Below are 56305 nucleotides of genomic sequence, written 5' to 3'. Positions count from 1 at the left end.
TCATGGCGTGGCTCCGAACGCGGTGCGCCAGCGCGCGGCGCGCTCGGCGACCTGCCCGGCGCTCGTTCCCGGGCTGTAGAGGCTCGAGCCGACGCCGAAGCCGCTGGCGCCGGCGGCGCGGTAGGCGGCGAGGTTGTCGAGGCTGATGCCGCCGACCGGCAGCAGCAAGGCCTCGGGGTCGAGCACCGCGCGCAGCGCCTTCACCGCCGCAGGCGGGATCATCTCGGCGGGGAACAGCTTGATGCCGGCAGCGCCGCCGCCGAGCGCGCTGAATGCCTCGCTCGCGGAGAGCACGCCCGGCAGCGCGACCATCCCGAGGTCGACCGCCTGGCGCAGCACCGCGAGGTCGAGATTTGGGGAGACGACGAGACGGGCGCCGGCCGCGTGCACGTCGCGCACCGCAGCCGGCGTGAGCACCGTGCCGGCTCCGATCAGCGCGTCGGGGTGCGCGGCGACCAGCGCCTCGATGCTCGCGAGCGGCTCGGGCGAGTTGAGCGGCACCTCGATGAGTCGCCAGCCGGCACCGACGAGCGCCGCGCCGACCGCGCGCGCCTCGCTCGGCCGGATGCCGCGCAGGATGGCCACGAGCGGCAGCTCGGCCATGAGCTGCCGGAAGCGGTCGAGCGGTGCAGGTTCGCTCATCGCGTGCCCTCCAGTTCGCAGCGGCGCCGATCGATGCACCAGAGCCCGCGCCAGGCGGCCTCGTCGCCGAAGCTGCGGCTGACGACGCCGCGGCTCGCCAGCGCCCGCGCGAAGCGCGCGGTGAGCGCGTCGGCTCCCACCAGCGCCACCGCGCCGGTGCCCTCGAGATCGCGCCCGCGCAGCTCCTCGCCGATCACCAGTCCGGAAAGATAGCTCGCCCGCGCCGCCGCCGGCATGCGCTCGAAGAGGGCGAAGGTGCGCACGCTGAACGCGTTCTGCAGCAGACCGCGGCCGGCGAAGGCGCGCTCGACGCCGCTGTCGAACGCCGCTTCGTCGAGAGCGTCGTCAGCGTCGTCCGACACGCTGTGCGCGAGGATCGAATGACGGCTCAGCAGCGCGTAGAACTCGCCGCTCATGGCGGTCGAGAACGCTATCAAGCGACCGCCTTCGACGCGGCACCACTTGCTGTGGGTGCCGGGCGAGACGATGCGCGCGTCGCCGGTGCCGAGCAGGTCGAGCACGCCGACGATCTTGATCTCCTCGCCGCGCATCACGTCGGGCATGCCGTCGTGCTCGCAGGTCGCGCCGGGGACGATCGCGATGTCGCGGCCGCGACTCGAGCGATCGCCGACGCGCTGCAGGCTGCCCGCATAGTCGTCGAGCCCGGCGGGGCAGGGGCGGTAGGGCGCCTCGACCCAGCCCTGGCGGCTGCCGACCATGCCGGCCATCAGGCAGCGCGTGCCCGGAACGTCCATCCAGTCGCCGAAGGTGGCCTCGAACACGCCATCGAAGCCGCCGGCATCGACCGTCAGCATGCCCTTGGGCGCGCTGCGCTGCTCGAGCACCGCACCGGCGTCGTCGATCAGCGCGCCACGCAGCGACGAACTGCCCCAGTCGATCGCGAGCAGGCGGCTCATGTCGCGTGCATGTTCACAGCCGAGCCAGCCGGCCGCCGTCGACGCGCAGCTCGGCACCGGTCACGAACCGGGCGTCGTCGGATGCGAGATAGGCGATCGCCGTCGCGACGTCCTCCGGTGCGCCGACGTCGGCCGGGTCGATCGTCTCGACGCCCGACTTCACGTTCGGGTTCTCGCGCAGCATCGGCGTCTCGATCGCGCCCGGCAAAATCGCGTTGACACGGATCCCCTTCGGCTTGCCCTCGATCGCCGCCGAGCGCGTGAGCGAGCAGACCGCCGCCTTGGCCGCCGCATACGCCGCCACCAGGGGCGTCGTCTGGCTCGCGTGGATGCTCGATACGTTGACGATCGCCGCGCCGGGCGCGCAGCGCAGGAAGGCGTGCTTGGTGAACCAGAACGCGCCGAGGAAGTCGACCCGCAGCACGTGCAGGAGGTCTTCCTCGCCGTGTTCCTCGATCGGCTTGAAGATCATCAAGCCGGCGTTGTTGACGACCGCGTCGAGGCGGCCGAAACGCGCGAACGTGGCGTCGACCGCCTTCGCCACGTCGGCCTCGGCGCCGACGTCGCACGCTGCTGCCAGCGCTTCGGGCCGTCCGCCCTCGCGCAGGCGATCGACGACGCTCTGCGCGCGCTCGAGCTTGTGGTCGGCGATGACGACGTGGGCGCCCTCGCGCGCCAGCCGTTCCGTGGTCGCGAGGCCGATGCCGCTCGCCCCGCCGGTGACGATCGCCACCTTGCCGTCGAATCGCATGTCGTCTCCCGTCGTGTCCGGCCGGGTCAGTGGCCGGCCTCCGCGTTGGCGGGCGCGGTCGGCTCGACGCGCGCTCCGTGCGAGCCCGGGCGCCAGCGCTGGCGCAGCGCGAGCTCGGTCTGACTCGGCGGGAACACCGGCACTCGCAGGCACACGCTCTGCGTCGGCAGCACGTCGTTCCACTCGCGCACGATCTTGCGGTAGGCCTCGCCGACCGGTCGGATGTTGCGGTCGAGATCGAACAGGCCGAGCGCGTTGACGCGCCCGTTGTCCTCGCGCAGCGCGGTGTCCCAGTCGACCTGGTCGGTCAGCGAATACCAGGTGAAGCCGACGATCGGAATGCCGTCGTTGCGCACGCGGAGCACGTTGGCCCACTGCTTCCACAGCCAGAACACCGCCTCGTCGCCGTTCGGACCCTGCGCGAAGTTGGTCTCGGTGTGCATCACCGGCAGCCGGTAGCGGCCGTAGTACTGCCAGGTGATCTCGTCGTAGCCGAACACCTCGCCGGCGGGAATCACGCGACCGTCGGCGAACACCCGGTGCTCGTTGGTCACGTAGTAGTCGTTCCCCATGATGCAGTGCTGCTTCAGGCTGTTGCCGAGGAAGAAGTGGTACTCCTCGCGCGTCATCCCGCTGTCCATGAGGTACTCGTACATCTCCGAGTCGACCCGCCGCCCGTAGTTCAGGTCGAGCGACAGGAAGCGCCGCGAATTGGCGATCTCGGCCGGCTTGATCGCGGCCGGGCTGTCGGCGTGGAAGTACTCGGTCGACTCGCTCTGCACGAAGATCGCGTCGGGCCGCAGCTTGAGGATCGCCTTCATCGCCAGCACGTTGGCCTTCACGACGTGCTTGAGCGCGGTCACGAACGCCTTGTCGCTCGCCAGCTGCTCGTTCCACCAGCCGAGGCCGGCCGAGAAGTTGGCCGTGATGAACATCTCGTTGACGGGGGTGTAGAGCTGCACCCACGGGAACCGCTTCGCGAAGTCGCGCGCGTAATCGGCAAAGAGGATCGGGAAGTCGGGGTTCTGGAAGTTGCCGAGCCAGTCGGGCAGGCCGAAGTGGCAGAGGTCGACGATCGGCGTGACGTCACGCTTCTCGAGATCGCCGAAGGTCGTGTCGGCGAACGACCAGTCGTAGCGGTTCGGGCCGAGCCAGGTGCGGTGCAGCGGCGGCCCGTACCGCAGCACGTGCAGTCCGAGCTCCTCGACGAGGTCGAAGTCGGTGCGCCATTTCTCGTAGTGCCGGCACTTGGCCATCTCGTCGACCCGTACCCGCCCACCCTGGATCGTCGGATAGCTGTTCTCGATGCCGGTCGCGAACATGAACGGTGGGATCAAGACGAGGTCCTTTGCGCGAGCCAGGAAAAGCCGCCGGCACCTGGTGCCGGCCGGTCGAACCATGCCGCATGATGAACGACCGCGCGACGATAAGGCTATTGGCCCGAGACTGGCGCGGCCGAAGAAGGCCGGGTGAGCGGCGCTGCCGGCTCCGCGCCTGGTCAGACCACCGCCGCGGCCCGAGTCGGCGTGCCGAGCGCGCGCAGCACGTCGCGCACGATCTGCGCGCGGTCGCGGGCCTCCGGCGCATTGCGTTCGATGCGCAGCTTCTCGTTGCCCGCGAGCTTGATGTCGCGGTGCTTCTGCACCAGCTGGATGATGCGGATCGCCTCGAACGGCGGATTCGGCCGGAACGTGATCAGCATCTGCTTGTCGCCGGCGTCGATCTTGGTCACGCCGTAGCTCTCGGCGAGCACGCGCAGGCGGTGCACGTCGAAGAGGGTCTGGCCCTGCACCGGGAGCTTGCCGAAGCGGTCGGTCACCTCCTCGAGGATGGCGTCGATCTGCTCGGCCTTGCTAGCGCTGGCGAGCCGCTTATAGAGCGACAGGCGGATGTGGACGTCGCCGCAATACGACGTGGGCAGCAGCGCCGGCGCGTGCAGGTTGATCTCGGTGGTCGCCGACAGTGGCGCCAGCAGGTCGGGCTCGCGTCCGTTCTTGAGCGAGCGCACCGCCTCGGCCAGCATGTCGTTATAGAGCTGGAAGCCCACCTCGAGCATGTTGCCGCTCTGGTTATCGCCGAGCACCTCGCCCGCGCCGCGGATCTCGAGGTCGTGCATCGCCAGGTAGAAGCCCGAGCCGAGCTCCTCCATCTGCTGGATCGCGTCGAGGCGCTGCGCCGCCTGCTTGGTCAGACCTTCGACGTCCGGCACCAGCAGGTACGCATAGGCCTGGTGGTGCGAGCGACCGACGCGGCCGCGCAGCTGGTGCAGCTGGGCCAGGCCGAACTTGTCGGCGCGCGCGATCACGATGGTGTTGGCGCTCGCGACGTCGATGCCGGTCTCGATGATGGTCGAGCAGAGCAGCACGTTGTGGCGCTGCGCGACGAAGTCGCGCATCACGCGCTCGAGCTCGCGCTCGGGCATCTGGCCGTGCGCGACGGCGATGCGCGCCTCGGGCACCAGCGCCTGCAGCGTCTCGCGCCGGTGCTCGATGGTCTGCACGTCGTTGTGCAGGAAGTAGACCTGACCGCCGCGCTTGAGCTCGCGCAGCACCGCCTCGCGGATGGTGCCGCTCGACTCGTTGCGCACGAAGGTCTTGATCGCGAGGCGCCGCTGCGGTGCGGTCGCGATCACCGAGAGGTCGCGCAGGCCTTCGAGCGCCATGCCGAGGGTTCGCGGGATCGGCGTCGCGGTCAGCGTGAGCACGTCGACCTCGGCGCGCATCGACTTGATCGCCTCCTTGTGGCGCACCCCGAATCGATGCTCCTCGTCGATGATCAGGAGGCCGAGCCGCTTGAACCGGATGTCGGGCGAGAGCAGCTTGTGGGTGCCGACGACGATGTCGACGGTGCCGTCGGCGATGCCCTCGAGCGCCGCCTTTACCTCCTTGGGCGAGCGGAAGCGCGAGAGCTCGGCCACCTTGACCGGCCACTTGCCGAACCGGTCGGCGATGTTCTGGTAGTGCTGCTCGGCGAGCAGCGTGGTCGGCGCGAGGATCGCGACCTGCTTGCCGGCGGTGACCGCGACGAAGGCGGCGCGCAGCGCGACCTCGGTCTTGCCGAAGCCGACGTCGCCGCAGACGAGGCGGTCCATCGGCCGCGGCGACACCATGTCCTGGATCACGGCGTGGATCGCGGCGTGCTGGTCGGGCGTCTCCTCGAAGCCGAAGCTCGCGGCGAACGCCTCGTATTCGTGCGGCTGGAAGCGGAACGCGTGGCCCTCGCGCGCGGCGCGCCGCGCGTAGAGGTTGAGCAGCTCGGCCGCCGTGTCGCGCACCTGCTCGGCGGCCTTGCGGCGCGCCTTGTCCCACTGCCCGGAGCCGAGCTTGTGGAGCGGCGCCTCCTCGGGGCTCACGCCGGTGTAACGCGCGATCAGATGCAGCTGGGCGACCGGCACGTAGAGCGTGGCCTTGTCGGCGTACTCGAGGTGCAGGAACTCGCTCGGCCCCGCACCCGGATCGAGCTCGATGCTGACGAGGCCGACGTAGCGCCCAATCCCGTGATTCACGTGCACGACCGGGTCGCCGACCTTGAGTTCCGAGAGGTCCTTGATCAGCGCGTTGACGTCGCTGGTGGCCTCCTGCCGGCGGCGCCGGCGCGTGGTGGGCGGCGTCGCGAAGAGCTCGGTCTCGGTGACGAACTCGATCGCGGCCGAGGCCTGGCCGATCGGCGCGTCGGCGACTTCGCGCCGCCACACGAAGCCTTCGGCGAGCGGCGCGACGGCGATCGCGAAGCGTTCGTCCGAAGCTTCGAAGTCCGCGAGCGACTCCACGATGGGCGGCTCGATGCGGCTGTCGCGCAGCAGCTCGAGCAGGCTCTCGCGGCGGCCGTCGCTCTCGGCGACGATCAGCACGCGGTTCGGCGTGCGCGCGAGGTGATCCTGCAGGCGCTCGAGCGGCTCCGGTGCCCCGCGCGTCACGCTGACGTCGGGCAGGCGCGCCGCCCACGGCGTCTCGCCGGCACCGCGCACGCTCAGCACCGCGTGCGTGCCGGCGAGCGTGAAGAACGCCTCGGGGCTCAGGAACAGCGCGTCCGGCGGCAGCAGCGGCCGCTCGGGGTCGTGCTGCAGGAAGCGATGGCGCTCGCGCGTGTCGGCCCAGAAGCGCTTCAGTGCATCGTCGACCTCGCCGTGCAGCGCGAGTCCGGCATCGTCGGGCAGGTAGTCGAAGATCGTCGCCGTCTCGTCGAAGAAGAGCGGCAGGTAGTACTCGATGCCGGCGGTCGCGATGCCGGTGCCGACGTCCTTGTAGATGCGCACCTTGGTCGGGTCGCCCTCGATGCGTTCGCGCCAGCGCGCGCGGAACGCGGCGCGCGCGTCCTCGTCCATCGGGAACTCGCGGCCCGGCAGCAGGCGCACTTCGGGCACCGGGTAGAGGCTGCGCTGGGTGTCGGGGTCGAACGTGCGGATCGAGTCGACCTCGTCCCCGAACAGGTCGACGCGGTACGGCACCGCCGAGCCCATCGGGAACAGGTCGATCAGCCCGCCGCGCACCGCGTACTCGCCGGGCGAGACGACCTGGCTCACGTGGCTGTAGCCGGCGAGCGTGAGCTGCGACTTGAGGGCCGCCTCGTCGAGCTTCTGCTTGGTCTTGAAGTGGAACGTGTAGGCGGCCAGAAAGCTCGGCGGCGCGAGCCGCACCAGCGCGGTCGACGCCGGCAGCAGCACCACGTCGACGTCGCGCTGGCGGATGCGCCAGAGCGTCGCCAGCCGCTCCGAGATCAGGTCCTGGTGCGGCGAGAAGGTGTCGTACGGCAGCGTCTCCCAGTCGGGGAACACCGCGATGCGCAGCTTCGGCGCGAAGAACGCGAGCTCGTCCTCGAGGCGCTGGGTGTCGGCCGGCTCGGCGGTGACGATGGCGGTGATCTGACCCGCCGCGGCGTTGCGCTCGGCGGCGCGCGCGAGCAGCAGCGCGTCGGCCGAGCCGACCGGGCGCGGCAGCGTGAAGCGTTTTCCGGGGCTGAGAGAAGGAAGCTGCATCGGCGTCGACAAAAGCGAAAGCCCCGCGGCGGCATGCGGCGGGGCGATGGCCGCAAATTGTAGGGACGCGGTCCGCGCCGCGTCGGGGCGGGGTTGCCGCCCGAGGACGGGCGCAACCGGGCAGCCGACGTGCCCGGGTCTGCCGACCCGCCGCTTAGACTTGCGCCCGTGTCGCGTCGCCTTCCACGCCCTGAGCCATGAGCGCGCGCCTGCACGCCCTGGTGCCGTGCGCCGGCTCCGGCTCGCGCGCCGGCGCCCCCATCCCGAAGCAGTACGTGACGATCGCCGGGCGGCCGCTGGTCGCGCACACCCTGACGGCGCTCGAGGGCGTCGAGCGCCTGGCGAGCATCCTCGTGGTCGTCGCGCCCGACGACACGCGGGCCGACGCCGCCCTTGCGGACATCGACGTGCCGCGCGTGGCGATCGCGCACTGCGGCGGTGCGCAGCGTGCCGAAAGCGTCGCCAACGGGCTGTCGGTGCTGCGCGAGCGCGGCGCCGCGCCCGACGACTGGGTGCTGGTGCACGACGCCGCGCGCTGCCTAGTGCGCCCGGCGTGGGTCGACGCGCTGATCGACGCCTGCATCGACGACCCGGTCGGCGGCCTGCTCGCGCTGCCGGTCGCCGACACGCTCAAGGCCGAGCAGGGCGGCCGGGTGCGCGTGACGGTCGACCGGCGCGGCATGTGGCAGGCGCAGACGCCGCAGATGTTCCGCCTCGGCCTGCTCGCCGAGGCCCTGGCGCGGGCCGGCAGCGCGGTCACCGACGAGGCGAGCGCGATCGAGGCACTCGGCCACGCGCCGGGCCTGGTGCCGGGCCGCATCGAGAACTTCAAGGTCACGCAGGCGGCCGACTTCGCGCTCGCCGAGCGCCTGCTGACCGTCTGACGAGACGCCATGACGATGATCACGAGGAACAAGGCGCCGATCTGGCGCGTCGGCGAGGGCTGGGACATTCACGCGCTGGTCGCCGGTCGCCGGCTGGTGCTCGGCGGCGTCGAGATCCCGCACAGCCACGGCCTGCTCGGGCATTCGGACGCCGACGCCCTGTGCCACGCGCTCACCGACGCGCTGTTCGGTGCCGCGGCGCTCGGCGACATCGGGCACCACTTCCCCGACAGCGACGCGCAGTACCGCGGCGCCGACTCGCTGGCGCTGCTGGCCGAAGCCGCGCGCCGCGTCAAGGCGGCCGGCTGGCAGATCGGCAACGTCGACAGCACCGTCGTCGCGCAGGCGCCCAAGCTCGCGCCGCATGTGCCGGCGATGCGCCAGTGCGTCGCGCGGGCGCTCGGCCTCGCGCTCGATCAGGTCAGCGTGAAGGCGAAGACGGCCGAAGGCATGGGGCCGGTCGGCACGCTCGCCGCGATCGAGTCGCGCGCGATCTGCATGCTCTGGAAGTAGTCGGCGACGAGCCGCGCGCGCGCCCGCGATCGGCCGGCGGCCACGCGGCCGGGCTGGCGGCGCTCGAGCGGCTGCGCGTCGAGCAGCGCTCCGGCGCCTGCGCGCCGAGCAGCGCTACGGCGCGCGCTTGAGCCGCACGTGCGCGAGCAGCCCGCCGTCGGCGGCGTTCGCGATCTCGAGCGTGCCGCCCATGCGGTGCACCGCCTTCTCGACGATCGCGAGGCCGAGGCCGGCGCCCGACGCGGCAGTACGCGCGGCGTCGCCGCGATAAAACGGCGCCGTGACCTGGTCGATCTTCGACGGGTCGACACCGGGCCCGTGGTCGCGCACGGTGAGGATCACCCAGGAGCCCGTGCGCGCGGTCGACACCAGCACGCGGGCGATGCCGGTGTCCATCGAGCGGCCGTAGCGACGCGCGTTCTCGAACAGGTTCTGCAGCACGCGGCCGAGCTCGACCTCGTCGGCCATCACCTCGACGTCGGGTGCGACCTTCGAGTGGATGCGGATCTGCGTGGTGTCGCGGAACACCGAGGCCTCGCGGTCGACGAGGCGCTTGAGGTCGGTCGGCGCGAGCTTGACGTTGTCGGGTCGCGCGTAGTCCATGAACTTGTCGATGATCGCGTCGAGCTGGTCGATGTCCTGGGCGATGTTGGCCTTGACCTCCTCGTCGGCGACGCTGAGCTCGGCTTCGAGGCGCAGGCGCGCGAGCGGCGTGCGCAGGTCGTGCGAGATGCCGGCGAGCATCACGGCGCGATCCTGCTCGACCTTGGCGAGCTCGCGCGCCATGCGGTTGAAGCCCATGTTGACCTGGCGGATCTCGCTCGTGGTCGTGGTCTCGTCGAGGCGCGACTCGTACTCGCCCTCGCGGATGCGGCTGGCCGCGAACGACAGGTCCTTGAGGGGCCGGTTGATCAGGCGGGCGATCGCCGCCGAGCCAAGCACGGTCGCGGCGAGCGCAATGCCGACCCAGAGCAGGATGGTCGAGGTCTCGATCGGCCCGACGCGCGGCATGTCGACGTTGAGCCAGTACGAGTCGCGGTCGGTGCGAAAGCTCACCCACAGGCCGTCGCGGCCGTTCAGCGAATTCGCGATGATGAGATCGCTGCCGAGTCGCGCACGCAGCTGCTCGCCCACCGCCACCGAGAAACGGTCGATCTCGTACGGCGTCCAGCGGTCGTCGGGCCGCCGCGGCTCGAGGTTCACGCCGTCGAGCCGCTCGATCGATGCGGCAAGTGCCGGCCGCGTGTGCGGGCTCGTCGCGGCGAGCGCCGTCTCGGTGATGCGCACCAGCCCCGAGATGTGCTCGGCGGTCTGCGCCGCGCGAGGCTCGAACTCGAGCGCACGGATGGTCTGCAGCCACGCGAACACCCCGCTCACCAGGAACAGGGCCAGCAGGAAGAAGGTGCGCCAGAACAGGCTGATCGCGAAGAACTTCGGCGGCCGCTCTTCTTCGACGGCATCGTCCGACCAGGTCGGCACGGTGGCGCGGAAGGTCCGCCGCTCGGCCGGCTGCGTGCTCGGCGCGTCGCTGGCCGGCAGGGCGCTCGCAGGGCCGAGTGCCGAGCGCGCCCCCGAGCGGCTGTCCGGTGCCAAAGGTCGGGCCAATCTAGGCGGCTTCGTCGGGCACGAACACGTAGCCCACGCCCCAGACCGTCTGGATGTAGCGCGGCTGCGCCGGGTCGGGCTCGATGAGCTTGCGCAGGCGCGAGATCTGCACGTCGAGGCTGCGGTCGAACGGCTCGAACTCGCGGCCGCGCGCGAGCTGCGCGAGCTTGTCGCGCGAGAGCGGCTGGCGTGGATGGCGCACCAGTGCCTTCAGCATCGAGAACTCGCCGGTCGTGAGGGCGATCTGCTCGCCGTCCTTCGAGAGGCGGCGCAGCGCGAGGTCGAAGGTGAACGGGCCGAAGGTGACGGACTGCGCCTCGAGCGACGGCGCGCCCGGCGCCTCGATCGCCGGGCGGCGCCGCAGCACCGCATGGATGCGCGCCAGCAGCTCGCGCGGGTTGAACGGCTTGGGGAGGTAATCGTCGGCGCCCACCTCGAGGCCGACGATGCGGTCGACGTCCTCGACCTTGGCGGTGAGCATGATGATCGGCGTGCCGTCGTTGGCGGCGCGCAGGCGCCGGCAGATCGAGAGGCCGTCCTCGCCCGGCAGCATGAGGTCGAGCACGATCAGGTTCACCGTCTCGCGCGTCAGCAGCCGGTTGAGCGCCTTGGCATCCTCCGCGAGCAGCACCTCGAAGCCTTCCTGCGTGAGGTAGCGGCGCAGCAGGTCGCGGATGCGCGCATCATCGTCGACGACCGCGATCCGGTCAGGGCGTCCATTGGCAGCAGCAGTATTCATCGGCTCACCATCCTCCCCCATTTGTAACAATGGCGATTCTGCGAGCGAATCCAGGTTGCCCCGAAGTCCTGACATGACGTTACAACAGCGTCCCGTCGCACCGCCGGGGCCCGCAACGGGAACCGACGACATGCCGTTCGAGCACGACCAAAGCACGGAGCCGCGCCTGCGCCGGGTGCAGTGTCTCGGTGCGCGCGGCCTGCACCGCATGGCGTATTGGGAGTGGGGCGACCCGGCGAGCCCGCATGTGGTCGTCTGCGTGCATGGCCTCACGCGCCAGGGCCGCGATTTCGACACGCTGGCGCGCGCGCTCGCTCGCGAGTGCCGCGTGATCTGCCCCGACGTCGTCGGCCGTGGCCGTTCCGACTGGCTGCCGGACCCGGCGGGCTACCAGATCCCTGCGTACGTCGCCGACATGGTGACGCTGCTCGCGCGCCTCGACGTCGCGCACGTCGACTGGGTCGGCACCTCGATGGGCGGGCTGATCGGCATGGGCCTGGCGGCGCTCGCCGGCTCGCCGATCCGCCGTCTCGTCCTCAACGATGTCGGTCCAGCCATCGAAGCCGCGGCGCTCGCCCGCATCGGCAGCTACGTCGGCGCGCCGGTGCACTGGACGAGCCTCGAGGAGGCGGCCGACTACCTGCTCGAGATCTCGCGCGGCTTCGGCCCGCACGCGCGCGACGAATGGTTGGACCTGACGCGTCCGATGCTCAGGCCCGACGGCGACGGCTGGAAGCCGCACTACGACCCGGCGATCGGGCTCGCGCTGCGCGCGATCACGCCGGCCGCCGCGGCCGCCGGCGAGCAGGTGCTGTGGGCGAGCTACGACGCGATCCGCGCCCCGACCCTGCTGCTGCGCGGCGCCGAGTCGGACCTGCTGTCGGCGACCACCGCCGCCGCGATGGCGAGCCGCGGCCCGCGCGCCCGCGTGGTCGAGTTCGCCGGCGTCGGTCACGCGCCGACGCTGGTCGCGCCCGACCAGGTCGCGGTGGTGCGGGAGTTCCTGCTGACGCCATGAAGACCGGCTCCGCGGCCGAGGTCGATCGCGCCGCGCCGATCGTCCGGCTGATCGAAGGCGACGCGGATGCGGCCGCCGACGGTGCGCCGGGCGCCGAGATGGTCGCCGCGGCGCGTGCGTTCACCGTGCCGCTGGTCGCCGGCGAATGCCATGCGAGCGGCGAGGACGTGCTCGGCCACGCCGACGGCGTGGCGGGCATCCTGCAGTCGATCGGCGCCGCGCCGTCGCTCGCCGCCGCTGCCTACCTGATCCATGCGGCCGCTCACCTGGGCAAGCCCGACGAGGCGATCGGCAAGGCGTTCGACCCCTCGCAGGCGACGCTGGTCGCGCACGCCCGTCAGCTGATGCAGATCGAGCGCGCCGCTGCGAGCGCGCAGCTCGGTGCCGTCGACCGAGCGCGGCAGACCGAGCGCGTGCGCAAGATGCTGCTTGCGTTCTCGCGCGACCTGCGCGTCGTGCTGGTTCGCCTCGCGTCGCGTCTGCAGGGGCTGCGCCACCATGCCGCGAGCAGGACGCCGTGCCCGCGCGAGCTGGCCGAGGAGACGCTGCAGGTGTTCGCGCCGCTCGCCAATCGGCTGGGCATCTGGCAGATCAAGTGGGAACTCGAGGACCTCGCGTTCCGCTTCCTCGATCCCGGCAACTACAAGGCGATCGCCGCGCTGCTCGACGAGCGCCGCGCCGAGCGCGAGATGCACGTCGAGGCGCTGCGACGCCGCCTCGGCGCAGAACTCGCAGCCGCGGGCATCGAGGCCGAGGTGCAGGGCCGGCCCAAGCACATCTACAGCATCTGGAAGAAGATGCGCAGCAAGGGCCTGGCGTTCGACGCGGTGCTCGACGTGCGCGCGCTGCGCGTGATCGTCGCCGACGTGGCGGACTGCTATGCGGTGCTCGGCCGCGTCCACGAGCTCTACCGCGCGATCCCCGGCGAGCTCGACGACTACATCGCGAATCCCAAGCCGAACGGATACCAGTCGCTGCACACGGTGGTCGCCGACAGCGATGGCCGGCATGTCGAAATCCAGATCCGCACCCGCGCGATGCACGAGCACGCGGAGTTCGGCGTCTCGGCGCACTGGGTCTACAAGGAAGCCGGGCCGCGCGCCAACCCGACCGCCGTCGGCGAGTTTGCCGCGCGCATCGCCGCCGCGCGGCTGGTGGTGCTGCGTCAGCTGCTGGCCTGGGAGCGCGATCTCGTCGGCGGCGAGGGCGCGGTGGGTGGAGCGGCGGACGCGAGCGATACCAAGGCCCCGGCCTTCGACGATCGCATCTACGTGTTCACGCCACAGGCGGCCATCGTCGAGCTGACCGCCGGCGCGACGCCGATCGACTTCGCCTATGCGGTGCACACCGAGCTCGGCCACCGCTGCCGGGGCGCCAAGGCCGACGGCGTGATGATCCCGCTCAACACGCCGCTCAGGAATGGTCAGACCGTCGAGATCACGGTCGCCAAGGCGGGTGGGCCGTCGCTCGACTGGCTCAACCCGGAACTCGGTTTCATCCAGAGCGCGCGCTCGCGCGCCAAGGTGCGCGCCTGGTTCAACGCGCAGGCGCAGGCCGCGACCGTCGCGCGCGGCCGCGAAGCGGTCGAACGCCTGCTGCAGCGTGAGGGACGCACCGCGCTCAAGCACGCCGACCTCGCGGCGCAGCTGGGCTTCCGGAGCGCCGACGCGCTGTTCGAGGTGGTCGGCAAGGACGAGCTGTCGCTGCGCAGCATCGAGAACCTGCTGCGTCCGCCCGAGCCGGCGCCGACCGACGTGTTGCCGCTGCGCCGCTCGCGCGCGGGCGAGGGCGGACGCGGCGGCGTGCTGGTCGTGGGCGACGGCTCGCTGCTCACCAGCCTCGGCCGCTGCTGCCGGCCGGCGCCGCCCGATCCGATCGGCGGCTACGTGACCCGCGGCAAGGGTGTCGCGGTGCATCGCACCAGCTGCAGCAACTTTCGTCAGATGGCCGCGCGCATGCCGGAGCGGGTGATCGACGTCGCCTGGGGCGCCGGCGACGCGTCGCGGCCGTCGCTGTATCCGATCGACATCGGTGTCGAGGCACACGACCGCCCCGGGCTGCTGCGCGACATCTCCGAGGCGCTCGCCAAGGAGAAGATGAACGTCGTCGGCGTGACCACGCAGGCGGCGCGCGACGGCGGCTCGACCGCGGCTCTGACGTTCACGGTCGAGATCGCCGACGCCAACCGCGTCGGCGCGGTGCTCGCCCACGTCGCCAGCATCGCCGGCGTGCGCTCGGTGCGCCGCAAATAGGCGCTGGGCGCGCGCAGGGCATCGCTCTCCGACGCACCGCCGCGCGCCGAAACACCTCGCGCCCCTGCTATAGTCACGGCTTCGCAGGCGCGTAGCTCAGCTGGTTAGAGCACCACCTTGACATGGTGGGGGTCGTTGGTTCGAGTCCAATCGCGCCTACCAAATACGGTAGATGAATCAAGCACTTCGCGGCGACGCCAAGTGCTTTTTTCTTTCCGGTACGGAAAAAGTACGGAAAAGCCGCCGCTGATGAGGGGTGCGAGACGCGGCGGCCTAACCTCCCGCTTCCTGAAGCTCGAGGCCTCGTTTCGCTGCAATCATGGCTGCACGGCGCGCTCCTTCAGCATCAGCAGCTCGTACTGCGGGCACAGTCAGTTCGCGCCCAGTACCGTTCTCCTGCACAACCGCCCGATTCAGTGCAGCACGAAAAGCTGTGAGCCCCGCTTCGGCCGATCGCTCCGACCGCGCCGCGAGGCAGCGACGCATACCTGACGGCGCACCTACGCCTTGCCGTCAAGCCGAAAGGTTAGGCCGCGGCATAGCTTGCGCGGGTGCGCGTGAGGTCTGCAGGCCTCCAGCGAGCGTCTCCGTCCCCGTCAGGAGCAGTTAAGGCTTGTGCGACACCTGCCCCTGCACAGGTGGTGGCGCCGCCTCCGCGCCCGCGGGCAGGTGTTGCATAAGCCTCTAGGGAGGAAACCGCGGCGCATGCCACGGTGGCTGCTTAACGCAGCAGCTATGGCGATTCAAGCGCGGTGTCGCTGCGATGGCGCTGCGCACGACGCCTGGTCGATGCCGCGTTGACGGAGTCCAGCGAGCCGATGCACTTGACGCCGCTGCAGCGCAGAGTTGCGTGCAGCCCTCGAGAGGCTGGACTCGAGCCGTGCGCAAAACGAGCCACCCGACGCCCGAGTCGACGTCGCGGAGATCGCTGGTGATGGAGCGTCGTCATCATGTGGGTGGTGCTCGAATCGAGCAGTCGCGGGCAAGGATCTGCAGCACCACCATAGCGTGGCCGCAATGTGCGCAGACGACGGTCGGGGTCGGCGTGGCCGACGGCTCGTCGGCGGACTCGCTAGGCGCTAGCGGCGCCACGCGCAGCAACTCGCGTGCGATCGCCAGGTTCTCCCTGCGGCTGCCGTTGGCCAGCAGCCCGTAGTGCCGAATGCGGTGGAAGCCAGGCGGAAGCACATGCAGCAGGAACCGGCGCATGAACTCGCCCGGGGTTAGAGACATTGCCTTGTGGCGCGTTCTGCCCTTGGCGCGGTAGTCCTTCCAGCGGAAGGTGATGCCGCGCTCGTCCATGGCGAGCAGGCGGCTGTTGGAGATCGCCACGCGGTGCGTGTAGAGCGACAGGTAGGCCAGCACGGCCGCGGGCCCGGCGAACGGTCGCTTGGCATAGACCACCCACTCGCACTGGCGCAGCGGCGCGAGCCAGGCTTGGAACGCTGCGGCGTCAGCCAGGCACTCGTGCTCGCCGAAGAACTTCAACTCGCCGCTCTCGTGCAGCCGCTGCAGTTCCTCGAGGAAGCGTCGCCGGAACAGCCTCGACAGCACGCGCACGGGCAGGAAGAACCCCGGCCGGCACGCGACCCATCGAGTGCCGTCGGGCGAGAGGCCGCCGCCCGGCACGATGCCGTGCACGTGCGGATGGTGCGTCATCGCCGAACCCCAGGTGTGCAGGACCAGCGTGGCGCCGATGCGCGCGCCCAGGTGCCTGGCATCTCCAGCGATGGTCTGCAGCACCTCGGCAGCCACGTCGAACAGCAGGCCGTACAACGCAGTCTTGTTCTGGTAGGCGATGTCCGCCACTGGTGCCGGCAGCGTGAAGACCACGTGGTAGTACTCGACGGGCAGCAGATCGGCTTGGCGCGCATGGAGCCAGCGTTGGGCCGCGCTGCTCTGGCACTTCGGGCAATGCCGGTTGCGGCAGGAGTTGTACGAGATCTGCTCTGTCCCGCAGCCATCGCAACGCAAGACATGTCCGCCCAGCGCCGCGCTACGGCACTGGGTGATGGCCGACGTGACCTTCAGTTGCGCCAGGCTCAGGTGGCCACGCTGGGCCTCACGCCAACCGGGGCCGTGGATGCGGAAGATGTCGGCGACCTCCAGGGCGGGCCGCCCCACGAGCGCGGCCTATGCGGTGGGCAGGACCTCTAGCGGGCTGACCACCTCGCGCAGCAGCTCGGTGGCGACATGCGCGTAGACAGTCGTCGTCTCGAGCTTCTTGTGGCCCAGCATGACCTGGATCACGCGGATGTCGACCTTCTGCTCCAGCAGGTGAGTGGCGAAGGCGTGCCTCAGCGAGTGCATCGTCACGCGCTTGTCGATGTGGGCGGCGTCGGCGGCGTCGTGGATCGCGCGGTTGAGTTGGCGCGGCGTCAGCGGCTCGACCGGGTTCAGGCCCGGAAAAAGCCAGCCACCGGGCAGCATCTTGCCCTGGGCGTGGGCGACGCGCCACCAGGTGCGCAGCCGCTGCAGCAGCAGCGGAGACAGCATGGCGTAGCGATCCTTGCGCCCCTTGGCCTGCTCGATGCGCAACGTCATGCGCTGGCTGTCGATGTCGCCGACCTTCAGTGCGACGACCTCACTGACCCGCAGACCGGCGCCGTAGGCCAGGGCGAGGGCGGTCTGGTGCTTGAGGTTGGGAGCCGCGGCGATCAACTTCGCAACCTCCTCCCGGCTGAGCACCACGGGCAGCTTCTGCGGCAGACGCACCGACTGCATCCCCACCATCAGGTTGGGGCTGCGCACCGTGACGTCGAAGAAGAACTTCAGCGCGGTCAGGGTGGCGTTGAGGGTGATGGGGGAGGTGCCGCTGTCGACCAAGTGCAGTTGGAAGGCGCGCAGGTCCTCGACCGTGGCAGTATCGGGAGAGCGCTTGAGGAACGCCGCGAGCCTGCGGACGGCGCGGACGTACGCCTGCTGCGTCCTCGGTTCGAGCTTGCGCATGCGCATGTCGTCGAGCATGCGCTGCCGCAGCGGGGTCACCGCTGGAAGGGTCGTGTCCATGGTTGCTGCTCCGTCGAAGAACGAGGCGGATCGCCTCGCTCGTCAACTTCGCAGAACGAGCCGCCACGACCTGGCCGAAGCGCCTACCGCGCGAGCGGTTTAGTCCTCAAGACTGGACCCAGTCACTCGCGTTCGCAGCCCGAACGGCGGCTGCGCTCCCAACCGGTCGCTCGACCACCACGGCTTCGGTCGACCGCTGCACGTTCAATAGCCGACGTTCAACGGCAGCCCGAGCCCATTTGGCAGCCGGTCCAAGCAAGTGTTGATCGCGAGCGGCAGCTTTGGCCAGGCGGGGAGGCGGCCGCCGACCCAGTGCGGACAATGAGCCGCTCAAGAACCGGTCGGTCGGGGACGTGCAAGATCAGACGCCCTCTGCGGTGAACTATGCGTCCTCAAGCGCAACTAGAGGCGCTGGACAGCAAAGGCGACCAATAGCCAAGGCGCGCGGCATGCGGTACTTGCCCGCGGACCTGGCCTGGAGCTTAGGGACACGCTCCACAGCGACCCGGGCAACAACAGCGAATGCAACTCATCGTCGTGCTACTTGCTGACTGAGGGTTATTGATGAAAGCGGGTGCGTAACGGGGGCATTGGCACCGGCTGATAGGCGCCGCCAGGCGCGTGCGCTGCTTCTTGGCTGTAGCGTAGGCGCGGCCGTACAAACCCCGGTCGCGACGCGTTCGGCCTGTCCGATACTCCGGCAGCTACCCGTCGCACATGAATGAACTACAAGATCCGAGAGCTCGACATTTTCCTGCGCGTCTCCGACGAGTCGAGCTTTTCAGCCGCAGGCAGGGCGCTGGATTGCGATCCTTCGACGATTAGCAAGGTCATCCAGCGCCTCGAGGATCGCTTGGGCGTCCGGCTCTTCAATCGCACCTCGCGTGCCCTCGCGCTCACGCAGGAAGGCAAGCAGTTCCGAGAGGCCGCACAGCGCGTGATCGAGGCCATCGAGGAGGCGGAAACTGCGGTCGGCTGCCGCGATCGCGCGGTGGACGGCGTGCTGCGCCTAAACAGCTCGCTCGCCTTTATCCAGTACCACGTGGCACCGCACCTGCGGGAGTTCCTCGGACGGCATCCGCGGCTGCGGATCGAGATCGTGCTCACAACGACCCCGGTTGACATGTTCGAGCATCAGATCGACATCTCCCTGCGCGGCGGCTACATCCCCGACTCTTCCCTCGTGGCTCGGCGGATCGCATCAAGCCGTTGGATCATCTGTGCCGCCCCCGCATACCTGCAGCGTGCAGGCACGCCGAAGACGCTCGACGACCTGCAGAGCCACAATTGCCTGAACTTCCTCCCCGGGTCCTTCCGCAGCAACTGGCCCGTGCGTCAAGGCGATGACATTGCCGGCTTCGAGCCCAAGGGAAACGTCAGCTCCAACTCCCCGGACCTGCTGCGGTGGCTCGCTATCGACGGCCTCGGCGTGGCGCGTCTATCCCACGCGCATGTAGGCAACGATCTGGCGCGCGGCGTCCTCGTGCCGCTGCTCGAGAGGCAAGCCGTGGATGTCGAGGAACCGGTGTTTGCGGTGTATGCCAGCCGACGAAATCTCAGCCCACGGGTTCGCGCCTTTCTCGATTTTCTCCAGGAGAGACTGTCGCCATCACCAATGGAGCCGGTGCCGCCGCCGCAGCCTCGCCAGGATGCTCGGCGGCATGAGGGTCGTGCGACTCGCCGCCTTCGCAACTCGCCGACGCGCGGGGGCGCCGCACCAGCCGCAAGCACGGGTGGTCGCGGGCAGTAGCGTCCATCGCGACAAGCTGCATCGCCCGCTGGTGTTTGCATCCCAAAGGTCTCCGAACTTCACCAAAGCCGCTGGCTCAACGGAAGGTCGTCCAGATCGGAGTGCTGCGGCAGAGCAAGGCGCTGAAGGCGTCCAAGCGCATCTTGACGGCGGCCGACTCGCACGGCCTTGATATGTACGTCGCACACGGGGGATTTGCAATTTCGTGGCACCACGCACGTCCGGCGTCCGCGGATCGACGAAGCACCAGATGAGCGTGCGCTGTTATCCTCCGCTCTCAAGACGGCCGTGGGCCCCAGCACGTTAGGCGACGCGCGCCATGGCGACGAGTTCGACACGACTCTGGAGCGGCACGCCTCGACTCGGCTTGACCCAACGAGCCAGTCCGCGCGAGGCGCCTTGCTTGTCTCGCCGAGCTCCATGGCGCCCAGCATCGGCCTAGCCGTCAGGCGCGCCCACCCGCGCTGGTTCGGCGCTTCGCTGCCTGTGCCGCCGAGCGAAGCTATGGCGAACAGTATCGGACTGGCAGTTGAGCCGTGGCTGACCCAGCCTCGGCGATCGCCTAGTCCGCGAGCCTTTCGAGGCAATGCTGGCGTTGCCAACTCGGTACTCGGCAGGAAGACTCGGTGTCCGCCGGCGCAAGACGTCGAACACTGCCGGGGACGCCCGCGAAGCCGACCGGTTATCGGCGGTCGCGTTCGGAACGATGTCGCGCTCGACCACATAGCGCGATGCTCGGCGCGGGCAGTCGGTTGCCCGTACAGCGTCGCGTCATACGGCCTCCGCGATCTGTGCCGAATCCGCATAGGTGCTGTTCTAGCGGCTCGCTTGTCGCCCGGCGTCGCTCAGGAGATGCTGCAGAGCATGACGACCCAGTCCTATCCGCCCCTCGCGCTACTGATTGACGGCACCTGGGTGGCGGGCGGCGGGCGGGAGACACGGCCTGTCGCCAACCCGGCGTCCGCAGAAACTTTCGCGGAGCTGCCGATCGCCACGTTGGCGGACATAGATGCCGCGGGCGAGGCCGCCGCGCGGGCCTTTCGCTCGTGGCGTCGCGTTCCCGCGATAGAACGCGCAAGCCTGCTCCTCAGCATTGCCAGGCTGGTGCGTCGTGACGAGGCGCGGCTTTCGGCCATCCTGACGCGCGAGCAGGGCAAGCGCCTGCCCGAAGCGCTGCAGGAAGTGCGGGGCAGCGCCGATACTTTCGAGTGGATGGCGGAGGAAGGCAAGCGCGCCTACGGACGCATCGTCCCGGCGCGCACGCCCGATACCGACCAACTTGTTTACGTCGAGCCGGTCGGCCCAGTTGCCGCCTTCTCTCCTTGGAACTTTCCCGCAGTTCTCGGCGCGCGCAAGGTCGCCACGGCCCTGGCCGCCGGCTGCACCGTGGTCCTCAAGCCGGCCGAAGAGACGCCCGGAATCTGGGTCGCTCTCGCGGCCCTTTGCGTCGAGGCCGGGCTACCGCCCGGGGTGCTCAACCTGGTCTACGGCGTTCCGGCCGAGGTGTCCTCTCGGCTGATCGCCAACCCGCGCATCCGCAAGATTTCGTTCACCGGGTCGGTGGCGGTCGGCCGGCACCTAGCGGTGCAGGCCGCGGCGGTTTCGAAACGAGCCACCCTCGAACTCGGGGGACACGCGCCGGTCATCGTGACCGGCGACGTGGACGTCGACCGCGTCGTTGAGCTCACGGCCGCCGCGAAGTTCAGGAACGCGGGCCAACTCTGCCTCTGCCCGACGCGCTTCTACGTCCACGACGATGTCCACGACCGCTTCGTGGCCCGGCTCGGCGCGCGCGCTGCGGCATTGCGAGTGGGCGACGGAGCCGATCCGGCCACTGACATGGGCCCGCTCGCGAGCTCGCGCCGGGTGGAGGCGATGCGCGCGTTCTGCGCCGACGCTGTCGACCGCGGTGGCCGCGTCGTCAGCGGCGGCAAGGTGCCGGCGGGGCGCGACGCCGGCTGGTTCTGGGCACCGACCGTGATCGCCGATGTACCCGACGACGCCCGGGCCATGGTCGAGGAGCCGTTCGGGCCTCTCGCGCTCGTCAGCCGCTACTCGCGGCTAGACGATGCGATCGAGCGAGCCAACAGCACCGAGTACGGCCTCGCCGCGTACGCCTTCACCCGCTCGCTGAACGACGCGCGGGCGATCGAGCACGGTGTGGAGGCGGGCAACGTCAGCATCAACACCTTTGCGGTCAGCGCCCCCGAGATGCCGTTTTCCGGCGTCAAGAGCAGCGGCCCGGGAAGCGAGATGGGACGCGAGGGCCTGCTCGATCACCTCCATCCCAAAGCGGTCGTCCGCGCCCTCGCCTGACAATGGAGAGTTATCAGGTCCTCGAGTGGGGGCAGCCGCTGCAGCGCGTGCTTGGAGCCCGGCCGGTGCCGAGCGGCACCGAGGTGCTGGTGAAGGTGCGTGCCTGCGGCGTCTGCCACAGCGACATCCACATCCGCGACGGTGCATATGATCTCGGCGGCGGCAAGTCGATCCAGCTTGGCCTGATCGGCATTCATCTGCCGCTCACCATGGGGCACGAGATCGTCGGCACCGTCGTCGGCGCGGGCCCCGACGCCCGGGTTGAGATCGGTGCCGAAGGCGTGGTCTACCCATGGATCGGTTGCGGCGCCTGCCGGCACTGCCTGAAGGGCGAGGAACTCGACTGCGAGACGCCACGTTCGCTCGGCACGCGCCGCCCCGGCGGATACGGCCAGTACGTGCTAGTGCCGCATCCGCGCTACGTCCTGCCCTTGGGCAACCTCGACCCGCTGGTCGCCGCGAGCGCGGCCTGCTCTGGGCTTACCGCCTACTCGGCGCTGAAGAAGCTGCCTGCGACCGGCCCTGAAGAGACGATCGTCATCATCGGCGCCGGCGGGCTGGGCCTGGCGGCCCTCGGCTTGGTGCGTCACCTTCACGCCGGCCGGATCGTCGTGCTCGACTCCAATCCCGACAAGCTCGCACTTGCCGCCTCGCAGGCCGACGCCGTGCTCGACATCAGCGATCCCGGCAGCGGCGCCGCGCTGCGCGCGTTCGCCGGCGGCGGTGCGCTCGGCGTCGTCGATTTCGTGGGCCTCCCGCAGACCTTCGAGTGGAGCATGGCCGCATTGCGCAAGGGCGGCACGCTGGTCGAGGTGGGTCTGTTCGGCGGCGGCGTGCTTCTGTCCATCCCGGTACTGCCGATGCGCAACCTCAGACTGCTCGGCTCCTACGTCGGCTCGCTGCGCGAGTTCACGGAGCTGCTAGCCCTCCTGAACCGCCCCGAGGTGAAGACCGTGACGGTGCAGGGACGACCGATCGCGGAGATCAACGACATCTTCGAGGACATTCGCCTGGGCCGCGTCGCCGGCCGGGTGATGGCGCTCTTCTGAAGCATCGCGGAGACGACATGCAGGACAAGAACCTCGATAACGCGATCGCCAGCAACAAGACCTACGGCGACCTCGACGTCCAGCACGCGGTGTTCTGCCGGCTGCGCGAGGAAGATCCGGTGCACTGGACCGAGCCGGACGGCTTCGAGCCGTTCTGGACGGTGAGCAAGCACGCCGACGTGATGGAGATCGAGCGCCAGCAGGACCGGTTCCTGAACGCGCCGCGCTCCAAGCTCTTCAGCATCGACTTTCAGCGCGAGATCCTCGAGCTGATGCAGGGCAAGACTCACCTCGTGCGCGGCCTGCCGCAGATGGACGGGCTCGACCACAAGGCCTACCGCCAGCTTACCCAGGCTTGGTTCCAGCCGAAGCAGGTGAAGCAGCTCGAGGCGCGGATCGCCGCGCTCGCCAAGCGCACCGTCGACGACCTCGTCGAGAAGGGCCCTGAGCTGGACTTCTACGCCGACATCGCCGTCTGGTATCCGCTGAGGGTAATCATGCTGATACTCGGTCTGCCTGCGGCCGACGAGACCCGGCTGCTGCGCATCACCCAGGCCTACTTTGGCGGCAGCGACGCCGAGGTGCAGAAGGGCTCCGATCTGATCAAGGCGACGCAGGATTACATCGCCTACTTCGACGGCGTGAGCGAGGACCGGCGCCGCAACCCGACCGACGACGTCGCCTCGGTGATCGCCAACTCGCAAATCGACGGCCGGCCGATCGGCCACTACGAGGCGTCCTCGTACTACATCGCTTTAGCCAGCGCCGGCCACGACACCACCAGCGGAACGGCCGCGGGCGGCCTGCTGGCGCTCATGCAGAACCCCGAGCAGTGGCGCAAGCTGAAAGCCGATCCGTCGCTCGTGCCTTTGGCCGTGGATGAGATGGTGCGCTGGGTCTCGCCGGTGAAGCACTTCTTCCGTACGGCGACTGAGGACTACGTGCTGCGCGGCAAGGACATCAAGGCCGGCGAGCACCTGATGATGTGCTACCCCTCCGCAAATCGCGACGAGGACGTATTCGGCGATCCGTTCGCATTTCGTGTCGATCGCAATCCCAACCGGCATGTCGGCTTCGGCTTCGGCGCGCACGTGTGCCTCGGCATGTTCATGGCCAAGCTCGAACTGCAGATCCTGTTCCGCGAACTGCTCTCCCGTGTCGACTCCTTCGAGCTCAACGGCGAGCCCGCCTGGGTCGAGACCTCGTTCGTGGGCGGGCTGAAGCGGCTGCCGGTGCGGATGCACCTCGAGGAAGCCGCCACGGCTGCCGCCTAGGTCACTGAACCAGTGAACTGGGACGTCGCGGCTCAGCGCAAGTAGGCGGCATCGGGCCCGCCGGCCAGCACCGCACCGATGTGTGGCCTGAGCCTGCCCCCAGCGGCGCACTCGAGCGCCTGCCCCAGGTCCCACGTGCCGGTGCGCAGCATCAGCGCCGCCTTGCACTGCCAGATGCAGAGCATTTTGTAGGCGTTGAACAACCAGTAGTAGCGGTAGTCCCGCGGCGTGCGTCCGGTCGCCTCACAGTACGCCGCCACGGTTTCGGCATCGCCGCGAAAGCCCGATAGCCGACGCGGCGTCGTCTCCGAGTCCCCGTGGTAGAGCTGCATCAGGAAAACGTGGAACAGCATGTAGGCTAGGTCGATCATCGGGTCGCCGATCACGGCGAGTTCCCAGTCGAGCAGCGCCGCCGGCTCGAACCCGCGATAGATGACGTTGCCGAAGCGCGAATCGCCCCAGACCACGCCCGCGAGGTCTTCGGCCGGACGGTGTCGCTCCAGCCAGCGCGCCAGCTCGGCCATCGGCACGTCATCGCCTGCGTTCGGCAGCTGTGCACGGCCCCAAGCGGCCAGCGCGGTCCAGTGATCCAGGTGCTGCTGCAGGCGCGGGCGGCTCCGGTCCGGCCAGTCGAGTGCCCGCAGACGATCCCCTTGCCACCGCACGCGGGCCAGCTGCGCCAGCTGCGCAACACTGCCGTCCCAGAGACGCCGGCGCTGCTCGGCGGTCGCATCGACGATCCAGCCTTCGCGCACGTAGCAGGGATTGTCGCCGGCCACTTCGCCTGCGATGAAGTCGGTGACGAAGAACGGCCGGCCGAGCGCCGCCGGGTCGAGCTCGAGCCAGCGGCACGGCGCCAGCCGCAGCCCCGCCTCGCCTTCGAGCTGCTGCATGAAGGCGTACTGGCGGGCGATGTCGTAGTCGGGAAAGAAGCCGGTGCGTGACGGGGGCAGGCGCAGGATCAGCGTCTGCTCCGTCTGTCCGGGCTCGGCGACCACCAGCCGATAGGTCTCGTTGGAAAAGCCGTTCGCGCTGCTGGCGTGGCACAGCGAGCGGACTTCGGCGCGCGCCATGCCGGGCCGACCCTGCAGCCATCGGCCGAAGCGTGCCCGCAGCGCGCACAGGTCGACGTCGCGGTCGTCGATGATGCCCATAGGTGCTCAGCGAGGCGGTGCCGGCCGGGCGTTAAAGTGGCCCGGGCCTTCGAAGCCGTCGGTGCGCCCGAACAGCGTGTACTCGAACAGTCCATGGCCGGTCTGCCCATCCATGGTCATCGTCGCTAGGCAATCAATCGGACCGGCGAGGACCGGATCGAGCGCGTCGACATCGAAGACGACGACATCGGTGACGCTCTCGCCGCGGAACTGGCCGTGCATCCACTCGAGCAGCGGCCGGTTGCCGTAGCCGGTGCCCGCCTCAAGATACAGCGGCAGCAGCTGGCGCACTTCCAGCGTGCGCGTTGGCTCGTCGGGCCGGATGAACGTAAAGCGCGCTTCCTCGATGAAGCGACGATCCGGACTAAAGCGCAGGATCTCGAACGCCGGCCGGCCCAGCGGCTCCGGCGGGCGACCGTCGTTCCACATCCGCACCGCGTCCTCCAGCGAACGCACGCCGCCAGGGTCCTCGTGCAGCTTGATGTTGACGGTCCAGTCCTCAAACTGACAGGCCATGTGCAGGCGCCTCCAGTCGGCGGTGCCGAACAGGCCGCTGAGCGTCGCGTTGCCGCTGATCGCAGTGTCGTTCGGTTCCGGGCGGCCGATGGCGCGCACGCCCCAGGAGCGGTCGCGGTAGCCGCGCAGCGGCACGTCGTCGGCGCTCCAAGTCGTTCCGCCGGCCTTGATCCAGCCGCCGTACTTCGAGGTCTGGCAATAGCGCATCACGTCGTGGATCACGCGGCCGTTGCGGCGTTGCACCTGGCGCGGCTCGAGCTGCGGCCGGTGCGTGCCATCGAAGACGAGGTCGGCCTCGATGCCGCTCTCGTTCGGGGCGATCGCGATGCGGATCCGCTTCAGGCCCTCGAGGACCTCGATGCGGATCGGGCCGCAGGCCATGTCGCCGCGGTCGCCGAGCGCGCGCGACGAGCGCAAGGTTGTCTGGCGTTTGCCCTGGCGAAGCGAGACGAAAGCGTCCTGGGTGCCTAGGTTAGGGTACTGGCCCATTCCCATGATGACGAAGAAATCGTTGCAGCAGGCGTGGACGTTGAAGTAGTGGCGATCGTAGAAATTGCGGTCGCTGGTGCCGACGTGGCGGACCGGCTCCGGGATTTGATGGACGAACAGATCGTCCTGCGCGGACAGCATCAGGCTCTCGGACACGAAGGAACTCCGTTGGATGCGGCTCGCGTCGGCCGAGGCCGGCGCGATCGCCGCTAGCTCGGGTTGGGAAAGAGCAGTCGCGGCAGCCACAACGACAGCGCGGGCACGGCGGCGATCAAGAGGATGCGCAGCAGGTCGGCGACTATGAACGGGATGATTCCCCGCACCACGCTCATCATCGGAATGTCGGGCATTACCGAGCGGATGACGAACAGGTTCACGCCGATCGGTGGATGAATCAGGCCGATCTCCACCACCATCACGATCAGAATGCCGAACCAGACCGGGTCGTAGCCGAGCTGCTTGATGATCGGAAAGAAGATCGGCACCGTCAGCAGGATCATCGACAGGCTCTCGAGCACGCTGCCGAGCAGGATGTAGAGCACGATCATCAGCAGGATGATTCCGAACGGCGGCAAGCCGCTGCCCTGCACCACGTGGAGCAGCGCCTGGTGCACACCGGTCTGGTTGATCAGCTCGCTGAACAGCGCCGCGCCGAGAATGATGGCGAACATCATGGTCGACGTCTTTGCCGTGTCGACGAGGATGGCGTAGATGTCCTTCAGGCGCAGCGAGTGATGGGTGAGCGCGAACACCATCGCCGCGGAGGCGCCGATGCCGGACGCTTCAATGGAGGTGAAGTACCCGCCGTAGATGCCGCCCATGACGACGCCGAAGATCACCGCCACCGGCCACAGCGACTTCACTAGGCCGAAGATGTCCTGCGCCTCGACCTTCTCGGCCACCGGCGCTAACTCGGGTTTGCGCCGCACCGACCACTTGACGGCGGCGACATAGCCGAGGATGGCGATGACCCCCGGAATGATGCCGGCCGCGAACAGCATGCCGATGTGCGTCTGCGTGGCCACGCCGTAAACCACCATGATAATGCTCGGCGGGATCAGGATGCCCAGGGTTCCGCCAGCCGCCACCGCGGCAGCCGAGAGCGAATCCGCGTAGCCGAGCTGGCGCATCGCCGGGATGGCCACCTTGCCCATGGTGGCGGCGGTCGCGACGCTCGAGCCGCAGATGGCGCCGAAACTGCCGCAGGCCACCACCGTCGCCATCGCGACGCCTCCGCGCCGTCGGCCGACGATGGCCTGGGCGGCGCGGAACAGGTCGCCCGAGATGCCGGCGCCCGCGACCAGGTTGCCCATGAGGACGAACAGAGGCAGCACGATCAACGAGTAGACGAGGGTACTGTCCTTGGTGACCGTAGCCACCATGCTGAGCGCCGGCGTCCAGCCGCTGAGTGCGACATAGCCGGTGAAGCCGATGAGGCCGAGCGAGGTCGCGATGGGAATCTGGAACAGAATCAGCGAGAACGCGACGAAAAAGGCGAGGCAGGCGGCAAGCATTCAGATTGCCTCGATATGGTGCGACGGGGCGTCGGTTTTGCCGCGCCAGGTCCGTGCCATGGCCGCGACGAAGGCGAGCCCCGCCGCAGCGCCGAGGATCGACATGCCGGTCAGCACCACGCCCAGGGGAATGCCGAGGATCGGCGTCGCCTCGCCGTAACCGATCGCCCTCATCGCCTGTCGGCCGAGGCACCATGCGATGAGGGCGAACAGGGTGGCACCGATCACGGAGGCGAGCGTGCGCTGCGCGCGCCGGATCTGTGGCCGGGTGCTGATCAGGTCGACAGTGATGTGCCCGCCGCTCCAGGCGAGCACCGGATACAGCAGGAAGATCATCGCCCCGAGAACGATCTCGAGGAACTCGGTGCCCCAGGGAAGCGGCCGATTGGCGACGTTGCGGCCGACGACATCGACCAGCACCACCAGCATTAGCAGCAGCAGGAGAAGTGCGGCCGCACCCTCCAGCACCCGCATCGCCCGCTCGATCGCGCGTGGCCGAGCCACGGCGTCAGCGCCCAGCCTGGACCGCGACAACCTCGGCGCGCAGCGCCTCGAGGAGCTTGTCAGGCTGCGCAACCCCCCGCTTCTTCGCCTTCTCGGCCCACGCCGTCTCCATCGGCTTGAGCAACTGCTTCATCTCCGCCACCATCGCCGGGTTCGCGGTCTCGATCGACTTGCCCGCCTTGCGCATCGCCTCCCAAGTAGCCTCGTTTCCGGCGATGTACGCCAAGCCGATGTTGCGGGCGAAGACGTCGCCGGATATCTTGGCGATGGCGTCGCGGTCGACCTGGGACAGCGCCTTCCACTTGTCCTCATTGATCGCCAGCGTGAGGATCGAGTTCGTCAGCGCGCCGGGAATGATGGTGGCGTAGTTGGACTGCTCGACCAGCTTGAACGGGAGGATCGACTCCGGGGGCATCACCGTGCCGTCGAGCACGCCAGCCGACATCAGCTCGTAGGTTTCGGTGGCCGGCTTCGAAACCGGCACTGCACCGAGGAGCGTGAGCGCCTGCGTCGTGCCCTGGGAGTTGCTGCGGATCTTCAGCCCCTTAAAGTCGGCGGCGCTTCGAAGCGGACGCTTGCTGTTGAAAAGCTGGGGCGGCGCCACCACAAATACCGACAGCGGGACGACGCCCTTGTACTCGCCGTACTGCGCCGCGTACTTGGTGTAAAAGCGGTGCAGCGCGGGGCCAAACACCTCGGGCTTGTCGCCGAGGAACGGCAGTTCGCCGATCTCGAGCACGTCGAAGCGGCCGGGGGTGTAACCGTTGGAGAACACTACGATGTCCGCCTGGCCGTCGCGGGCGACGTCGAACTGCCCGGCGACGCTGCCGACCACCTTCGGCAGCGTCTCGATCTTGACCCGTCCGTTGGTGACCTTGGCCACCTCCGCGATCCACGGTTCGATCACCTTCACCCGCATGACCTGGCCTTCGGGGAACCAGTTCGAATGTCTGAGGACGGTCTGGGCCGAGGCGCCGAGGGGAACGGCGATGGCCGCGGAAATAAGGGCCGTGCGCAACGCGCGTACGAGGTTCAACTTTGTCTCCTTGTCCTGGGTATGCTGACCTTGCCAGGGGCGGAACTGCCCGGCGGCGAAGCGGCTCGTAATGGCCTGCCGAGTATGGAGAGCGACCTCGCACCGCTTCAATGAACGATGTGGAACAGCATCTGTGACACTTGTGCACAGGCGATGCTCTGGAGACTACGCCGAGATACCGGCTCATCTCGCTCGACTGGCCCTTGCCCAGGAGCCTGTACATGCCCACTGACGTCGACCACAACGACCTGAAGAACAAGGTCCGCGACCACGCGGACACCTTTACCCGCGCCCATTGCGGCGGTCTGGATGCTTGCCTGCCTTGCTTCGTCGTTGCGTCCTTCGGCCTGAACCGCGGGGCTTCAAGCCGCCGCTAGGAACGCGCAGCGCCGAAACGACCTCCCCTCAAGGAACCCGCGAGAGCCCGCTCACATCGTTAGCTAACGGCTTCTATACCCGGTGGCAAACGGACGGAGCGACTGCTCTCGGAGCGTGCGGCGAGCCCCCGCTTGTGGCCGACACTGATCGCCTGCCCTTGTACCTGAGAGCTGACCCTCGCCGCTCGCGGCCGTTCCGAGTGAGTGGTAACACCCCCGCCGCGGCCCGCACAGCCCGGAAGCGCAACCTAATCGGCCCTCAACTTTGTGGAGACCGCCATGGGAACCACTCATCAGGAGCCGTGGAACAAGGGCAAGATCGTCGGGCAGAAGGCGCCGTTCAAGGTCAGGGACATATGGGCGCTTCGCGTCAGGCTGCAGATGCAGGGCCGTACGCGGGAGCTGGCGCTCTTCAACCTTGGCATTGACAGCAAGCTTCGGGGCTGCGACCTCGTCGCGCTCAGGGTGCGGGACGTTTGCCACGGTCATCAGGTGGCAGCGCGTGCCATCGTCATGCAGCACAAGACCCACCGTCCTGTGCAGTTCGAGATCACGCCGGCTACCAACGAGGCGGTGCAGGCTTGGATCAAGCAGGCAGGTCTGAAGCAGGAGGACTTTCCGTTCCCGAGCCGCATCCACGGCTCGCCGCACCTGGGCACCCGTCAGTACGCGCGCATTCTTGAGCGCTGGGTCGAGGAGCTCGGGCTGGATCCGGCGGAGTACGGCACCCATTCCATGCGGCGGACCAAGGCGACGCTGATATATCGGCGCACCAAGAACCTTCGGGCGGTGCAGCTGTTGCTCGGACACTCCAAGCTCGGGTCGACTGTCAGGTACCTGGGTATCGAGGTCGATGATGCGCTTGAAATCTCTGAGCAGACGGAAATCTGAGCTGACTCAGGACCGGAGCGGCCGCACCTGTCGCGGTGACGAGGCGGCCGCCTCTGAATAACAGCTTTGTGGCGGGGCGCAAACGGAGCGTTCTCGGCCAGTAGGAGACCTTTGCCGAGGACCGCTTTCAGGCGGCTCGTTTACGCGCGCGGCGCGCCGAAGTGCGTGATGCACGCGAGTCCTCGATGCTCGCTAGCGGCGAGACTCGCGGTGCACCATGCGCACTTCCAGGGCCGCCACCGCCGCACTGCTGTTGCTTTGGGTGTCGGCCGCGACCGCAGCGGAGGTGATCGATCTGTGCGTCGGGTGGTGGGAGTCCGTCTGGACGATACCGGGTCATGCGACTACGCGCGAGGTCTTCTGCCCAACGCCCGAGGCGCTTGAGCGCATGCGCTTCTTCATTGACGTTCCGAAGGGCTGCGAGACCTCGCACGGCTCGCAGAGCCGCAGTCGCTACGAAGCGAGGAGCGTCTGAGGACGAGGACGAGCGCATGACCATTCGTGGGTCCTGCAGGCGCCCGTCGCTGCCTGCAGGGGAGCTGCAGCGCTGCGGGCAAGCTTCCGAACAGCTGAGCATGCCCGGCCGGCGCGGCGTGGGGCGTGGCGCAGCTAGCGACGCTGACGCGTACGGCGCTCGCCGCGAAGCACTAGGTCGACGAGCTGCGCCTGGGCGCGCACGCCTGTCTTGCCGAACACGCCCTTGAGGTACGCGCGCAACGTTTCGTAGGTAATGCCCATCTCGCGGGCCGCGCCGCGCACTTCGCAGCCTTCGGCGAGCAACTGCGCGAGGCGCGCTTCGGTGCGCGTGCAGCCGAACGCGCTGCGCAGCTCGGCGGCCGTGTCGGGCGTGAAGTAGAGCCCGTTGAACGTCTGCACCCATCGCGCGTCGATGCGAGACCACCGCCGAGCCCGAGCTCATTGCTGGCTCTTGGGCGTTCTCGTAAGCGCGGCTGTTAGCCGTCGACGCGCAGGCGCAGCCGCGAGCCTACACTAGACGACATGGACACTAGAAACGGAACTGCCTTGAGACAGAAGAGCATCGAAGTTCCCGGCCTCTCGCACGCCAGCGCGCCGATCCCTATGGCATGCCGCGTTGGCCCCGTCATCGCAACGTCGGGTATCGGCGGCAAGAACGCCGTGACGGGCGAACTGCCGGCCGATGCGGGCGCTCAAGCGGCGAACTGCTTCGAGAACCTGAAGGCGGTTCTCCGTGCCGGCGGGATGGGCATGGGCGACGTCGTGAAAGTAACCGTCTACATCGCTGACGAGGCGCATCGTGCGGCCGTCAACGCACCGTGGCTCGAGCACTATCCCGACCCACACCGACGACCGGCACGGCACGCGCTCGTGATTCAGCTGCGCGGCGGCATGCTGGTGCAGATCGAGGCGCTCGCCGTCGCCGCGGCGGCTTGATCTCGCTAGATCAGCGACGGGTACGAGCCGCCATCGACCTGAACGTTCTGGCCCGACACGAAGCTGCCCTGCACGCTACAGAGGTAAGCGCACATGTCACCAACCTCCTCGGGCCGGCCGAGCCGCTTAGCGGCGATCGTCTCGGCCATCTGGCGCCGCGCCTCATCGCGCGTAATGCCGTCAGCCTTCATCATCCGCTGGGCCATGAACTCTTGGCGGTCGGTATCGATACGCTCGGGTAGCAGGTTGTTAATGGTTACGTTGTCAACGGCGACGTCGAGCGAGAGCGCCTTTGAGAACGCTGTAAGGCCAGTGCGCGCCGTCGCCGACAGGATCATCCACGAGTACGGCATCTTCACCATCGCCGAGGTAATGTTGACGACGCGGCCAAACTTGCGTCTCTGCATGCCGGGGACAAGGGCCGTCATCAGCATGATTGCTGGAAGCATGTTGTTCTCGAGCACGCCGATCCAGTCCGCGTAGCCCCACTGGTGCCAGTTGCCAGGCTTCGGGCCCTCGTTGTTGTTGACGAGGATGTCGGCGTCCGGGCATGCCGACACCAGCGCCTGCCGGCCGTCCTCAGTGCGGATGTCGGCCTGGACCGCCGTCACCTTTGCGCCGGTGCGTTGCCGAAGGCCCTCAGCTGCGCGCTCGAGCCGGTCGGCGTCGCGGCCGTTGATCCAAACATTGCAGCCTTCCCGGGCCAGCGACTCAGCGCACGCCAGCCCAAGCCCCTTTGACGACGCGCACACCAACGCATTGCGGCCCGCGATTCCCAGTTCCATCGTTCGTTCTCCGTGTCGCCACAGCTGCGGCGACTGCCGCGGCGTCAGGCGGTTACTACAACTGCTTGGCCAGGACCTTGCCCGCCGCGAGAAGCAGTCGAGCGTGCGACTTCAGGCGCGGATCCATGCGCGCGAGCGGGCCGGCGATACCGATCGCGAACACGTCGCTGCCCATCGTCACCGGAACGGCTGCACCCATCACGTCCATACTCGTCTCGCCGCGACCGACAAACCAACCATCTTTCGTGCCACGCGCGATGTCGCCCTGCAGTGTCGTGCGCTGCGCGGCCGTTAGGCGGGCGCCGCTGCCGCCTTGAAGCTTGGCGATCACCGCCTCGCGTTCGCGCTCGGGCAGGGATGACAGCAACGCCTTGCCGCTGGAGGTGCGATTGAGCGACTTCAGGTCGCCGACCTCGGCGATGTAACGGATGGTCTGCCGGCTTTCGACGACGTCGAGGTAGACGAGGGCATCGCCGAGACGTTTCGAGAGGACAACCGTCTCGTCACTTGCATCGCGAAGCTTCTCGAGATGAGGGTGGATCACCTCGTAGATCGGATCGCTCTTTTCGATCTCGCGCGACTTCACGAGCCAGCGCGCGGTCGGATAGTAGGCCTTGCGACCACCGACCTCGTACAAGTAGCCGCGCGCTTCGAGCGTGCGTATCAGGCCGAAGCACGTCGAAGTCGGTATGGCGAGCCGGCGCGACATTTCCGACAGCGTCATTGATTTTCCGTGCTCGGCGAACGCCTCGAACATCTGTAGCGCGCTGTCGACGGTCCGGATAAGCATGAAATCAACGTTAACACGGACGAGCTCCTTGCGCCCGGGCGAAAAAGCTTTCGCATATGCGAAAGGCAGCGGTTTCGCATATGCGAAATGCTTTCCGTGGACTTGAAAGCGCGATGCGACGTGTGATGTACTGAAGGCCTCCGAGGCTCGATCGCTGCCCATGCTTTCTCAGGACGACAACGAACTGCTGACCCGCGTAGGTCCCGGCACGGCCATGGGCGAGCTCTTTCGCCGTTTTTGGCTGCCGGCCGTCCTCTCCGAAGAGGTGAAGGAGCGCGACTCCGTGCCCGTGCGGTTGCGCATCCTCTGCGAAGACCTGCTCGCCTTTCGCGACAGCGCGGGACGCGTTGGCGTCGTCGAGGCCTATTGCGCGCACCGCGGTGCGCCGCTCTTTTTCGGGCGGAACGAGGACTGTGGGGTGCGCTGCGCATACCACGGCTGGAAGTTCGACGTCGACGGTCAGTGCGTGGACGTGCCAAATGACGCGCGCGTCAAGGACAACCCACGCGTGCGAGCTGCGCTCGGGATCACCGCTTACCCGACCCATGAGGCTGGCGGAGTCGTGTGGGTCTACATGGGGCCGAAGGAGCGCATGCCGCCCAGACCGGACTTCGAATGGACACGCGTGCCAGAGAGCCAGTCGCACGCGTCGCGCTGGCTGCAGAACTCAAACTGGCTGCAAGGCGCGGAAGGCGAGATCGACAGCTCTCACATCAGCTTTCTGCACCAGGAGCTGGACCCGAATGATTCGGCGCTCGGTGTCACCGGCGCTGACCTTGCCGGCGCCGACGGCGCCCCGCTGATCACGGTCAAGGACACCGAATACGGCTTCTCGAGCATTGCGCGACGTCGCCGCGGCGACAACTACTTCTGGCGCGTCTCGCAATGGCTTGCGCCGATGTTCAGCCTGATCCCGCGCGCGCCAGCCCAGACGTTTAACGGCAGTGGCGGCCGCGCCTGGGTGCCGATCGACGACACCCACACGACGACCTTCGCCTACAGCTTTCGGATCGACGGTCCGCTCTCGGCCGACGAACGTGCGCTCATCGCTGGTGGCGCGCACTTTCCGCCGCGTACGAAGCGCATGGTCGTACAGCTCGGGCAGGGCCAGCCCATCGACGCCTTCGTGCCCGAAGCCAACATCGGCAACGACTACCTCATCGATCGGCAGATGCAGAAGACAGTCAACTTCACTGGCATCTGGGGCGTCAATCAGCAGGACCGTTCGGTACAGGAGGGTATGCGCCCGGCGCCCACGGGCCCGCGGGGCATCGTTGACCGCAGCCGGGAGCACTTGATGGGCTCCGACATCGCGATCGTCACCGCACGCCGCAAGCTCCTGGCGATGGCGCGCGATCTGCAGAAGGGTATCGAGCCGATCGCGGCGAGCAGCGCCGGGCGCGCCACCGCGCGGGCCATCAGCAGCCTGTCCTCGACCTCTAGCGCCGACGACTACCTGACCGAGTACGCCAAGCCTATCGAAAACGAGGAGACATGAAATGAAGACATCGTGGCGCATCCTGCTCGCGTTCGCGGCCGGGCTGGTCGCCCTGCACGCGCCCGCCCAGGCGCAGGGCTATCCCAGTCGGCCGATCAAGATCATCGTCGGCTACGTGCCGGGAGCCACTGGCCCCGACTTCTCCGCGCGCACAATCGCGCCCAAGCTCTCACAGATCCTCGGTCAGTCCGTCATAGTGGACAACCGTCCCGGTGCCGGCGGAACCCTTGCGACAGGGGCCGTCGTGCACTCGCCGGCCGACGGCTACACGCTCCTTCTCGGCGAGACCGGCCAGCTCGAGATCGCTCCTTACATTTACAAGGACCTCTCGTACAAGACGCTCACTGACCTCACGCCCATCGGCATGATGACCGATGGCGCGGGCATCGTGATCATCGCCAACACGAAGACGACGAAGATTCGCTCGCTCGACGACCTCATCCGTGAGGCGAAGGCGAATCCCGGCAAGCTGAGCTATGGCTCGGCAGGTATCGGCACGATCCACCATCTTGCAATGGAGGTGTTCAAAGACGGCGTCGGCATCGACGTCCAGCACATTCCGTACAAGGGCGGCGGCCAGGCGCTGCCAGCATTCCTCGGTGGCGACGTGCCAATCCTCATCGCTGCCTACCAGACAGTGCAGCCGCACGTGCAGGCGGGCAGCGCCGTCGTCCTCGCAGCGACGGGGGGCAAGCGCCTTCCCGCGCTGCCCAACGTGCCATTGGTCTCCGAGTACGTGAAAGGCTACAACATGGAGTCGCAGCTTGGTCTGCTCGGCCCAGCGAACATGCCGCCCGCTGTCGTGAGGAAGCTCTCGGCAGCGCTGAAGGCGACGCTTGAAAGCCCTGATGTGCGCGAACAGCTTTCGGCTGGGGGAACGCGGCAGATCCGTTGGACGACGCCGGAGGAGTACACCGAGATTATCCGCGACAACCTAAAGAAGTTCGAGCGCGCCGGCAAGCTGGCGAACGTGAAGCCCGAGTGAATGGCCGATCGGACTGAACATCGGTTGCGGGTCGGGGTCGTCGGGCTCGGCATTGCGGGCGGGCTGATGGTGCCCTGCCTCTTGCGCCACCCGCGTGCGACGCTCGCCGGCGTCGCCGATCGCGACGCCGAGCTGCGGGCCCGCTTCGCGCGTGATTACGCGCTGCCCGTCGAAGACGAGGCTGAGGCGCTGATAGCGCGCGCCGATGTCGACGCCGTCTACATCGCGACGCCGCACCAGTTCCACCGGTCGCACACGTTGCTCGCGGCGGAGCACGGCAAACACGTCGTGGTCGAAAAGCCCATGGCGCTCACTCTCGCCGACTGCGACGCGATGACCGAGGCGGCTGCCCGGGCTGAGGTTGCGCTCGTTGTCGGCCACACGCACAGCTTTGATCCGGCCATCGCCGAAATTGCCCGGCGGTCAGAGGCCGGCGAGTGGGGCTCCCTGGCAATGCTCGCGCTCTGGAACTACACCGATTTCCTCTACCGCCCGCGTCGGCCCGAGGAACTCGACACGGCGCAGGGCGGCGGCATCCTTTTCAACCAGTTGCCGCATCACGTTGACATCGCGCGCCTGCTCGCACGATCGCCCGTGCGCAGCGTGCGAGCGTCGACCGCCGTGCTCGACCCGACGCGGCCGACCGAAGGCTGCTGCATGGCCTTCATCGACTTTGTGAACGGAGCCGCGGCGAGTGCCGTCTACAGCGGTTATGACCACTTCGACAGCGACGAGTTGCACGGCTGGGTTTCCTCGACCGGGCGCCGGAAGACACCACGCCACGGGGAGTCTCGCCGGGCTCTGTCGTCGCTCACCGGCGGCGACGCGGAAGCGCGATTGCGCGCCACGCACTACGGCTACGGTGGCGGCAGCAATCAGCAGCGCGGCGTCGCCCAGCACCAACCGCACTTCGGCACGCTGATCGCCACCTTCGAGCGCGCCGATGTCCGCACGACGCCCGACGGCGTCGCGGTCTACGACGACGACGGTGTGCACGAGATTTCGCTGCCGTCGTCGAGCGACGGCCGCACTCGCGTGGTCGACGAGTTGTGCGCCGCCGTACTCGACGGCACCCCGCCAAGCCATGACGGCGCGTTCGCTCGTACGACGGTCGAGACGTGCCTCGCTATCCAGGAATCCGCGCGACTTCGCCGCGAAGTCGTCCTCCATTGAATCCGCACGCGGAGCCCGCCTTGATCATTGACATCCACGGCCACTACACGACCGAGCCCGCGGCGTTCCATGCGTTTCGCGACAAGCAGCTCGCCGGGCTCGCAGACGCGTCTCGCAAGCCAGGTTCGCTGGACCTGGGCATCTCCGATCAAGCGATCGTCGACAGCGTCCAACCGCAGCTCGAATTTCAGCGTCAGCGCGGCACCGACTTGACGCTCTTCTCGCCCCGCGCGGCCGGCATGGCGCACCACGTCGGCACGGAAGCTGTAAGCCGTCAGTGGACGACGACTTGCAACGACCTGATCCACCGCGTCTGCACGCTGCTGCCTGACAGCTTCGTCGGCGTCGGCCAGCTGCCGCAGTCACCCGGCGTCTCACCGCGCAACTGCATCACCGAGCTCGAGCGCATCGTCAACGAGCTCGGCTTCGTCGGCGTCAACCTCAACCCTGACCCGACCGGCGGCATGTGGCGCGACCCGCCTCTCACCGACGAACACTGGTTCCCTGTTTACGAGAAGCTCTGCGAGCTCGATGTGCCGGCGATGATCCACGTGTCGTCGTCGTGCAACCCTAACTTCCACGGCACCGGCGCCCACTACATCAATGGCGACACGACCGCATTCATGCAGCTCGTGCAGGGCGACCTGTTCAAACGCTTCCCCACGCTGCGCTTTGTGATCCCGCACGGTGGCGGGGCCGCGCCGTTTCACTGGGGCCGCTACCGCGGCCTTGCGCAAAACCTCGGTAAGCCGCTCCTCGCCGACCACCTGCTCGGCAACGTCTTCTTCGACACCTGCGTCTACCACCTGCCGGGCATCGAGCTGATGAAGAAGGTCTTGCCGGTCGACAACATCCTGTTCGGCTCCGAAATGGTCGGCGCCGTGCGCGGCATCGACCCAGAGACGGGTCACCACTACGACGACACGCGTCGCTATGTCGACGGCCTGCCCGACCTGAGTGCTGAGGACCGCCACAAGATCTTCGAAGGCAACGCAAGGCGCGTGTACCCCGCTCTCGACCGTCTGCTGGCTCGGCGCGGCCATCTCTCAACGACGCCAGGAGGTACGGCATGAGTGGCGCAATGCGCATCCGCGACATTCCATCGCGACCCGATCGACGCATCGTCGAAGCGCTCGGCAAGATGGTGACGCCCCACCTCTCAGACAGCATGGAGCGCCTCTATGACGGCGGCAGCGCGCTGCGGCCGATGCACCGTGGCGCACGCCTCGCTGGCCCGGCGTTCACGGTGCGAACCGCGCCCGGCGACAACCTGCTCGTCCACAAGGCCCTCGACATGGCGCAGCCGGGCGACGTCATCGTCGTCGATGGTGGCGGACACACCGGCAACGCGATCATCGGCGAGCTGATGGCGACGTACGCGCGCCAGCGCGGCATCGCCGGCCTCGTGATTTGGGGGGCGATCCGCGACTCCGCTGAGCTTGCGGCTAGCGACTTCCCGGTCTACGCGGCGGGCATCACGCATCGCGGTCCGTACCGCAACGGCCCGGGCGAGATAAATGTCCCGGTCGTGATCGGCACGATGCCGGTGACACCGGGTGACATCGTCGTCGGAGATGCGGACGGCCTCGTCGCCGTGCCGCAGGCCGAAGCCGATCGCGTGCTGGCCTCGGCACAGGCCATCGTCGTCAAGGAGACCGCAGCAATGAAGCACTTCCTCGCGGGCTCGTCTGATCGCAGCTGGGTTGACAAGACGCTGCGCGATAAGGGCTACTCCCTCACCTGATGACGCCTCCCACTCACTTCACTTCCGCACCCAACTGACGTGGCCAAGATCTGCACCGTACTGGCGACATCTCACTCGCCTTTCCTGTTCGAACCGCTTGATTGGTGGAACCGCACACGTGCCGGCCGCAGCTACGCGCCTGGCGCGACCGTCGACGACGATGCCGAAAATGAGCGCAAGCACCGCCGCGTCCATGAAGGCCTGGCGCGGCTGCGCGACGTTTTCCAAGCCTCGCGTCCCGACGTAGTCCTTGCCTTCGGCGACGACCAGGAGGAACAGTTCAACCTCGACAACCATCCGGCCTTCGCCGTCTATGTCGGCGGTGCGTTCGAAGGCTACAAAGCCGTGCGCTACGCTGGCAAGCTCGGGTCGCGACCCTTCAAGCCGAGGTCGCCAGAGCATTGGGCCGCGATCGGCGCGCGGCCGGACCTCGCGAAGACGATGCTCTACGGCCTGATGGAGGCCGGCTTCGACCCAGCCTTCATGCTTGACCTGCCGAATAAAGAGATCGGCATGGGCCACGCCTTCATGCGACCCGCGGGCCCGCTCACCAATGGCCGCTTCGACGTGCCGATGGTGCCGGTGCTCGTCAACTGCCTCTATGCGCCGCAGCCGACAGCGGCGCGTTGCGCTGCGCTGGCGCGCGCGGCGCGCAGGATCGTCGAGGAGGAGTGGCCGAAGGACCTACGCGTTGCCGTGCTCGGCTCAGGCGGGTTGTGGCACACGCCGGGCGCGGCCGAGTCGTATCTCGACGAGGACTTTGATCGTGCGATCTTGGCGCGTCTTGAGGCGGGCGACGCCGACGCAATGGCCGAATACTTCGACGCGTGGAGGCCGCGCGCCGAACACGCAGATTTGAAGTGCTTTCAGCAGTTCTCCGGCGGTACCGGCATGAAGAGCGGCGTGGGCGGCGGCTCGGGCGAGACGCGCAACTGGATAATGGCGGCGGCCGTTGCCGATCGCCCCGGGCGCGTGATCGACTACATCCCGGTCCACGCGTCGCCGTGCGGAATCGGCTTCGCACACTGGGAGATGGATGCGTGAGCCGCCGATGCTGAAGGCGAGGGTCGTGGCCATCCGTGAAGAGGCGATCGACATTAAATCCTTCGAGCTTGTCGGCGCAGACGAGGAGGCGTTGCCGCTGTTCACGCCGGGCTCGCACATCGACGTCCACGTTGCGCCAGGCCTCGTGCGTCAGTATTCGCTCTGCAACGCGCCGAGCGAGACCGATTGCTACCGCATTGCCGTCAAGCGCGAATCCGACTCCCGAGGCGGATCGTCGTTCCTGCATTCGTCGCTGTGCGTCGGCGACGTCATCGAGATCGGCGCGCCGCGCAACAACTTTGCGCTGAAGCCGCCCCGCGGGCCGGTGCTGCTCGTCGGCGCCGGCATCGGCGTTACGCCGCTACTGTCGATGGCGCTTCATCTTCAGGAAGAAGGCGCCGCGTACTCGCTGCACTACTTCACGCGGTCGATCGCCCACACGGCCTTTCACTCGCTTCTGTCGGAGCGACGCTTCCTCGGCCGCGTTGACTTCCACTACGCGACCGAGCCGGATGCAGTACGAGCCTACCTGCGCCGTCTCCTGTGGAACCGGCCGGAAGGTGCTGAGCTATACCTGTGCGGACCACGGCCTTTTATGGACCTCGTCGAGTCAACGGCCGCCTCAACCTGGCCGCCTGACAGCGTCCACCTCGAATACTTCAGCGCCGGCACGGCGGCACTTGCCGGCCCGCGCGACAGCTTCATCATCCGCCTTGCGCGCACTGGCGGTGAGCACCTAGTGGGCGCCGACCAGACGATCGCCGGGGTCCTGCGCGACGCCGGCGTCGCGATCGAGACGAGCTGCGAGCAGGGCGTGTGCGGAACCTGTTTGACTGGCGTGCTGTCGGGCGTCCCCGATCACCGCGACGTCTTCCTCACCGACGAAGAGCAAGCGGCTGGCGACAAGATCATGTGTTGCGTGTCCCGCGCGAAGACCGCTGTGCTTGAGCTAGATATTTGAAGACCGAGGCGGGAAGTCTGCTGGTGTCCGGCAGTCGCAAAAGGCCGATCGGATCCCTTCCCCCTCCCGTCTAGTGCGCATACGCAATTCGATTGCCACGCACGACCGCAAGATAACCCTGTCTTAAAGGAATTACTGTGGACTTCGGCATCAACGGGAGACGCGCATTGCTGGCCGGAGCTAGCGCTGGGATGGGAAGGCAATGCGCGATTGCACTGGCTCGTGAAGGTGCCGACTTGCATATCTCGGCGCGTACCGAGTCGCGTTTGTTGGCTACGGCTGAGGAAATCGCTCGGACCACGGGTGCCCGCGTCGTCCCCGTCGTGGCGGACCACTCGACCGCGGCCGGCCGAGAGACTCTGTTGGCCGCTTGCCCCGAGCCCGAGATCACGGTGATCACGTCGTCGCCCCCTCGTATTACCGAAGACCCTCTCGCAATCGAGAGCGCGGAGTGGGCTCAGGCGATCGACACCGGTTTTCTTGGCCCGCTTGAGCTAATGCGCGAAGTCGTTGGTGGAATGAAGGAGAGAGGTTTCGGACGAATCGTGAACATCGCGACGATCGGTGTGAAGTCAGGGCTGGACCAGCGCGTGTTGTCAGGCGCACCCAAGGCAGCCTTAGTCAACTATGCGGCGTCGATCGCGCGACCGATGTCACGCTTCAACATCGCCATCAACACGATCTTGCCCGGCATGTTCGAGACCCCGGGCATGAAGAAGATGTTTATCGATTTGGCAGAAAAGAACGGAACAACCTACGCGGCCGAGTACGACAACTGGCGTTTGGGTACCCAGGGCAATGCGACAGGCCGCTTTGGGGATCCGGAAGATGTCGGCGCGCTGTGCGCGTTCCTGTGCAGTCGGTATGCGAGCTACATCGTCGGCCAAAGCATCGTCATCGACGGAGGCAAAGTGCGCACGGTTTTTTGACCGCCAGACGTTCTGAATGCATTTGGGTCTGCCCACTGGGATTCTGATCCTTGACCGAACAAGAAAGTTGAATAAGCCATGAAACTGATGCGATACGGCGCCAAGGGCGCCGAGAAGCCCGCGCTCGTCGATGCGCAGGGCACCGTGCGCGACCTGTCCGGCGTGACGCCCGACATCACCGCCTCCATGCTGACGCGCGCCGGCCTGCAGAAGCTGCGCGAGGTCGACGCGTCGAAGCTGCCTGCCGTCGCCGCGCCGGGCCGCATCGCCCCGCCGTGGTCGAACATGGGCAAGTTCGTCTGCATCGGCCTCAACTACGCCGACCACGCGGCCGAGAGCGGCGCGCCGATCCCGAAGGAGCCGATCGTCTTCATGAAGCCGACCTCCTGCCTGGTCGGCTGCAACGACGTTGTGGTGCTGCCGAAGGACTCGAAAAAGAGCGACTGGGAGGTCGAGCTCGGCATCGTCATAGGCGACGTCGCGCGCTACGTCAGCGAGGCCGACGCCCTGAAGCACGTCGCCGGCTACTGCGTCGTCAACGACATCTCCGAGCGCGAATACCAGCTCGAGCGTGGCGGCCAGTGGGACAAGGGCAAGGGCTGCGACACCTTCGGCCCAGTCGGCCCCTGGCTCGTCACGGCCGACGAGGTGAAGGATCCGCAGGACCTGCCGATGTGGCTCGACGTCAACGGCAAGCGCATGCAGACCGGCAACACGTCGACCATGATCTTCGGCGTCGCGAAGCTGGTCTCGTACGTGAGCGCCTTCATGACGCTCTACCCCGGCGACCTCATCACCACCGGCACGCCGCCCGGCGTCGGCATGGGCATCAAGCCGAGCCCGGTCTTCCTCAAGGCCGGCGACGATATGCGGCTGGGCATCGACGGCCTCGGCGAGCAGCGCCAGAAGGTGCATGCCTGGGATCCGAAGCTGATCGACGGATGACGCGACGCCCTGGCTTACTAAGAGCGACTTGGCTTCGCTTGTAAAGGACGCCGGCCTGACCTTTGTGTCTCCGACGTACCAATGGCTGCTGCGCCCTGTTGGGCCGCCACGGCCGTCAAACGCTGAGTGTCCGCACTGTAGAGCCTCGAGCGATGGATGCCGAGCAGCGTCGTCGCTGTGAAGCCGCGTTGCTGCACGAGCAAACCGTGCGCGCCGATCGCTAGCGCGAATTCGATCAGGGCGGCGTTCGCACCCAGGAAAGCCAACCAATCGTAGCGCGACATGGTCGTGTGGGTCGCGAGCAGAAATGCGCCGAGGAGTCCGAGAACGGCGCCGGTCCATTCGAACGCAATGATGCCCATGTCACAGCTTGGTGATGATCCAGAGCACCAGCAAATGCGAGGGATAGAAGACGTAGAAGACGTGGCGCATTCGCGGCATCGTGACTGACAGCTGCGGCGCCAGGAAGAGGTGGGACGGGTCGCGAACAGCGGCAGCAGCGATACCGACGAGTTCGGAGCCATCATGATGTAGGAATCGTCGCCGTCGAACTGGCGCAGGTAGTGCACCGCGAGCAAGCCGCCCGCGCCTGATTTCGAATCGACGATCACGTTGCGACCGAGCTTGGCACGCAGGCGTGCGCCCAGCGGCCGCGCGAGCGTGTCCGACGAAGTGCCGGGCGGCACGGTCCGACCCGCAGGAGATCAGCACGGTGGTAGTGGGCGGCGAGAAGAACGCCTACTGGTACGCGACCGATTTCAGTCACCTGAAGACGGTGTCGGTGGACGCTTGGCGTTGACCTGACGCTCAACGCGCTGAAATACCTCGTGCCAGACCTCGTCACAGGCGGCGGCGAAGCCACGCTCTGCCATCGACATCGGCCAGTACCGGTTGCGAACCACGCGCGCACCCAGCTTCTCTGCCGACTTGAAGGCGACACCGCGAGCATGGACGATGATCACGCCCGATTGGACCGTAAAGGACGGCGACGTGATCCGACTCGGCGAGCAGGAGGTGCGGGTACTCGACACACCGGGCAATACCCGGGGCACAGCCTCGTACCTGCTGACCGTGAAGGACGGCGGCCGGCCGCACCGCGCGATCACTGTCGGCTCCTTGGGTCCCAACAGGCGACTTGGGGCCCGTACGGGTGTTCGTTCGCGGGGGCGGCTTCGTCGCAGGCAATAAGACCGCGCCGGCAGCGCCGGATTGCCTTTGCTGACTGCTTCCGGCGCAGGAAGAGGGCAAGCCGAAGGTCGGCTCTGGGTCGGCACCGCTAGTTCAAACGGTAGGGAAGCGGTCACTCGCACGGTGTGACCCGACGTGCCGAAGTCGTCCGACCGCTGTTCCTCGTACAGCAGACCGTCGAGCCCCAGCTCGGGCCCCGGCCGAGCGACTGCTTGGTGCCTTTGAGCTGAGTAGGAACGCGGCTCGTGACCGGCAGCTCCCGCTGCAGAGCGGTTTTATTGCCCACGCAGGCGCGGGTGAGCGAGCGTTGCCGGGCGGGCGAGGGCGCTGCGTGGCTTTGGTCGCACCTCCATGGGAAGCGTTGCGGCGCCCTGCGCCGGTCGGCTGCGCTGCTGACCCGATTCGTTGAGCGGGCGTGGCCGCGGGTAAAGAAGTCTGAACGACGCCTGCGAGCGAGCCAGGCGCCACCACAATCCCGCCGCCCTGGACGCCCGCCTCGAAGGCGGCTGACGAGGGTTGCGGCGGCACAGCCGGCGCATTGATGCCGTCGAGCGGCGGTTCCTCCGCTCGGCAAGCGTGTGCCCCTCACGCGTTCAATGACCCGCCGTCGCGCTCCTCGCGTGGCGTCGCGTGTCAGCTGAACGCGGAAGAAGGCGCTTCGTCCCCTTCCGGAGTTCCGCCATGGTCCGCCTGATCGATCGCCACCGATGCACCCCCTCGCTCCGCCACGCCAGCGTCGACGCTGGAATGGCCGGGGCCGGGAGCCTGCTGGTCGCCACGTTGCCGGCGCATGCGGTCGCCCTGCCCGCGGCGCTTTCGCTGGCGCTCGCCTTGGCCGGTTGCGTGCTGCTCGGCACTGTCGCGTCCGGGGTCTACAACGTGACGCTCCGCGGTTCGGCGACCCTGGCCTGGGCGCAGGCTGGGCTGGCGCTGGCGCTCGCGTTCCTGCTCGCCGACACCGTCCTCGCCCTCCAGCCCGCGGCACGAGGTCGCCGCAGCGACTTCGGCTGGCTGTTGATGACCGTGATCGCGACCGTGATAGGGCATCGGGTCTGGGCCACGCATGCTCGCGCTGCCACGCGTGCGCGTCACCGCCTCATGATCTTTGGCTCAGGAAACGCGGCGCGACAACTGGGCGAATCACTTCGGGCGACAACTCCCGACGTGGAGATCGTCGGCTACTTGGCCGGCCCCAACGAGCCGACGCATGCGGTCGAAGCCGACCAGTTGCTCGTCGGCGGCCGCAGCCTGCGCGAGGTCGTCGCCGCCCACCGCGTCGACGAGGTGGTCGTGGCCATCGCCGAGCGCCGCGGCGGCAGCATGCCCTTGCGCGAGCTGCTGGAGTGCAAGGCCGGGGGCGTGCGCGTCTCGGACTTGTCGACCTGCTACGAGACTATGCTGGGGCAGATCGCGATCGAGCAGGCGCAACCGGGATGGCTGGCGTTCGGAGACGGCTTTAAACAGGGGCCGCTGCGCAGCGCCGTCAAGCGCGCGTTCGACATCTGCGGCGCGCTGCTGCTGCTCGCAATGGCGGTGCCGCTAATAGCGCTGGCCGCAGCGTCCATCGCGCTCGAGAGCCGCGGCCCGGTATTTTACCGCCAAGAGCGCGTGGGTCGCGGCGGCAAGCCGTTCCGTGTGCTGAAGTTCCGCAGCATGCGCGTCGACGCCGAGAAGGACGGTGTGCCGCAGTGGGCAGCCGCGCAGGACGCCCGCGTCACGCGCGTCGGCCACTTCATTAGGCGCTTTCGGATCGACGAGATCCCGCAGTTCCTGAACGTGCTGAGGGGCGACATGAGCCTTGTCGGGCCGCGTCCTGAGCGACCGTTGTTCGTGGAGCAGCTGACGCGGATCATTCCGTACTACGCACTGCGTCACAGCGTGAAACCCGGACTTACCGGCTGGACCCAGGTGCGCTACCCGTATGGAGCGACGATCGATGATGCACTGGAGAAGCTGCGTTATGACCTCTACTACGTGAAGAACCACGACCTCGGGCTCGACATCGCCGTGATGCTCGAGACCGTCGGCGTCGTGCTATCGGGCAAGGGCGCGCGCTGAGGGATCGCCGGGTTGAGATTTGCTCACGCGTGCGTCAATCGCCGAGAGGCGCCGTGCTTCGGGGAGGTTCGTCCGCCGAAAGGCACACCGTCGTGCGCCTGCAAGAAAACTGGGTACCGTCACCCGATTCGGAGGTCGAACGACAGCTCCCTGGGGGGCACCGCCATCCGTCCGCCGCCCGGCTGTGTCCTCGGTGTCGGCATGGGTCGCTTAGTAGGTCAACGGCGAGCAAATAGCGGTTGCTCGTAGTGCGCCACCCGGGTGGACCGCTCGGCGATGCAAACCTCTCTGAACTGGTAGAGCAGAGCGGCGGTCGGTGCCGCGATCCATGAGTTGCCCACCGGCATGCGCAGGACGGGCTCCTCGCCTTCGGCGTCCTGCTCCAGCAACGGCGCGTCGGTGCGCATGAACTCGGTGACAGGAATGCGGTGGATGCTGGCGACCTCACTGGGGTTGGCGACGAGCGCGCCGGTTGAACCAGCCCAGACGACCACGGGCGTGATGACGAATCCTGAACGGGTGACGAAATCGTCCAACCTGCCGAGTACCACCGCGCCATCGAGATCTAGGCCAACCTCCTCGACCAGTTCGCGCAGGGCAGCTGCTTCCGCCGACTCGTTCCCATCGATCCGGCCGCCGGGAAGCGCCCACTGGCTCGGGTGGTTCCGGAGGCTCGCGGCTCGACGCGTCAGGAGCAGTGCCGCTTCAGGACTCCAGCCGGTGGGCACTGGGAGGCCCTTGACACGAGCTCCGTCGCCTTCCTCGACTATCGCCAGGGCGACCGCAGCGGCGTGGTGCGCGTCCGTCGCGGCAGGATGGACTACAAACGCGCTCAGATTGCGCTGGATGTGCTGCCGCAACGAGTTATCGAACTGCATGCGAGGGCCGGCGTCGACCGCGTCTGTCGATCACGGGACGAATGTACGGCTGGGCGATCAGCCTGCCAGTCGTTGCGGGCGGCAGAGCCCACGAAAGAAGCGTGTCGCCCGCTTGGCTGGAATGCGTCGAGAAAAGTGTGGACCTGCCGCGCGACGTGTGCGATCCCGCCGCGCGGTTGCGCGTTCTGGGCCTCGAGCTCTACGACGCCCTAAAGTCGCCGTTGATGGACATTCTGGCCCCCTGTCGTCACGACGAGGGGCACTTACCCCGAGGCCTGGGAGAACCGCATGGAACGCGTTGAACAGCACGCCAGCTACGGCGGTCGGCAGGAGGTGTGGAAGCATGCCAGCACCGCGCTGAGCTGCGACATGAAGTTCGGCGTTTTTCTGCCGAAGGCGGCACTGCGGGGCGAGCGACGGCCGGTCCTCTACTGGCTCTCGGGTCTGACCTGCAGCGAGCAAAACTTCATCACCAAGGCCGGCGCGCAGGAACACGCGGCGCGGCATGACTTGATCGTCGTCGTTCCTGACACCAGCCCGCGCGGCCAAGCCGTGGCAGACGATCCGGCCTACAACCTGGGCCAGGGCGCAGGTTTTTACCTCAACGCCACTCACGAGCCTTGGGCAGCGAACTACCGCATGCAGGACTACGTGGCCCGGGAGCTGCCGGCGCTCGTCGAGCAGAACTTCCCGGCCAGTGAGCGGCGAGGCATCTTCGGCCACTCGATGGGTGGCCATGGTGCCCTGGTGACCGCCCTGCGAAATCCCGGCCGCTACTGCAGCGTATCGGCGTTCTCGCCGATCGTGGCGCCGACGCAGGTGCCTTGGGGCCAGAAGGCCTTCGGCGCTTACCTGGGGGAGGACCGTGAAGCATGGAAGACGTGGGATGCCGTCGAGCTGGTGCGAATGGCGAGTGAACGCTTGCCGCTCTTGGTGGACCAGGGAGAGGCTGACGAATTCCTCGCCGCTCAGCTGCGTCCAGAGTTGCTGAAAGCTGCCTGCGAGGCCGCTGGCCACCCAATCGAACTGCGCATGCGGCCGGACTACGACCACAGCTACTACTTCATTGCCAGCTTCCTGAAGGATCACTTCGCCCATCATTCGGCCACTTTGTCCGTTTGAAAAAGAGAACGCGAGCTTCGCTTCTGGAGCGCTGCAGAGCGACAACGATAGACGCCAGGGCTACGCTGAACGAGCCTGCGCTTCGACGCACACCGCCAATGGCGCTGGAGCGTGGATTCACGCGTGGCGGCAGTCGGCGGTGCCCTTCGAAACCTCCTGGAGCGGGAGTGGCGCAGTTCATGCGGTTGTAGGGGTGGGAGGCGAGGCGTGCGTCGGCGTACCCGTCGCTCATGGCGCAAGGAAGAGCGCCGGATCGACTGGCGTGGCATTCAGATAGACGCTGAAGTGAAGATGAGCGCCGGTCGCGCGACCCGTCGCACCGACGCGGCCGATCTGCACGCCGGCCTCGACGAACTCGCCGACGGCGGTCTCGATCGCGGACAGGTGGCAGTACAGCGTCAGAAAGCCCTGACCATGGTCGATGATCACGGTCTTGCCGTTGAAGAAGTAGTCGCCGGTGTCGGCGACAGCGCCGGCAGCCGCGGCAACAACCGGCGTGCCCGTCGACGCGGCGATGTCCATCCCGCTGTGCGGATTGCGTCGCTCGCCGTTGAAGACGCGGCGCAAGCCGAACGACGACGAGCGCGGCCCCTTGGCCGGACTCGCGAGCAGCAGCGTCGCTGGCTCCGGCGAGGCCGTGAAGCGGCTCAACACGTTTCGCCAGGTGCACGCGCTCGCGTTCATAGCGCGCCAGGTCCTCCGCCGACAGCTCCACATGCCGAAGCGCAACGGTCAGTCGCTGCTCGGCGTACCTCTTGGGCTCAAGCCCAAATGCGATTTCGCGCGCCGCGCCGTCGCCAGCGTGCAGGGTAAGCGTCTGCCGCTTCTTCGGATCGGCAGCGAGTCCAATGCCGACAATGGCAATCCAGAACCGCGCCCGTTGGCGATCGGCTAGCACCATCACGCGCTGGCCGTCGAACGTTGCTGATGGTCGCAGCTCGGCGGCGCCGAGCTCGACGATCGCTACGCCCCCGGGCGCTGCCGCAACACGCTGCAGCATTGACGATGACGCGCGGGCGAGCCAGGGCGCAACGATTCCGGCCTAAAGGGATGCGAGAGCAAGGCGGCGGCGCACGGCTTCATCGTAGCCGTGCGATGCCGCGCCAGCCTCGTGGGGGGAGTCGTGCGGCCGCCGCCTCAAGACTGGTCGCGCCCGCGTTGGCGGAAGGCCGAGCTACATCGTCGAAGCTAGGAAATGAGGTCTGTGTCCCGCGAACGATGCTTTGCTACCAACGAACCACGCGCTTCTCCGCGCGCCCTTCAGAGCGCCGGCGCTCGAAAGAGGGACAACCCCTCAGTGGAATGTTCTCGGCCGAACGGCGGCAAAGAATGTCGCCGCGCAGCCGACAGGATCGCCATGGACAGTACGAGCCTCACCTTCGCGCAGGTCCGTGGGAATGAGCGCTGCGCCGAGCGTATCCCGGCAGGGGAGCCCGAGCTCGGGCACATGGCTGCCGTACAGCACGCGTTCGAACTGGCGGGTGCATTGCTCCCGATGGATCCGGTCCAAACGGCGGATGCGTTCGTGGAACGCGAGCTTGTGGTCTTGCCGCCATGATCCGGCTGGTGATGCAGCCGCTGACGCGTTCGCAAGCCCGGTTCATTGGATCTGTTAGATGGCAGTCTTTTCGGCAACTGCCGATGACGCGTGGCTCTTCGGTTGGTGGTGCGGCGAAAACACTGTGGAGGCACGGCACTCCACAGCCAAGCCGTCTCTACTGCCGCTTCAATGCGCCGGGAACCGGAGTCGAAACTCGGAGCGATGACGCTCTATGCAGAAGCTGCCCAGCGACGGTCAACGTTGACCCAGGCGGAACGTAGGAGCCTAGTCGTGCCTCTTCAACAGGAGGTCGGCCATGAACCCGTCTGCTCACCACGCCGCTCAGTACGTCCGGATGTCCATCGACAAGCAAGACCTGTCGCCAGCGGTCCAGAAGGAAGCGATTGCGGCGTACGCGGCCGCGCGCAACCTGCAGATCGTGGCCACCTACGAGGATGAAGGCCGCAGCGGCGTCCATTTGAAGAATCGCCCTGGGTTGATGACGTTGCTCCGCGACGTCACCGAGGCGAATCAGTTCTCAACCGTTCTTGTGTACGACGTGAGCAGGTGGGGGCGCTTTCAGGACACCGACGCGGCTGCCTACTACGAGTATTACTGCAGGCTGCACGGCGCCGAGGTCGTCTACGTGGCCGAAATGTTCGGACCCGAGGTCAATCCCATCACCGCGATGCTCAAGAGCATGAGACGGGCAATGGCGGCCGAGTACAGCCGCGATCTCGCGAACAAGTCCAGGGCGGGTCAGGCGCAGGTGATCACCCGGGGCTTTCAGATGGGGGCCTTGCCACCCTTGGGTTACCGGCGGTGCTCTGTCTCGGCCGACGGTCGGCGGCGAGTCATGCTCGAGGCCGGTCAGCGCAAGATTGCTGCAACCGATCGCATCGAGTGGGTGCTTGCCTCAACGGAGGAGGTCGAGCTCGTTAAGCGCATCTGCGCGCTCTACGCGCATACCTGCCTCAGTTTCGCGGACATTGCACGGCTCGGAGCCATCGAGGGCTGGCGCGATCACCAAGGACGCGCGCTCACGGGCAGGGGAATCGCGACCCTGGTCAGGAACGAAGCCTTGGTCGGCAACTTCGTCTGGGGCCGCACCGGGCACAAAGGGCGCATCGTGAACTGTGGTCCGTCGCGGGGCGACGGAACCGTTCCACGCGTGCTCGACGATCACACGTGGGCACAGATTCAGCGCCGCACCCACCTCGAGCTCAGCAGAAAGCAAACGGACGAGCAGATTCTGCGGAACCTAGAGACAGCGCTCAAGCGCAGCCCGCTCCTCGTCACCCGCGACCTTCGCGCCCAGGGCTTACCCGGCAAAGCGACCTTACGCGACCGCCTCGGCGGTTTGAGAGAGTGCATGAGGCGCGTGGGGCAAGACCCGACAGAGTTGAGCCGCGCGATTTCCGAGCGCACGTGCGAGCGCAAGGCCGACGCCTCGGCCTTTGGCACTGCCCTGGCCGAGCGACTCAAGGAAGCCGGTCACACCGTCGCCTACGACGGTCGCTTGCATGTCTTGATGTTGCCGGAGCTCAAGATGCGCCTTCGGCTCCTTTACTCGACCCTGAGTCCCGTGGGGCGCGTATGGCGCCTGCGCGTTGACCGGCTGAGCCGAGATGTTGATTTGGACCTCGTGGTTCGGATGGAAGCGAGGCTTCGGGCGATTGACTTCTTCCTCGCCCCGTCACCGGATGTCGTCGTGGGCTTTCCGCCATGGCTTACCGAGCAGGTGCCAATCGAACTGACACGCTTCTGGTGCGATTCACCCGAGCAACTGCTCGACAGGATTTCTTCCCTCAGGCAACTGCGGACCGCGCATGGCCTTGACGAGGCGACGAAAACGAACCCAGATATGTCACAACCGGCGCAAGCAACAAACACGAAAGATCTATAAACTTCCGGGTTTAGTTACTCGGATTGAACCGAATGCCCAAGACATACGCCCAGCTCAACAAGGAACTTCAGGCGCTTCAAGCCGAAGCTGACAGGCTCAAGAAGCAAGAGGCCGGCGAGGTCATCGGCAAGATCAGAGAGGCTATCAGCACCTACGGGCTCACTGAACGGGACCTCTTTGGCGGCAAGCGCGCAGGCGCGGGCAAGAGCGCGGCAAAGAAGGCTGGCAAGAAGGCGGCTGGCAGTGCACCCAAGTACGCAGACGGCAACGGGAACGTTTGGGGTGGCATGGGGCCGCGGCCAAGGTGGTTGCGCGACGCGCTGAGCAGCGGGGGCAAGCTCGAGGACTTTCTGGCCGACGGCAGTCAGCGGCGCGGGACACCCGAACAAGAGGGCGAGCAGGATTCTTCAACCCCGCAGGGCGAGAGCTCCGATGCAGGTGCTTCGCGGAAGAGCTCGCCGGGCAGGAAAGCCTCGGCCAAGAAGGCGAGGCGGGCCGGGGTTGCGTATACCGATGGAACGCAGACCTGGTCGGGAATGGGCCCGCGTCCGGGTTGGTTGAAAAAGGCGCTCGCCGCGGGGCGGTCGCTTGAGGAGTTTCGCGCGCAGTAAACGCCGCAGGCCGCCGGTCGAGGTTGAGCGCTGCCACGCTCCTCTTGAGGGCCACGCGGGTCTTCGTTCCGAGGCAAACGTGAGGGTACACCCCGTCGCAGCGTTGGGCACCGCCGGTACGCGCCGCTGCGACGTGGAGCAGGTTAAGCGGCGCGGCCAAGCGCGCCACAGGGCGCGCTTAGTTGATCGCTTTGAAACGGCGCGCACGGCACCGGCCGTGTTTGCCCAGCATCGTGCCAGTGCGCCGATTGGGGGCTGCGCGCGGGCAGCATGCTTGAGCCTGCATGTGCCGTCGTGCCGGATCAACGGGAGGCAGCGGCCATGCGCCTGGACGAGAGCGCGCGCAAGGGCATGCCCGTGTGGAGGCCGCGCCGGCAGATCTTGAGCAGCCAGGTATCCCTGCTCGCTCGGGGGTATCAGGCGCGGAGGATGCGTCGCGCATCCCACCGACTCACCTGGCGCCGGGGCAGCGGCTGCGCCAGTTCTCCTGAAAGCGCTCGAAGTCAGCTCTTTCCCCGGAGTTCATCTCCGGCACCTTTTTTCGCTTCAGAGCAACGATCCGGTACATCTCATCGCATTGTTCCTGGGCAAGCCGTTGACGGTCCTGTTCAGATTTTTGCGCTCGCTCCTGTTGCATCAACTCGACTCGCTTCGCACCTTGCAACTCTGTGTAGCGATGGCGGGCCCGCGCCTCGTCATCGGCGCATTGCTGCGAATACGAGGCGCGCAGCTCGGCCATGGCCTCGGGGCCCAACCCTCGACTCGGACCGTTGCGCAGTCCCTCGCTCAGTTCTGCACAGGCGGCGCTTTGATGAGTGAGGTAGGGAGCGGCCTTCTGCGAAGAGCCTGTGGAGGGCGCACCGTACGTGCTGCGTCGCTCTGGGCGTTCTGGCAACGGCCCAATCGAAATGATTCGTGTGGATGGAGCTCCGCTGCACGGCCGGTCAGAGAGGATCCATCTGCCGTCGCCAGACGGGCACCGGTACGAAGTCTGTGCCTGGGTACCACTCGCGAACACACATGCGCCCGCTGCTGCAAGCGCAATCCCCAACGCTTTCATTCGACTGATCCTCCACCCTAATTGTAACGAACCGCGTACTGCTTCGGGGCACCCGAAGGAGGGTGCTGATTTCAGTCATCGCGCTGCTCAGCGCTGGTGCGACGATGAATAGCGCCTGCGTATCGAGGTGAGCTGCTACCGGCGTTCCGGCAGCACGACGCTCCCGCGGAACCCGCTCGCTGGCGCGTGAGCTTCCCCGAACGCCGATGAACGTTCCAGCCGCGAAGCGGGTTTCTGCTTTTGGCCATGCGTTGACTGCACTCGCGGTGTACGGAAGTGGCAAGCGATTCGTCACGTGGGCATGCCAGGGCTGGCGGGTTCGGTCGCCGATTTCGTCAATGGCGGGCCTTTGACCGCGTCGCTTGCTGCAACGTCTTCTGCGATTGCTGAGTGCGCGACGGTAGTGGCGTCGACCATCGGGCGCTTCGACGGCATCGTGGGATCCTCCTCGTGGCTGGACTGATGCGACGCCAGTTGCAGCTGAAGCCGTCTTCACGATCATCGCGATCGTCGGCGCGTCGCCGCGGCGTCTTGGCAATCAAGGAAGCCATGCGGCTGCAAGCAAGAATCTGATTGCGACGGTCACGGCGGATCGGCCGGCTCCCGACCGCCTTCGTTCAGATTCGCTTGCAGCTCATGTGAACTTGGATTGCAGGTTCGCACGTCAGCCCGTCTTTGGCCCCAAGTTTGGCTGATAGTCAGGCCTCCTACGTCGGCATGATCCGAGCGCGGCCCTCCCGTGCCCAGGGAGCGCGGGCCCTGATGTCCGTCGTTGGTACACGACCGACGGCCCGCTTGACCAACTGGCCGACGCGTCGCGCGCAACGCTTTACGTTGCTTCCTCCCGCGCCGCCCAGTTCGTCACCTGGGCACCCGCCACGCCCGATGCCGGGCCGCGCAAGCCTGAAATGCTCGCGCGGCTCAGCCGCCGCGCCCGTCGATTGCGCTTTGTGGCACGTCGGCCGCGGGTCGCCGCAGCTCGGCTGTGTCGGGCGGCTCCTTCGGGCGTCCGCCCGCGCCACGAAACCTGTCACAGCGTCCGCATGCGCTGCGCGCCTTGTCACGCATTCAGCCGTTGGCGCCGGGCTGACCCACCGCGCTCCCCCAGCTGCGCCCCCGTCCCGTTGTGAGGGAGACGGGTGGGGGATCTTCAATGCGGCGGGCCGGGTAGCCGGCTCATCGCTTCGGCTGTCCCATCTCCACCCATCTCAAACCCCTTCCCGTGAGGGAAGCGGGCCATGCCGGATCCTGCACACGAGGGAACATTCAGCACGAGGTGATCGGGGCGCGTTAGGGTGCTCGACCACTTTGAAGCGGTAGATGCGTCGATCGACAGCATGTGCTCCGACTTCAACGGCGCCCACGAGAACCACCTCCGCAAAGCATCCGCGGGGTGTCGGTCGGGCGAGCCGCTACGATTCGATGCACATGCCAGAGCCTCTCATCCTCTACCGCTGGTGGATCACCGACGAAATTACCGGCAAGCGGCGACTCACGTCGTTCCGGATGTCCGAGGTAGACGCGCGGTCGCGCTACCCGGACGCGGAACCCGACCCCGCAAGCCGCGAGGAGCGCTACGGCACCGCTGAGGGTGCCTCTGCGGTGAACTCGCGGCCGGGGCCGCCCTCCGGCAGCCAGCGCTGATCGTTCACTCCGGCAGCACGATTAGTTCCCGCGATAGGTAGGCGTCCGCCGCGACGACGGGATCGAGCTCGGCCCAGCCCGCGCGGAGCTCGAAAGCGTGCTGCACCGCGGCCATGTGCCCGATCTCCGCTTCGCCGGTGAGGATCCGCTCGGCACATCGCTCGATCCAGCGGATGTGCGCGAAAGTAAGAGAGCGTAGGTTCATTGGGCGATGCTGGGCCTGGGTTTGCTCGCGCGCATCCCGCGAGAGGCGTGCCTCCTTGGAGCCACCCTCACGCCACGGCCGCTCAGCGCCTTCGCGGTACGCTCCGGTAAGCTTTGAAGTTGACCCTGTTTCGCGGAGCCCCGATCCTTATGAGAGGAGGACGCCGCGATGCCGAAGACCCGACCGCCGTACCCGGCGGAGTTCCGCCAGCAGATCGTCGAGCTGGCACGTGCCGGCCGCACGCCTACCGAGCTCGCGCGTGAGTTCGGCTGCTCTGCGCAGACCGTTACCAACTGGATTGCACAGGCTGCGCTCGACGAGGGCAAACCACTGCCCGGTAAGGACGGCCTGAGCAGCGCCGAGCGTGCTGAGCTTGCGCGGCTGCGTCGCGACAACCGGCGGCTGCAGATGGAGCGCGACATCTTGGCAAAGGCTACGGCCTGGTTCGCCGCCAGAGGCGAGAAGACGCCCACGTCGTCTTCGAACTGATCATGGCGAACCAGGCCTGCTTCCCCATCGACGCGATGTGCCGCGCTCTGCAGGTGTCGCCCAGCTGGCGTGACCGAGAGCCGAGCAAGCGCGCGATCGACGACGCCGTGACGACCGAGCGCATTCGCGCGGTGCATGCCGGTTCCGACGCGACGTACGGCATGCCACGGGTGCGCGCCGAGCTGATGGACCAAGGCGTGGTGATCAGCAGAAAGCGCGTTGCGCGCCTGATGCGCCGCGCTCAGATCCGTGGCGTCAGCCGCCGCCGCGGCTTCATCGTGACCACGCGGCGCGATGCGCGGAGTGCGCCCGCGCCCGACCTGGTGCAGCGGCGCTTCAGCGCCGGCGGACCGGATCAGCTCTGGGTCGCGGACATGACCTACGTCCCGACGTGGGCCGGGTTCATCTTCCTGGCCGTGGTGCTCGACGTGTGGAGTCGCCGCGTGGTGGGCTGGTCCATCGGCGAGCGCATGACGGGCGAGCTGGTCTTGGCGGCGCTCAACATGGCGCTGCAGCAACGCAAGCCCCAAGCCGTCGTGCACCATAGTGACCAGGGTTAGCCAGTACACGGCGATCGAGTTCGGCAAGCGCTGCAGGGAGACGGGCGTGCGCCCGTCCATGGGCAGCGTGGGCGATGCCTACGACAACGCGATGGCCGAGAGCTTCTTCGCCAGCCTCGAGTGCGAGCTGATCGATCGCCGCAACTTCAAGAGCAAAACGGAGGCGAGGCTGGCGCTGTTCACGTACATCGAGGGCTGGTACAACCCGCGCGGCCGCCACAGCGCGCTCGGCTACCGCTCGCCGGCCGACTTCGAAAGCAGACGCGGCGGACTCAAAACCGAACCCGTGAGACACGGGTTACCCACCGCGGCGCTAGCGTGGCGTGCGCCACGCCGCCGGTGGATAACCCTGCACCGAGCACCATCGAACCGGCTTGATATCCAAGCTCAAGACTCTCCGCGAGACGGGGTCAACTCCACTTTGGGAGCCGCCGTGGGCACAGCCGACGATGACCTGCTCTGGACCGATTGGGCCAGCCTTAGGGAAGGTCTGCATAACCCCGTGCTGACCCGTCTTGCATGAGGTCGGCGCCGGCGCGACGATGGCGAGCATGAAGCAGCTCGGACTCGGCCTGAATCTCTCGACCAAGAAGACGCGCAAG

At 67.5% G+C, this 56305-nt stretch carries 51 protein-coding genes, 1 tRNA gene and 2 pseudogenes; 29 read left to right on the top strand and 25 right to left on the bottom strand.

Annotated features, from left to right (window positions below; translation table 11 throughout):
- From HQN59_RS18295 to mfd, 5 genes are all read right to left on the bottom strand, one after another.
- Nucleotides 1-642: a 2-dehydro-3-deoxy-6-phosphogalactonate aldolase gene (locus HQN59_RS18295; RefSeq protein ID WP_176070569.1), complete on the bottom strand. Its 642-nt coding sequence runs from the start codon at nt 640-642 to the stop codon at nt 1-3.
- On the bottom strand, nt 639-1559 hold the full coding sequence (locus HQN59_RS18290) for a 2-dehydro-3-deoxygalactonokinase (protein WP_176070568.1): 921 nt from the start codon (nt 1557-1559) through the stop codon (nt 639-641). The genes HQN59_RS18295 and HQN59_RS18290 overlap by 4 nt, the downstream gene beginning before the upstream one ends.
- Nucleotides 1560-1572: 13 nt before the next feature.
- Nucleotides 1573-2310: an SDR family NAD(P)-dependent oxidoreductase gene (locus HQN59_RS18285; RefSeq protein ID WP_176070567.1), complete on the bottom strand. Its 738-nt coding sequence runs from the start codon at nt 2308-2310 to the stop codon at nt 1573-1575.
- A 26-nt stretch (nt 2311-2336) separates the two neighbouring features.
- Complete coding sequence (locus HQN59_RS18280) at nt 2337-3647, bottom strand: family 1 glycosylhydrolase (RefSeq protein WP_217704208.1); 1311 nt, start codon at nt 3645-3647, stop codon at nt 2337-2339.
- 161 nt (nt 3648-3808) lie between these two features.
- Nucleotides 3809-7285: a transcription-repair coupling factor gene (gene mfd / locus HQN59_RS18275; RefSeq protein ID WP_176070566.1), complete on the bottom strand. Its 3477-nt coding sequence runs from the start codon at nt 7283-7285 to the stop codon at nt 3809-3811.
- A gap of 197 nt (nt 7286-7482) precedes the next feature.
- Between mfd and ispD the strand changes: the two genes are divergently transcribed.
- Together ispD and ispF are read left to right on the top strand one after the other, a co-directional pair.
- Nucleotides 7483-8169, top strand: a complete 687-nt coding sequence (ispD, locus tag HQN59_RS18270) for a 2-C-methyl-D-erythritol 4-phosphate cytidylyltransferase (RefSeq protein WP_176070565.1) — start codon at nt 7483-7485, stop codon at nt 8167-8169.
- Nucleotides 8170-8178: 9 nt separating this feature from the next.
- Nucleotides 8179-8682, top strand: coding sequence for a 2-C-methyl-D-erythritol 2,4-cyclodiphosphate synthase (gene ispF, locus HQN59_RS18265; RefSeq protein ID WP_176070564.1), 504 nt, complete (start codon nt 8179-8181; stop codon nt 8680-8682).
- A 114-nt stretch (nt 8683-8796) separates the two neighbouring features.
- Here the strand turns inward: ispF and HQN59_RS18260 are convergent, their stop codons facing one another.
- Both HQN59_RS18260 and ompR read right to left on the bottom strand, forming a co-directional pair.
- The gene (locus tag HQN59_RS18260; protein WP_176070721.1) at nt 8797-10104 is read right to left on the bottom strand and encodes an ATP-binding protein; all 1308 of its coding nucleotides are present in this window, start codon (nt 10102-10104) and stop codon (nt 8797-8799) included.
- A 184-nt stretch (nt 10105-10288) separates the two neighbouring features.
- Entirely contained in the window at nt 10289-11026 is a 738-nt protein-coding gene (gene ompR / locus HQN59_RS18255; protein WP_176070563.1) for an osmolarity response regulator transcription factor OmpR, read from the bottom strand.
- A 130-nt stretch (nt 11027-11156) separates the two neighbouring features.
- Here ompR and HQN59_RS18250 point away from each other — a divergent pair, with 130 nt between their 5' ends.
- From HQN59_RS18250 to HQN59_RS18240, 3 genes are all read left to right on the top strand, one after another.
- Complete coding sequence (locus tag HQN59_RS18250) at nt 11157-12044, top strand: alpha/beta fold hydrolase (RefSeq protein WP_176070562.1); 888 nt, start codon at nt 11157-11159, stop codon at nt 12042-12044.
- Nucleotides 12041-14296 (top strand): RelA/SpoT family protein, encoded by a 2256-nt coding sequence (locus HQN59_RS18245; RefSeq protein WP_176070561.1) that lies wholly within the window; start codon nt 12041-12043, stop codon nt 14294-14296. The genes HQN59_RS18250 and HQN59_RS18245 overlap by 4 nt, the downstream gene beginning before the upstream one ends.
- An 85-nt stretch (nt 14297-14381) precedes the next feature.
- Nucleotides 14382-14458: transfer RNA gene (locus tag HQN59_RS18240), tRNA-Val, on the top strand.
- Nucleotides 14459-15244: 786 nt separating this feature from the next.
- On the opposite strand, the gene HQN59_RS18235 is transcribed toward HQN59_RS18240, so the two are convergent.
- Both HQN59_RS18235 and HQN59_RS18230 read right to left on the bottom strand, forming a co-directional pair.
- Nucleotides 15245-16420 carry an IS91 family transposase gene (locus HQN59_RS18235; protein WP_425342744.1) on the bottom strand — a complete coding sequence of 392 codons (1176 nt, stop codon included), beginning with the start codon at nt 16418-16420 and terminating at the stop codon, nt 15245-15247.
- A 9-nt stretch (nt 16421-16429) separates the two neighbouring features.
- Nucleotides 16430-17305, bottom strand: a complete 876-nt coding sequence (locus HQN59_RS18230) for a tyrosine-type recombinase/integrase (RefSeq protein ID WP_176070560.1) — start codon at nt 17303-17305, stop codon at nt 16430-16432.
- A gap of 721 nt (nt 17306-18026) precedes the next feature.
- Between HQN59_RS18230 and HQN59_RS18225 the strand changes: the two genes are divergently transcribed.
- From HQN59_RS18225 to HQN59_RS18210, 4 genes are all read left to right on the top strand, one after another.
- On the top strand, nt 18027-19055 hold the full coding sequence (locus HQN59_RS18225) for a LysR family transcriptional regulator (protein ID WP_176070559.1): 1029 nt from the start codon (nt 18027-18029) through the stop codon (nt 19053-19055).
- Between the two features lie 864 nt (nt 19056-19919).
- Nucleotides 19920-21371 carry an NAD-dependent succinate-semialdehyde dehydrogenase gene (locus HQN59_RS18220; RefSeq protein ID WP_176070558.1) on the top strand — a complete coding sequence of 484 codons (1452 nt, stop codon included), beginning with the start codon at nt 19920-19922 and terminating at the stop codon, nt 21369-21371.
- Between the two features lie 2 nt (nt 21372-21373).
- A complete protein-coding gene (locus HQN59_RS18215; protein ID WP_176070557.1) occupies nt 21374-22420 on the top strand; it encodes an alcohol dehydrogenase in 1047 nt (348 codons plus the stop codon).
- A gap of 17 nt (nt 22421-22437) precedes the next feature.
- Nucleotides 22438-23694: a cytochrome P450 gene (locus HQN59_RS18210; RefSeq protein WP_176070556.1), complete on the top strand. Its 1257-nt coding sequence runs from the start codon at nt 22438-22440 to the stop codon at nt 23692-23694.
- 32 nt (nt 23695-23726) lie between these two features.
- Here the strand turns inward: HQN59_RS18210 and HQN59_RS18205 are convergent, their stop codons facing one another.
- The 5 genes from HQN59_RS18205 to HQN59_RS18185 are packed head-to-tail and all read right to left on the bottom strand — an operon-like array spanning nt 23727 to nt 28907.
- Nucleotides 23727-24848, bottom strand: a complete 1122-nt coding sequence (locus tag HQN59_RS18205) for a phosphotransferase family protein (protein WP_176070555.1) — start codon at nt 24846-24848, stop codon at nt 23727-23729.
- 6 nt (nt 24849-24854) lie between these two features.
- Nucleotides 24855-26009: an Rv3169 family protein gene (locus HQN59_RS18200; protein ID WP_176070554.1), complete on the bottom strand. Its 1155-nt coding sequence runs from the start codon at nt 26007-26009 to the stop codon at nt 24855-24857.
- A gap of 53 nt (nt 26010-26062) precedes the next feature.
- On the bottom strand, nt 26063-27367 hold the full coding sequence (locus tag HQN59_RS18195; protein WP_176070553.1) for a TRAP transporter large permease: 1305 nt from the start codon (nt 27365-27367) through the stop codon (nt 26063-26065).
- The gene (locus HQN59_RS18190; RefSeq protein ID WP_176070552.1) at nt 27368-27841 is read right to left on the bottom strand and encodes a TRAP transporter small permease; all 474 of its coding nucleotides are present in this window, start codon (nt 27839-27841) and stop codon (nt 27368-27370) included.
- Between the two features lie 34 nt (nt 27842-27875).
- Nucleotides 27876-28907, bottom strand: a complete 1032-nt coding sequence (locus HQN59_RS18185) for a TRAP transporter substrate-binding protein (protein WP_176070551.1) — start codon at nt 28905-28907, stop codon at nt 27876-27878.
- A gap of 221 nt (nt 28908-29128) precedes the next feature.
- Here HQN59_RS18185 and HQN59_RS18180 point away from each other — a divergent pair, with 221 nt between their 5' ends.
- Together HQN59_RS18180 and HQN59_RS18175 are read left to right on the top strand one after the other, a co-directional pair.
- Nucleotides 29129-29284 (top strand): hypothetical protein, encoded by a 156-nt coding sequence (locus HQN59_RS18180; RefSeq protein WP_176070550.1) that lies wholly within the window; start codon nt 29129-29131, stop codon nt 29282-29284.
- A 279-nt stretch (nt 29285-29563) separates the two neighbouring features.
- Nucleotides 29564-30175, top strand: a complete 612-nt coding sequence (locus tag HQN59_RS18175; RefSeq protein ID WP_176070549.1) for a tyrosine-type recombinase/integrase — start codon at nt 29564-29566, stop codon at nt 30173-30175.
- 609 nt (nt 30176-30784) lie between these two features.
- On the opposite strand, the gene HQN59_RS26245 is transcribed toward HQN59_RS18175, so the two are convergent.
- Nucleotides 30785-31051 (bottom strand): LuxR C-terminal-related transcriptional regulator, encoded by a 267-nt coding sequence (locus HQN59_RS26245; RefSeq protein ID WP_176070548.1) that lies wholly within the window; start codon nt 31049-31051, stop codon nt 30785-30787.
- Nucleotides 31052-31198: 147 nt separating this feature from the next.
- Here HQN59_RS26245 and HQN59_RS18165 point away from each other — a divergent pair, with 147 nt between their 5' ends.
- Nucleotides 31199-31588, top strand: a complete 390-nt coding sequence (locus HQN59_RS18165; protein WP_246295011.1) for a RidA family protein — start codon at nt 31199-31201, stop codon at nt 31586-31588.
- A gap of 5 nt (nt 31589-31593) precedes the next feature.
- Here HQN59_RS18165 and HQN59_RS18160 read toward each other — a convergent pair whose 3' ends face one another.
- Together HQN59_RS18160 and HQN59_RS18155 are read right to left on the bottom strand one after the other, a co-directional pair.
- Nucleotides 31594-32373 carry an SDR family oxidoreductase gene (locus HQN59_RS18160; protein WP_176070546.1) on the bottom strand — a complete coding sequence of 260 codons (780 nt, stop codon included), beginning with the start codon at nt 32371-32373 and terminating at the stop codon, nt 31594-31596.
- A gap of 55 nt (nt 32374-32428) precedes the next feature.
- The gene (locus tag HQN59_RS18155; protein ID WP_176070545.1) at nt 32429-33325 is read right to left on the bottom strand and encodes an IclR family transcriptional regulator; all 897 of its coding nucleotides are present in this window, start codon (nt 33323-33325) and stop codon (nt 32429-32431) included.
- Here HQN59_RS18155 and HQN59_RS18150 point away from each other — a divergent pair.
- From HQN59_RS18150 to HQN59_RS18110, 9 genes are all read left to right on the top strand, one after another.
- Nucleotides 33324-34661 (top strand): Rieske 2Fe-2S domain-containing protein, encoded by a 1338-nt coding sequence (locus tag HQN59_RS18150; protein ID WP_176070544.1) that lies wholly within the window; start codon nt 33324-33326, stop codon nt 34659-34661. The two genes, HQN59_RS18155 and HQN59_RS18150, sit on opposite strands and share 2 nt — an antisense overlap.
- Before the next feature lies 1 nt (nt 34662).
- On the top strand, nt 34663-35646 hold the full coding sequence (locus tag HQN59_RS18145; protein WP_176070543.1) for a Bug family tripartite tricarboxylate transporter substrate binding protein: 984 nt from the start codon (nt 34663-34665) through the stop codon (nt 35644-35646).
- Nucleotides 35647-36819 carry a Gfo/Idh/MocA family protein gene (locus HQN59_RS18140; protein WP_176070542.1) on the top strand — a complete coding sequence of 391 codons (1173 nt, stop codon included), beginning with the start codon at nt 35647-35649 and terminating at the stop codon, nt 36817-36819.
- 20 nt (nt 36820-36839) lie between these two features.
- The gene (locus HQN59_RS18135) at nt 36840-37892 is read left to right on the top strand and encodes an amidohydrolase family protein (RefSeq protein WP_176070541.1); all 1053 of its coding nucleotides are present in this window, start codon (nt 36840-36842) and stop codon (nt 37890-37892) included.
- Nucleotides 37889-38563, top strand: a complete 675-nt coding sequence (locus HQN59_RS18130) for an RraA family protein (RefSeq protein ID WP_176070540.1) — start codon at nt 37889-37891, stop codon at nt 38561-38563. Before HQN59_RS18135 ends, HQN59_RS18130 begins: the two co-directional genes overlap by 4 nt.
- 39 nt (nt 38564-38602) lie before the next feature.
- Nucleotides 38603-39607 carry a DODA-type extradiol aromatic ring-opening family dioxygenase gene (locus HQN59_RS18125; protein ID WP_176070539.1) on the top strand — a complete coding sequence of 335 codons (1005 nt, stop codon included), beginning with the start codon at nt 38603-38605 and terminating at the stop codon, nt 39605-39607.
- Nucleotides 39608-39632: 25 nt separating this feature from the next.
- Nucleotides 39633-40568, top strand: coding sequence for a PDR/VanB family oxidoreductase (locus HQN59_RS18120; RefSeq protein ID WP_342451243.1), 936 nt, complete (start codon nt 39633-39635; stop codon nt 40566-40568).
- A gap of 137 nt (nt 40569-40705) precedes the next feature.
- The gene (locus HQN59_RS18115; protein ID WP_176070538.1) at nt 40706-41497 is read left to right on the top strand and encodes an SDR family oxidoreductase; all 792 of its coding nucleotides are present in this window, start codon (nt 40706-40708) and stop codon (nt 41495-41497) included.
- Nucleotides 41498-41575: 78 nt separating this feature from the next.
- A complete protein-coding gene (locus HQN59_RS18110) occupies nt 41576-42442 on the top strand; it encodes a fumarylacetoacetate hydrolase family protein (protein ID WP_176070537.1) in 867 nt (288 codons plus the stop codon).
- Between the two features lie 17 nt (nt 42443-42459).
- On the opposite strand, the gene HQN59_RS27075 is transcribed toward HQN59_RS18110, so the two are convergent.
- From HQN59_RS27075 to HQN59_RS18095, 3 genes are all read right to left on the bottom strand, one after another.
- Entirely contained in the window at nt 42460-42804 is a 345-nt protein-coding gene (locus tag HQN59_RS27075) for a hypothetical protein (RefSeq protein ID WP_176070536.1), read from the bottom strand.
- Between the two features lies 1 nt (nt 42805).
- Complete coding sequence (locus HQN59_RS27070) at nt 42806-42874, bottom strand: hypothetical protein (RefSeq protein WP_425342746.1); 69 nt, start codon at nt 42872-42874, stop codon at nt 42806-42808.
- Between the two features lie 326 nt (nt 42875-43200).
- Nucleotides 43201-43404, bottom strand: coding sequence for a hypothetical protein (locus tag HQN59_RS18095; protein WP_176070534.1), 204 nt, complete (start codon nt 43402-43404; stop codon nt 43201-43203).
- A gap of 907 nt (nt 43405-44311) precedes the next feature.
- Here HQN59_RS18095 and HQN59_RS18090 point away from each other — a divergent pair.
- Complete coding sequence (locus tag HQN59_RS18090) at nt 44312-45688, top strand: TIGR03013 family XrtA/PEP-CTERM system glycosyltransferase (protein WP_176070533.1); 1377 nt, start codon at nt 44312-44314, stop codon at nt 45686-45688.
- 218 nt (nt 45689-45906) lie between these two features.
- Here the strand turns inward: HQN59_RS18090 and HQN59_RS18085 are convergent, their stop codons facing one another.
- A complete protein-coding gene (locus HQN59_RS18085) occupies nt 45907-46566 on the bottom strand; it encodes an NUDIX hydrolase (RefSeq protein ID WP_176070532.1) in 660 nt (219 codons plus the stop codon).
- Nucleotides 46567-46854: 288 nt separating this feature from the next.
- Between HQN59_RS18085 and fghA the strand changes: the two genes are divergently transcribed.
- On the top strand, nt 46855-47688 hold the full coding sequence (gene fghA, locus HQN59_RS18080) for an S-formylglutathione hydrolase (protein ID WP_176070531.1): 834 nt from the start codon (nt 46855-46857) through the stop codon (nt 47686-47688).
- Nucleotides 47689-47916: 228 nt separating this feature from the next.
- Here the strand turns inward: fghA and HQN59_RS26235 are convergent, their stop codons facing one another.
- On the bottom strand, nt 47917-48210 hold the full coding sequence (locus tag HQN59_RS26235) for a M23 family metallopeptidase (protein WP_246295009.1): 294 nt from the start codon (nt 48208-48210) through the stop codon (nt 47917-47919).
- Here HQN59_RS26235 and HQN59_RS26230 point away from each other — a divergent pair.
- Entirely contained in the window at nt 48203-48583 is a 381-nt protein-coding gene (locus HQN59_RS26230; protein ID WP_246295008.1) for a hypothetical protein, read from the top strand. The genes HQN59_RS26235 and HQN59_RS26230 overlap by 8 nt on opposite strands.
- Here HQN59_RS26230 and HQN59_RS26225 read toward each other — a convergent pair.
- A pseudogene (locus tag HQN59_RS26225) lies at nt 48515-48688 on the bottom strand (hypothetical protein); the annotation flags it as partial. The gene HQN59_RS26230 and the pseudogene HQN59_RS26225 overlap by 69 nt on opposite strands.
- 357 nt (nt 48689-49045) lie before the next feature.
- Here HQN59_RS26225 and HQN59_RS18070 point away from each other — a divergent pair.
- From HQN59_RS18070 to HQN59_RS18060, 3 genes are all read left to right on the top strand, one after another.
- Complete coding sequence (locus HQN59_RS18070) at nt 49046-49246, top strand: hypothetical protein (protein WP_176070530.1); 201 nt, start codon at nt 49046-49048, stop codon at nt 49244-49246.
- Between the two features lie 298 nt (nt 49247-49544).
- Nucleotides 49545-51134: a recombinase family protein gene (locus tag HQN59_RS18065; protein ID WP_176070529.1), complete on the top strand. Its 1590-nt coding sequence runs from the start codon at nt 49545-49547 to the stop codon at nt 51132-51134.
- A 32-nt stretch (nt 51135-51166) separates the two neighbouring features.
- Nucleotides 51167-51745 (top strand): H-NS family nucleoid-associated regulatory protein, encoded by a 579-nt coding sequence (locus HQN59_RS18060; protein ID WP_176070528.1) that lies wholly within the window; start codon nt 51167-51169, stop codon nt 51743-51745.
- Nucleotides 51746-52196: 451 nt separating this feature from the next.
- Here HQN59_RS18060 and HQN59_RS18055 read toward each other — a convergent pair whose 3' ends face one another.
- Nucleotides 52197-52484 (bottom strand): hypothetical protein, encoded by a 288-nt coding sequence (locus HQN59_RS18055; protein WP_176070527.1) that lies wholly within the window; start codon nt 52482-52484, stop codon nt 52197-52199.
- Nucleotides 52485-54233: 1749 nt separating this feature from the next.
- Between HQN59_RS18055 and HQN59_RS18050 the strand changes: the two genes are divergently transcribed.
- Complete coding sequence (locus HQN59_RS18050) at nt 54234-54449, top strand: hypothetical protein (protein ID WP_176070526.1); 216 nt, start codon at nt 54234-54236, stop codon at nt 54447-54449.
- 4 nt (nt 54450-54453) lie between these two features.
- On the opposite strand, the gene HQN59_RS18045 is transcribed toward HQN59_RS18050, so the two are convergent.
- Nucleotides 54454-54654 carry a hypothetical protein gene (locus HQN59_RS18045; protein WP_176070525.1) on the bottom strand — a complete coding sequence of 67 codons (201 nt, stop codon included), beginning with the start codon at nt 54652-54654 and terminating at the stop codon, nt 54454-54456.
- Between the two features lie 168 nt (nt 54655-54822).
- On the opposite strand from HQN59_RS18045, the pseudogene HQN59_RS18040 reads away from it, so the two are divergent.
- Nucleotides 54823-55965 (top strand): annotated as a pseudogene (locus tag HQN59_RS18040) (IS3 family transposase); the annotation flags it as partial.
- Nucleotides 55966-56305: the final 340 nt, after the last annotated feature.

The sequence above is a fragment of the Rhizobacter koreensis genome (genome assembly GCF_013366375.1).
GTDB lineage: Bacteria > Pseudomonadota > Gammaproteobacteria > Burkholderiales > Burkholderiaceae_C > Schlegelella_A > Schlegelella_A koreensis.
This window is presented reverse-complemented; position numbering and strand designations above follow the sequence as displayed.

What these genes read in the sequence shown, in the direction of transcription:
- HQN59_RS18295 (WP_176070569.1), bottom strand. Translation starts at nt 642, where the DNA reads ATGAGCGAACCTGCACCGCTCGACCGCTTCCGGCAGCTCATGGCCGAG.
- HQN59_RS18290 (WP_176070568.1), bottom strand. Translation starts at nt 1,559, where the DNA reads ATGAGCCGCCTGCTCGCGATCGACTGGGGCAGTTCGTCGCTGCGTGGC.
- HQN59_RS18285 (WP_176070567.1), bottom strand. Translation starts at nt 2,310, where the DNA reads ATGCGATTCGACGGCAAGGTGGCGATCGTCACCGGCGGGGCGAGCGGC.
- mfd (WP_176070566.1), bottom strand. Translation starts at nt 7,285, where the DNA reads ATGCAGCTTCCTTCTCTCAGCCCCGGAAAACGCTTCACGCTGCCGCGC.
- ispD (WP_176070565.1), top strand. Translation starts at nt 7,483, where the DNA reads ATGAGCGCGCGCCTGCACGCCCTGGTGCCGTGCGCCGGCTCCGGCTCG.
- ispF (WP_176070564.1), top strand. Translation starts at nt 8,179, where the DNA reads ATGACGATGATCACGAGGAACAAGGCGCCGATCTGGCGCGTCGGCGAG.
- ompR (WP_176070563.1), bottom strand. Translation starts at nt 11,026, where the DNA reads ATGAATACTGCTGCTGCCAATGGACGCCCTGACCGGATCGCGGTCGTC.
- HQN59_RS18250 (WP_176070562.1), top strand. Translation starts at nt 11,157, where the DNA reads ATGCCGTTCGAGCACGACCAAAGCACGGAGCCGCGCCTGCGCCGGGTG.
- HQN59_RS18245 (WP_176070561.1), top strand. Translation starts at nt 12,041, where the DNA reads ATGAAGACCGGCTCCGCGGCCGAGGTCGATCGCGCCGCGCCGATCGTC.
- HQN59_RS18230 (WP_176070560.1), bottom strand. Translation starts at nt 17,305, where the DNA reads ATGGACACGACCCTTCCAGCGGTGACCCCGCTGCGGCAGCGCATGCTC.
- HQN59_RS18225 (WP_176070559.1), top strand. Translation starts at nt 18,027, where the DNA reads ATGAACTACAAGATCCGAGAGCTCGACATTTTCCTGCGCGTCTCCGAC.
- HQN59_RS18220 (WP_176070558.1), top strand. Translation starts at nt 19,920, where the DNA reads ATGACGACCCAGTCCTATCCGCCCCTCGCGCTACTGATTGACGGCACC.
- HQN59_RS18215 (WP_176070557.1), top strand. Translation starts at nt 21,374, where the DNA reads ATGGAGAGTTATCAGGTCCTCGAGTGGGGGCAGCCGCTGCAGCGCGTG.
- HQN59_RS18210 (WP_176070556.1), top strand. Translation starts at nt 22,438, where the DNA reads ATGCAGGACAAGAACCTCGATAACGCGATCGCCAGCAACAAGACCTAC.
- HQN59_RS18205 (WP_176070555.1), bottom strand. Translation starts at nt 24,848, where the DNA reads ATGGGCATCATCGACGACCGCGACGTCGACCTGTGCGCGCTGCGGGCA.
- HQN59_RS18195 (WP_176070553.1), bottom strand. Translation starts at nt 27,367, where the DNA reads ATGCTTGCCGCCTGCCTCGCCTTTTTCGTCGCGTTCTCGCTGATTCTG.
- HQN59_RS18190 (WP_176070552.1), bottom strand. Translation starts at nt 27,841, where the DNA reads ATGCGGGTGCTGGAGGGTGCGGCCGCACTTCTCCTGCTGCTGCTAATG.
- HQN59_RS18180 (WP_176070550.1), top strand. Translation starts at nt 29,129, where the DNA reads ATGCCCACTGACGTCGACCACAACGACCTGAAGAACAAGGTCCGCGAC.
- HQN59_RS18175 (WP_176070549.1), top strand. Translation starts at nt 29,564, where the DNA reads ATGGGAACCACTCATCAGGAGCCGTGGAACAAGGGCAAGATCGTCGGG.
- HQN59_RS18160 (WP_176070546.1), bottom strand. Translation starts at nt 32,373, where the DNA reads ATGGAACTGGGAATCGCGGGCCGCAATGCGTTGGTGTGCGCGTCGTCA.
- HQN59_RS18150 (WP_176070544.1), top strand. Translation starts at nt 33,324, where the DNA reads ATGCTTTCTCAGGACGACAACGAACTGCTGACCCGCGTAGGTCCCGGC.
- HQN59_RS18155 (WP_176070545.1), bottom strand. Translation starts at nt 33,325, where the DNA reads ATGGGCAGCGATCGAGCCTCGGAGGCCTTCAGTACATCACACGTCGCA.
- HQN59_RS18145 (WP_176070543.1), top strand. Translation starts at nt 34,663, where the DNA reads ATGAAGACATCGTGGCGCATCCTGCTCGCGTTCGCGGCCGGGCTGGTC.
- HQN59_RS18140 (WP_176070542.1), top strand. Translation starts at nt 35,647, where the DNA reads ATGGCCGATCGGACTGAACATCGGTTGCGGGTCGGGGTCGTCGGGCTC.
- HQN59_RS18130 (WP_176070540.1), top strand. Translation starts at nt 37,889, where the DNA reads ATGAGTGGCGCAATGCGCATCCGCGACATTCCATCGCGACCCGATCGA.
- HQN59_RS18110 (WP_176070537.1), top strand. Translation starts at nt 41,576, where the DNA reads ATGAAACTGATGCGATACGGCGCCAAGGGCGCCGAGAAGCCCGCGCTC.
- HQN59_RS27075 (WP_176070536.1), bottom strand. Translation starts at nt 42,804, where the DNA reads ATGGGCATCATTGCGTTCGAATGGACCGGCGCCGTTCTCGGACTCCTC.
- HQN59_RS18090 (WP_176070533.1), top strand. Translation starts at nt 44,312, where the DNA reads ATGGTCCGCCTGATCGATCGCCACCGATGCACCCCCTCGCTCCGCCAC.
- HQN59_RS18085 (WP_176070532.1), bottom strand. Translation starts at nt 46,566, where the DNA reads ATGCAGTTCGATAACTCGTTGCGGCAGCACATCCAGCGCAATCTGAGC.
- fghA (WP_176070531.1), top strand. Translation starts at nt 46,855, where the DNA reads ATGGAACGCGTTGAACAGCACGCCAGCTACGGCGGTCGGCAGGAGGTG.
- HQN59_RS26230 (WP_246295008.1), top strand. Translation starts at nt 48,203, where the DNA reads ATGTCCATCCCGCTGTGCGGATTGCGTCGCTCGCCGTTGAAGACGCGG.
- HQN59_RS26235 (WP_246295009.1), bottom strand. Translation starts at nt 48,210, where the DNA reads ATGGACATCGCCGCGTCGACGGGCACGCCGGTTGTTGCCGCGGCTGCC.
- HQN59_RS18070 (WP_176070530.1), top strand. Translation starts at nt 49,046, where the DNA reads ATGGACAGTACGAGCCTCACCTTCGCGCAGGTCCGTGGGAATGAGCGC.
- HQN59_RS18065 (WP_176070529.1), top strand. Translation starts at nt 49,545, where the DNA reads ATGAACCCGTCTGCTCACCACGCCGCTCAGTACGTCCGGATGTCCATC.
- HQN59_RS18060 (WP_176070528.1), top strand. Translation starts at nt 51,167, where the DNA reads ATGCCCAAGACATACGCCCAGCTCAACAAGGAACTTCAGGCGCTTCAA.
- HQN59_RS18055 (WP_176070527.1), bottom strand. Translation starts at nt 52,484, where the DNA reads ATGGCCGAGCTGCGCGCCTCGTATTCGCAGCAATGCGCCGATGACGAG.
- HQN59_RS18050 (WP_176070526.1), top strand. Translation starts at nt 54,234, where the DNA reads ATGCCAGAGCCTCTCATCCTCTACCGCTGGTGGATCACCGACGAAATT.
- HQN59_RS18045 (WP_176070525.1), bottom strand. Translation starts at nt 54,654, where the DNA reads ATGAACCTACGCTCTCTTACTTTCGCGCACATCCGCTGGATCGAGCGA.